The sequence below is a fragment of the Bifidobacterium sp. UBA4282 genome (genome assembly GCF_002394995.1).
GTDB classification, from domain to species: Bacteria; Actinomycetota; Actinomycetes; order Actinomycetales; family Bifidobacteriaceae; genus Bifidobacterium; species Bifidobacterium pullorum_B.
Map to the genome: position 1 here is coordinate 1 of NZ_DGVO01000048.1, position 47,564 is coordinate 47,564.

At 65.1% G+C, this 47,564-nt stretch carries 31 protein-coding genes, 1 tRNA gene and 3 pseudogenes; 5 read left to right on the plus strand and 30 right to left on the minus strand.

The window, feature by feature from the left end:
* Nucleotides 1-139 precede the first annotated feature (139 nt).
* Nucleotides 140-1,180: an endonuclease/exonuclease/phosphatase family protein gene (locus B4C31_RS07400; RefSeq protein ID WP_291531962.1), complete on the minus strand. Its 1,041-nt coding sequence runs from the start codon at nt 1,178-1,180 to the stop codon at nt 140-142.
* A gap of 590 nt (nt 1,181-1,770) precedes the next feature.
* Between B4C31_RS07400 and B4C31_RS07405 the strand changes: the two genes are divergently transcribed.
* The 4 genes from B4C31_RS07405 (at nt 1,771) to B4C31_RS07420 (ending at nt 4,651) form a co-directional block, all read left to right on the plus strand.
* Nucleotides 1,771-3,297 carry a dicarboxylate/amino acid:cation symporter gene (locus B4C31_RS07405; protein ID WP_291531963.1) on the plus strand — a complete coding sequence of 509 codons (1,527 nt, stop codon included), beginning with the start codon at nt 1,771-1,773 and terminating at the stop codon, nt 3,295-3,297.
* Between the two features lie 170 nt (nt 3,298-3,467).
* A complete protein-coding gene (locus B4C31_RS07410) occupies nt 3,468-3,701 on the plus strand; it encodes a DUF6199 family natural product biosynthesis protein (RefSeq protein WP_051917011.1) in 234 nt (77 codons plus the stop codon).
* 5 nt (nt 3,702-3,706) lie between these two features.
* Entirely contained in the window at nt 3,707-4,402 is a 696-nt protein-coding gene (locus B4C31_RS07415; RefSeq protein WP_291531964.1) for a 5-formyltetrahydrofolate cyclo-ligase, read from the plus strand.
* Between the two features lie 176 nt (nt 4,403-4,578).
* Nucleotides 4,579-4,651, plus strand: a tRNA-Arg gene (locus B4C31_RS07420).
* Nucleotides 4,652-4,950: 299 nt separating this feature from the next.
* Here B4C31_RS07420 and B4C31_RS07425 read toward each other — a convergent pair.
* Both B4C31_RS07425 and B4C31_RS07430 read right to left on the minus strand, forming a co-directional pair.
* Nucleotides 4,951-5,922 carry a Ppx/GppA phosphatase family protein gene (locus B4C31_RS07425; protein WP_291531965.1) on the minus strand — a complete coding sequence of 324 codons (972 nt, stop codon included), beginning with the start codon at nt 5,920-5,922 and terminating at the stop codon, nt 4,951-4,953.
* A 97-nt stretch (nt 5,923-6,019) separates the two neighbouring features.
* On the minus strand, nt 6,020-6,484 hold the full coding sequence (locus tag B4C31_RS07430; RefSeq protein ID WP_291531966.1) for a very short patch repair endonuclease: 465 nt from the start codon (nt 6,482-6,484) through the stop codon (nt 6,020-6,022).
* A gap of 126 nt (nt 6,485-6,610) precedes the next feature.
* On the opposite strand from B4C31_RS07430, the gene B4C31_RS07435 reads away from it, so the two are divergent.
* Nucleotides 6,611-7,654: a Gfo/Idh/MocA family protein gene (locus tag B4C31_RS07435; protein ID WP_291531967.1), complete on the plus strand. Its 1,044-nt coding sequence runs from the start codon at nt 6,611-6,613 to the stop codon at nt 7,652-7,654.
* 165 nt (nt 7,655-7,819) lie between these two features.
* On the opposite strand, the gene B4C31_RS07440 is transcribed toward B4C31_RS07435, so the two are convergent.
* The 27 genes and pseudogenes from B4C31_RS07440 to B4C31_RS07560 all read right to left on the minus strand — a co-directional run.
* Nucleotides 7,820-8,494: a hypothetical protein gene (locus B4C31_RS07440; protein WP_291531968.1), complete on the minus strand. Its 675-nt coding sequence runs from the start codon at nt 8,492-8,494 to the stop codon at nt 7,820-7,822.
* 246 nt (nt 8,495-8,740) lie between these two features.
* Nucleotides 8,741-8,806: pseudogene (locus tag B4C31_RS08870) on the minus strand (zinc-ribbon domain-containing protein); the annotation flags it as partial.
* Between the two features lie 334 nt (nt 8,807-9,140).
* Complete coding sequence (locus B4C31_RS07445) at nt 9,141-10,967, minus strand: GH32 C-terminal domain-containing protein (RefSeq protein ID WP_291531969.1); 1,827 nt, start codon at nt 10,965-10,967, stop codon at nt 9,141-9,143.
* A 179-nt stretch (nt 10,968-11,146) separates the two neighbouring features.
* Complete coding sequence (locus B4C31_RS07450; RefSeq protein WP_291531970.1) at nt 11,147-12,256, minus strand: LacI family DNA-binding transcriptional regulator; 1,110 nt, start codon at nt 12,254-12,256, stop codon at nt 11,147-11,149.
* 100 nt (nt 12,257-12,356) lie between these two features.
* Nucleotides 12,357-13,784, minus strand: a complete 1,428-nt coding sequence (locus B4C31_RS07455; RefSeq protein ID WP_291531971.1) for a family 43 glycosylhydrolase — start codon at nt 13,782-13,784, stop codon at nt 12,357-12,359.
* 41 nt (nt 13,785-13,825) lie between these two features.
* A complete protein-coding gene (locus B4C31_RS07460; RefSeq protein ID WP_291531972.1) occupies nt 13,826-14,491 on the minus strand; it encodes a YesL family protein in 666 nt (221 codons plus the stop codon).
* A 168-nt stretch (nt 14,492-14,659) separates the two neighbouring features.
* Complete coding sequence (locus B4C31_RS07465) at nt 14,660-15,604, minus strand: carbohydrate ABC transporter permease (RefSeq protein WP_291531973.1); 945 nt, start codon at nt 15,602-15,604, stop codon at nt 14,660-14,662.
* A 12-nt stretch (nt 15,605-15,616) separates the two neighbouring features.
* Nucleotides 15,617-16,507 carry an ABC transporter permease gene (locus B4C31_RS07470; protein WP_238556892.1) on the minus strand — a complete coding sequence of 297 codons (891 nt, stop codon included), beginning with the start codon at nt 16,505-16,507 and terminating at the stop codon, nt 15,617-15,619.
* A 190-nt stretch (nt 16,508-16,697) separates the two neighbouring features.
* On the minus strand, nt 16,698-18,311 hold the full coding sequence (locus B4C31_RS07475; protein ID WP_291531974.1) for an extracellular solute-binding protein: 1,614 nt from the start codon (nt 18,309-18,311) through the stop codon (nt 16,698-16,700).
* Between the two features lie 629 nt (nt 18,312-18,940).
* Nucleotides 18,941-20,083 (minus strand): glycoside hydrolase family 172 protein, encoded by a 1,143-nt coding sequence (locus B4C31_RS07480; protein ID WP_291531975.1) that lies wholly within the window; start codon nt 20,081-20,083, stop codon nt 18,941-18,943.
* A 290-nt stretch (nt 20,084-20,373) separates the two neighbouring features.
* A complete protein-coding gene (locus tag B4C31_RS07485; RefSeq protein WP_291531976.1) occupies nt 20,374-24,198 on the minus strand; it encodes an SNF2-related protein in 3,825 nt (1,274 codons plus the stop codon).
* Nucleotides 24,185-24,967: a MazG nucleotide pyrophosphohydrolase domain-containing protein gene (locus B4C31_RS07490; protein ID WP_278711135.1), complete on the minus strand. Its 783-nt coding sequence runs from the start codon at nt 24,965-24,967 to the stop codon at nt 24,185-24,187. The genes B4C31_RS07485 and B4C31_RS07490 overlap by 14 nt, the downstream gene beginning before the upstream one ends.
* Nucleotides 24,968-24,993: 26 nt before the next feature.
* Nucleotides 24,994-26,397 (minus strand): DNA polymerase III subunit epsilon, encoded by a 1,404-nt coding sequence (locus B4C31_RS07495; RefSeq protein ID WP_291531977.1) that lies wholly within the window; start codon nt 26,395-26,397, stop codon nt 24,994-24,996.
* 112 nt (nt 26,398-26,509) lie between these two features.
* Nucleotides 26,510-27,166: a peptide deformylase gene (locus tag B4C31_RS07500; RefSeq protein ID WP_204388309.1), complete on the minus strand. Its 657-nt coding sequence runs from the start codon at nt 27,164-27,166 to the stop codon at nt 26,510-26,512.
* A gap of 45 nt (nt 27,167-27,211) precedes the next feature.
* Nucleotides 27,212-28,597 (minus strand): phosphoglucosamine mutase, encoded by a 1,386-nt coding sequence (gene glmM, locus B4C31_RS07505; RefSeq protein ID WP_204390024.1) that lies wholly within the window; start codon nt 28,595-28,597, stop codon nt 27,212-27,214.
* Between the two features lie 329 nt (nt 28,598-28,926).
* Nucleotides 28,927-31,533: an aminopeptidase N gene (pepN, locus tag B4C31_RS07510; protein ID WP_291531978.1), complete on the minus strand. Its 2,607-nt coding sequence runs from the start codon at nt 31,531-31,533 to the stop codon at nt 28,927-28,929.
* A gap of 104 nt (nt 31,534-31,637) precedes the next feature.
* Nucleotides 31,638-33,542: a ribonuclease J gene (locus B4C31_RS07515; RefSeq protein WP_291531984.1), complete on the minus strand. Its 1,905-nt coding sequence runs from the start codon at nt 33,540-33,542 to the stop codon at nt 31,638-31,640.
* A 267-nt stretch (nt 33,543-33,809) separates the two neighbouring features.
* Nucleotides 33,810-34,715, minus strand: a complete 906-nt coding sequence (dapA, locus tag B4C31_RS07520; RefSeq protein ID WP_033509573.1) for a 4-hydroxy-tetrahydrodipicolinate synthase — start codon at nt 34,713-34,715, stop codon at nt 33,810-33,812.
* Between the two features lie 66 nt (nt 34,716-34,781).
* Nucleotides 34,782-35,534, minus strand: a complete 753-nt coding sequence (gene dapB / locus B4C31_RS07525; protein ID WP_291531979.1) for a 4-hydroxy-tetrahydrodipicolinate reductase — start codon at nt 35,532-35,534, stop codon at nt 34,782-34,784.
* A 130-nt stretch (nt 35,535-35,664) separates the two neighbouring features.
* Nucleotides 35,665-39,549, minus strand: coding sequence for a UvrD-helicase domain-containing protein (locus B4C31_RS07530; RefSeq protein WP_291531985.1), 3,885 nt, complete (start codon nt 39,547-39,549; stop codon nt 35,665-35,667).
* A complete protein-coding gene (locus B4C31_RS07535; RefSeq protein WP_291531986.1) occupies nt 39,549-43,655 on the minus strand; it encodes a PD-(D/E)XK nuclease family protein in 4,107 nt (1,368 codons plus the stop codon). The genes B4C31_RS07530 and B4C31_RS07535 overlap by 1 nt, the downstream gene beginning before the upstream one ends.
* A gap of 113 nt (nt 43,656-43,768) precedes the next feature.
* On the minus strand, nt 43,769-44,728 hold the full coding sequence (locus B4C31_RS07540) for a serine hydrolase (protein WP_291531980.1): 960 nt from the start codon (nt 44,726-44,728) through the stop codon (nt 43,769-43,771).
* 116 nt (nt 44,729-44,844) lie between these two features.
* On the minus strand, nt 44,845-45,729 hold the full coding sequence (locus B4C31_RS07545) for a serine hydrolase (RefSeq protein ID WP_291531981.1): 885 nt from the start codon (nt 45,727-45,729) through the stop codon (nt 44,845-44,847).
* A gap of 150 nt (nt 45,730-45,879) precedes the next feature.
* Nucleotides 45,880-45,957: pseudogene (locus B4C31_RS08875) on the minus strand (zinc-ribbon domain-containing protein); the annotation flags it as partial.
* A complete protein-coding gene (locus tag B4C31_RS07550) occupies nt 45,942-46,703 on the minus strand; it encodes a PH domain-containing protein (protein ID WP_291531982.1) in 762 nt (253 codons plus the stop codon). The pseudogene B4C31_RS08875 and the gene B4C31_RS07550, both read right to left, overlap by 16 nt.
* Before the next feature lie 38 nt (nt 46,704-46,741).
* Nucleotides 46,742-46,927, minus strand: a complete 186-nt coding sequence (locus tag B4C31_RS07555; RefSeq protein WP_291531983.1) for a hypothetical protein — start codon at nt 46,925-46,927, stop codon at nt 46,742-46,744.
* 20 nt (nt 46,928-46,947) lie between these two features.
* Nucleotides 46,948-47,564 (minus strand): annotated as a pseudogene (locus tag B4C31_RS07560) (hypothetical protein); the annotation flags it as partial.

The following is a 47,564-nucleotide window of genomic DNA, read 5'->3' on the forward strand; positions in this document are numbered from 1 at the left end:
CCAGTCGAATCTCGACTGAGTCCCCTCGCGACCTTATCGCCCGTCCGTCACCGTTGTGGCCCGTTTCCATCGCCGGAAACGGGCCACAACTTTCATCGCCGCGCCGATGACATGCGCCGACGCAAACCAACGGCGTCAATCAGGAGACGGCCACGGTGGCCAGCAGGGCGGCGTGGTCGGAGCCGGGGATCTCCACCACCTCGCACTGGCCGGTAGACATGCCCTGATCGACCACAATATGGTCGATACCCGCGAAGCGCGGCAGCCATGCGCGGTCGGTCGGCCAGGTGAACGCGAACCCATGGCCGGACTGCTGGACCGCGTCCCGGAATCGATCACCCAGGAAGTTGCGGAACGGGGTGTGATCGGTCGTCGCGTTGAAATCGCCCATGAAGATATACTTCGTGCCGGTGTCGGCCCGCATCATCGCCAACTCGTCAAGCGAACGCTTCCACTGTTCCCAATACCCGGGCACCGGCGCCGTCGTATGCACGGACACAAAGCGGACGGGTACATCCCCCAGGGTCACGGTGCCGCCGGGCATGAACGAGGCGCTCGAATGCACGTCGTCATCGGCGGGGTCGGCGAGCGGGGCCACCGACCACAGGCCGTTGCCATACACCCCATCAGACGAGGAGACCTGCGCATACGGCAGGTATGTGCCGATGCTGGCGTCATTCAGCGCGGCCACGAACTCATCGGTCGTCTCCTGCAACGCCAGCACCTCAACGCGTTGGTCGCGTACCGCATCCACAATCGCCTGCGGATCGGCCTGCCCCTTGTACACATTCGCCGTCATCACACGGGCATACCGGTCGGCCGTATTCGCCTGTCCGGAGGCCACCGCGGCGGTAGCCTCCGCCGGCAATTGGACCTGCGGCACGAAGAACGGATACTGCCACCAGACCTCCAGACCGATGCAGGCCACAGCCACCAACGCCACAATCCAACGGCGCGAAATCAGCGCGAACAGCAGCGCCAGCACCGCCGCGATGACGAACCACGGCGTCGCCGACACCATCACCGGCACATACGGCAACGCCTGCAACTGTTCGGGCAGCGCCCGCGCCACCACGACGACCACCGCAACCAGCGCGCACAATCCCGACAGGATGCGCAGCACGGTATGGCGGCTGCGGCGCTTCGGCTTCGGGCGACGTGCGGATGCGGTATTGGACATAATTCCTCCCCGTGAACGGTATCGACCATCGACTCTAACCGGCGCCGCTCCCCCAACACCATCATCCCCGCGAATCATTCCGGTTCCCTCACGTGTCCGGCGCCCACCGCGGCGACGGCATCCGACCGCAACGTTCCCGGCACGGACGCAAGGCGGCCCACTACCGTCCTGATGTTCACCGCAGGAATACTGTGAGCTGCATCACCGTTCCGCCGCGCGTCCCGATAATTCCTCCGTGAGAGAAATGCCCGGATGCCGGACCATGTGCTACCGTGGCACCCATGAATTTCATGCTCTGTTGTTGTCGCTGAACGCCGCACCCGCGCCGGGTGCCCGACCGTGGTGTGTCACGGACGTGCACGGCCCGCGTTCAGTCGATTCATACCAGCAGAGTTTTCAGGCCGCCGCGTCGTCCGCGGCGCCGTCACAGCGAATCGCCCATATGGATCTTCCCCGCTCGTTGTGCCAGGAGACGCATGATGCGCCCCACCGAACGCACCGGTTGACCGGCGTGGATTCGTTCCCGCGCACAGCCAATGCCATCGATTCATCGTCCCAATCCATCCATCGACCTCATGTAAGGAAGATTCATGCCATCGCAATTCATCGACTGGGCCGCCCTCGCGGCCGCCGTCATCGCCTTCGCCGCACTGTGGTACCTCAAACGCACCCGCACGGCCGGATTCGGCCTGCGCGTCATCATTGCCACCGTGCTCGGCATCGCGCTCGGGCTGGTCGCCCAGGGCCACACGCAGTACGTCGGGGTCTTCGGCGTGATCTGGTCGCAGGTCATCGCCGCACTCGTCGTGCCGCTGCTGCTGTTCAGCGTGTTCTCCAGCATCACCAATCTCGGCGACTCACTGCGGCTACGCGGCATGGCGGTCAAGACCGTCGTGTTCCTGCTGCTCAACACACTCACCGCATCGCTGCTCACCCTTGGCTTGGCCAGCGCCTTCCGCATCGGTGTCGGCTTCCAGTTCACGATGCCCACCGACTACCAGCAACGCGAGGTGCCCGGCGTCATCGACACGATCATCAACCTATTCCCCTCGAACCTGATGGCGAACTGGTCGGCCAACCAGGTCGTGCCGGTGGTGCTGTTCTCGCTGCTCGCCGCCATCGCCTACACGGCCGTGGCCTCCACCGACTCCGGACGCGAGACGGTCAAGCCGTTCAAGGCCGTCATCGACGCCGGCGACGCCGTACTCTCCAAGGCCACGCAGATCATCGTCGGGTTCACCCCGTACGCCGTGCTCTCCCTAATCGCCTCCGCGGTCGGCGATAACGACATCCTGACGCTGCTGCCACTGCTCGCCGTGCTCGGTGTGGCCTACCTGTCCATGGCGATCCAGATGTTCGTCGTCCAGCCGCTGATCCTGACCGCCACAACCCGTCTCAACCCGCTGCGCTTCTTCCGGATGTTCTGGCCGGCCGGCATGGTGGCCTTCACCTCGGAGAGCAGCATCGGCACGATCCCAGTCACGGTGCGTCAGCTGCGCTCCGCCGGCGTGCCCGAGGACACCGCCGCGTTCGTGGCCGGACTCGGCGCCAACCTGGGAATGCCGGGCTGCGCGGGCATGTGGCCGACGCTGCTTGCGGTATTCGCCATCAACGCGCAGGGACTCGACTACACGCCGTGGCAGTACCTCATGATCGTCGTCCTGACGCTGCTGGTGTCGATCGGCACCGTCGGCGTGCCGGGCACGGCGACCATCACCGCTACCTCGCTGTTCGCGGCCGCCGGACTGCCCATCCCCTTCATCGCCATCGCCCAGCCGATCTCGCAGATCGTCGACATGGGCCGTACCGCGCTGAACGTGGCCGGTGCCGCCAACACCGCGGTAATCGTCGCGGCGAGCGAACGTCAGCTCAACCTCGACGCCTACCGCGGGCTCGCCGGGGCGACCGGCGGGAACGCCGATGGCCACTCCCCCGCAGATCCCGACCAGGACGACGCGGACACCGCCGAAGCCTCTGCCGCCGAACCCTCCGCCGAAGGCGATGCGGCGCCCGTCGCGCCGACGCCGGCCGCATCGGGCGTGCCGCAGCTGCACCTGGCCCGACCCGCCGGGCAGGACGACGAGATGTGCGGCATCGGGCTGTCGGGCCGCCGCTAAGCGCGGCGCTCCATCCGCCCGACATGTGCCGTGCCGGCACGGCTCCGTACGAACGCCGACCGGCACGGCTCCGCGCTCAACCATTACGGAAAACATCGCGCCAACGCCACGAATTCAGCGTATATATATACTGAGGTCGTACGCTCAGCGAAGAGGGAAGAGGAGGGAATATGACCGGATCCGAATGGATTAAGACGCTACTCCTATTGGTGTTCTTGATCGCACTCTCCCTGCTCATGATTGGCAAACCCGAATGGTTGTGGAAAATCGAGCATTTCCTTGAAGTCAAAGGCGGGGAGCCGACCGACCTCTATCTGGCGGTGATGCGCGTCATGGGCACGTTTCTGTTGATTTTCTCCGTCGGATTCCTCGGATACGCCATCTACACACTCGTCACCGGGTGAGCGCCATGGTCGATGCCGCACACGACGCCATACAGACGCAGAAGACCGCAATCAGGCGGATAGCACTGGCCCGCAGGGATGCGATGCCCCAGGAATTGCGTGCCGCGAAAAGCGACCGTATCGCCACGGTGGCGTTGGATTATCTCGATGAACGACTCGCCCACCCCGACGGAGACGGCGGACAGGACACGTTGGCCACGGCACCATGCCCGATGCCCTCATCCAAGACGCCCATCGTCGCCGCGTTCTGGTCGTTCGGCAGCGAGGTCGATACGCGGCCGATCATCGCGGGAATAGTCGTGCGCGGATGGCGGTTGGCGTTGCCCTGCATGGTACGCACGTCGCAGACGCACCCGTCGCAGCGCACGGTCGCCACGATGCGGTTCCTGGAGGTTCCCGCCCACCGGCTCGACGAGGCGGTCTCCCTGTTCGCCGCGAAACCCATCCGTTCGCACAGCACGGATGAACCGTGGATGGCGACGTTCCCCGCCGTGCCGGTCCCCGACATCGACGCGTTCGTGGTCCCGCTGGTGGCCTTCGACGACGGCAATCGACTGGGCTACGGCGGCGGCAACTACGACCGCGCGTTGCCGCTCGCCTCGCCGGATGCGACGGTTGTCGGCGTCGCCTTTGCCGAACAACGCGTGACATCGGTACCCGTGTCGGAGTATGACGTGCCAATTCCCGTCATATCAGCCTGAATCGTCTATCGCGACATCCACAGCAGTCGCGCGCGAAGCAGCTGAATGCCGCCGCATACCGCAACGCATAAGCCGATACATCGCCCAATGCAGTACAGCATCCCGGCTCCGCTATCGCCGCAACACCACAAATCGGCACGCGGAATACCGGGATGCTTGTATACTGGGTTGGTGCTGCCCGGGTAGCTCAGTGGATAGAGCACCGCTCTCCTAAAGCGGGTGTCGCGCGTTCGAATCGCGTCTCGGGCACAAATGACCTCAGAATAGGCCGCAGACCGCGTAGTCATGCATTCAAAGCAACCGGCCACGGCCAATCGCACATCGATACTGCCGCACGTACCCTTTCGACGCCGTGTATTGATACACAATTGCCCAAAACACCAAAAGTGTATCCGTAAAAGTTGTTTATTGATACACTTTTGGCAAGAACAGCAAAAGTGTATCAATAAACAACCGCGGGCGAGACAACATACCCCGGACGACAATTCACCAGGCGAACATTAACGGCACTTTCGCCGTCCGAGATGCATCAGAAAGGCATCAAGGAATCAGAAACCGCGGCGGGTGCGGCCGAACTGGTCCAACCAGCGCAGGATCGCGCCTTCACGCAGCGCCCACGGGCAGATCTCGATCTCATCGACGTCCAGCGCCTTCATAATCTCATCGGCCACAATGCCGCCACCGACGATCTGCAACGTGCGCTCGGGCGTGATGCCGGGCAGCGCCACACGCTGGTCAGGGCTGATGGCGGCCAGACGCGGCAGCCAATCCTCCAACTGGTCGCGGGTCATGATCCAGCTGTCCACACGGCCGGACTGGCGCAGCATGACCCCGGCCAGACGCGCCAGTGAGCGGAAGGTCTTCGAGGTGCCGACCGCATGGTTCGGCACCTTGGATTTCGGGAATTCGTCCACGATCGGCTGGATGATCCTGCGCACGTTCTTATGCGCGGCCTCCAGCTGCTCCGGGGTGGCGGTGCCGTCCGCCGGCAGGAACTCCTTGGTCACGCGGCCCGCGCCGGCGGGCACGCTGATCGCCACGTTCGGATCCTCGTCGGAGCCCATCGCCACCTCCAGGGAACCGCCGCCGATGTCCATCAGCAGCAGTCGGCCGGAATCCCAACCGTACCAGCGGCGTGCGGCCAGGAACGTCAGACGCGCCTCGTCGACGCCGGACAGCACGGTCACGCCCTGGCCGATGCGCTCCTCGATCTGCCCCAGGATACGGGTGCCGTTCGGCGCCTCGCGCAAGGCGGAGGTGGCCATGGCCAGAATCTGGCTGGCCTTGCTCTCCTCGGCGAGTTTCATGCCGGCCTCCACCGCAGCGAGCAGGGCCTGCACCCCGTCCTTGCTGATGGAGCCGTCCTCTTCGAGGTACTGCATCAGCCGCACGGTGGTCTTGACGCTGGCTTCGGGGTCGGGGCGGGCGCCCGGCGCCGCGTCGACGATGATCATATGAACGGTGTTCGAGCCGATGTCCAGCACGCCCAGGCGCGTGGCGGGAAATTCAGGATTGACCATGGGACATGACGTTACACGTTGCAAACGTTGTCGGTGTAAGGCGGGAATCATATTCCGGACTCAGACGCCGCGAAACCGGGGGGCACGGCGCGCTGCATCAACTCGCCGTGTCCGTCGGCACCGCCGGCGCCGCGTCCCCGCCGACGATCTGGGTGTAGAGCCGTTGAAGCCGTTCCTGCCGCACCGGCTTGGCCAGCTCGCACTCCCAGACCACGATGACGCGCCAACCCATCGCCTCCAATGCGGCATGCTGCGCACGGTCGCGTTCGCGGTTACGCAGCAGCTTGGCCGACCAGAATTCCACATTGCTTTTCGGCATCGAATGCTTGGTGCAACCTTCGTGCATATGCCAGAAGCAGCCGTTGACGAACACCACGGTATGCCACTTCGGCAGCACGATGTCCGGATGGCCCGGATAGCGCTTGTCGTTCTTGCGGAACCGCAGCCCGCGAGAGAACAGGTACCGGCGCACCATCACCTCGATCGAGGTGTCCTTGCCGCGGATATGCGACATGGTGTAGCTGCGGGTGCCGCGCTCGTATTTCTCCGGTTTCGCCTTCACGATTCCCCATTATCGCATCCGGCCCGAGCCCATCGGCCCCCCGTCATACCGCCGCTCCGCCTACAATGGGTAGCGTTGCATCAATATGACGGCATAACCAACCCCATCAGACTTCAAGGAGGAACGATGAGCAGACTCAACGGCAACCGCGCGCAGGCGCAGTCCGAACATCTCAAGGTGAACGTGGCGATCCTCGGCGCCGGACGCATCGCACATGCGATGGCGACCACGCTGGTCAAGATGGCGGCCGACCCGCACTACGCCGACCTGGTGGCCCCGTACGCGGTGGCCGCACGCGACGGCGAGCGCGCCGCCGCCTTCGCCGCACAATACGGCTTCCCGGTCTCCTACGGTTCGTATGAGGAGCTGCTGGCCGACCCGCAGGTGGATCTGGTGTACATCGCCACCCCGCACAGCCTGCATGCCGAGCAGGGCATCATGTGTCTGCAGGCCGGCAAGAACATCCTGGTGGAGAAGTCGTTCACCGCCAACGCGGCGCAGGCGCGCGAACTGCTGGCCGTGGCCGAGACGTCGGGGCTGCTGTGCACCGAGGCCATCTGGACGCGCTACATGCCGTCGCGCCGCATGATCGACGACATCGTGGCCTCGGGCGTGATCGGCGAGGTGAAGATGGTGGACGCGAACCTGTGCTACCCGGTGTCCGGCAAGGCGCGTATGACCGATCCGATGCTGGCCGGCGGCGCGCTGCTCGACGTCGGCGTATACCCGCTGAACTTCATTGACATGGTGCTGGGCCCGCGTCCGATCGATCGCATCGTGACCTCGATGACCCCGTACGAGACCGGCGTGGACGCGCACGACGCCATCACCCTGCACTACGCGGACGGCACGATGGCCACCGCGCAGGCCTCGATGCTCGTTTCCTCGGACCGCGGCGGCTACGTCTGGGGCACGGACGGCTATATCGTCTGCCAGAACATCAACAACGTGGAGGGCATCGACGTCTATAACAACGATCACGCCCTGGTAGCGCATCATGACGTGCCGGCGCAACTGACCGGCTACGAGTATCAGGTGGCCGACGCGGCGAACGCCATCCTGGACGGCCTGACCGAGTGCGCGGCCATGCCGCATGCCGACACGGTGCGCATCATGGAGCTGATGGATCAGGTCCGCGACCAGTGGGGGCTGACTTATCCGTTCGAGTGATCGATCACACGGACCACAACATAAACGCGGGGCGGTCGGGAACCTTGGTGATTCCCGACCGCCCCCACATGTATCACGGTCCGCATGTATCACGATACGTTCGCATCTTGCAACGACGTGTGTTCCGACGGACCGCCGCGACCGGTATCGCAGTCCGTCAGCCGCTCACTGCGGCAGCGTGACGGTTAACGGCGAACCGTTGTCGAACGTCACGGTGTACTGGCCGTTGCCGTTGTCGGTCCAGGTGCCCGTGGCATTGGACGGAGCCTCGCCGAACGCCGTCATACCGGCCTCCACCGTGCCGTCGGCGTTCGCGGTGATGTGGATCTCCGCCGAGAACGTCAGCAGCGATCCAGACAGTCCCCAGGTGCCGACGATGTTGCCGTGCGCCGCGTTCTTCGGAGCGGTGACCTCCACCTCGATGGCATCGACCATGGCCGAGCCGATACCGCTGGAATCAGCCTGCCCGACCAGCTCGGACAGGGTCATCTCGCCGTCGCCGGTCGAGGCCTTGATGTCGCTCAACGGGTAGCGCACGTTGTCGCCGTCGACGGTGCCTTCACCGATGACGCCCGCCAGATAGTCGCCGCTGCCGCCGGTATCGGAGACCTTGAACGCGCCATCATCCTCGATAACCAGTTCGAAGGTCTGGTAGCCGTTCGACATGGTGTACCGTCCGACCGGATTCAGGTCGTCACCACGCCACAGGAACCACCAGAGCCCGAACACCACGGCGGCGATCACGGCAACAATGGCGATGACGATACCCACCACAACACCCTTGGACCGCTTCTTCGGCGGCGCGGCCACCGTACCGACGGGAACATAGGCGCCACCCACCGGCGCAGACTGATATGGCTGACCGTTGTACTGTTCGGCTTGGGGAATCGGTTGCGTCTGCCATGTCGGCGATTGCTGCCATGACGCAGGCTGCTGCTGCGCGGGAGGTTGCTGCCGCCATGACGGTGTTGCGGCGGGGGTGGGTTCCGCCGGAGTCGATGCTGCCGACTCGGGCGTTACCGGGATCGGCGCTGTGGCCTCTACAGGCGGTTCAGCAACCGCAGGGGGCGTATCCTGCACCGACTTGCCGCAGGACATGCAGAACTTCGCGCCTTCGGTCAATTGCACTCCGCAATACATGCAGTATCTCATATGCACTCCATCTCTCCGCTGAGATCCGATACCACCATTACAGCACACATAGGTTGCGGTCGTCGCGCAAATGATGCAGCAACATGGGGTTCCACATCACAAGGACCAGCTGTGCGAGCCAAAATGGTACAAGAGTCGCAGCAATACGAAGGCAGTGCACCAAAAAGACCAAATCAACAAGCCGTATTAGTCCATAAGTCGCAGGAACACGAAGGCACTGCATCAAAGGGGTCGGTCGGAACAGCCCAACCGGACCATATGATGCAGTGCCACCGTGAATCCGCCGCAGAAGGGTCAGAGGGATCAGCCGGCTGCGCCGGCTATAACCGCTCGGTCAGCGGCGCAGCGAGCACACCTCGCAGGAGGTGTCCCCGGACACCGAGAAGCCGCCGTTCTCGCGCTCGTCATAGGCCAGCATCGCACCGGCGGCCTCGCCGTCGTTCACGAACACCTCGATGATGCCGTGGTCGTAGAACACCTCGATGCGCTTGACCTCATCCACATGCGTCACGCAGGCCAGATCGTCGCTGGGTGCGCCCTGGCTGAAGCAGCGGATCTCGCCATCACGGCATTCCAGGGTCCACCGCACCTCGCCGGTATCGACGAGCACCGCCGTGCAGTCGCCGGTCGGACGGAGGTCCGCGTAATAGGCGTTGCCCGGCACCTGCCAGCCATCGCCCGCCGCATCCACCGGCAGTTCGTCTCCGATCAGCAGATCGTAGACCTCGTCGACCGGACGGCTGAAGAGCTTGCCGTCGCGCACATGCAGTTCGCGCGGCAGCGACATCGCGCCGTTGGCCCGGCCGGGGGCCTCGCGACGCACCCCGCTGTGGTCGGCGAGCCAGCCAATGGCGATGCGGCGGCCGTCGTCGTCGCGGAAGGACTGCACCGCGTAGAAGCAGTCGCCGAAGTCGCACCAACCGGAATGGCCGACGTCCAGCCGCCCCTGCTCGTCCAGCCGCCCCGTGTACCAGCGGATCGGCTGGAAGCAGCCGTCCTTGGTGCGGATGTGCATGATCGCGCCGATGGCCACGTCCGCGCCGTCCAGCGGGAAGGCATCCGGGCACTCGTAGGTGCGGCCTTCGGCATAGCCGCGATCGGCCACCATCGGGCCGACATAGGTCCAGGCGTCGTCGGCCAGGTCGGGGGTGTCGTTGCGGAAGGTCACGATCGCCGGGATCCGGTTCGGATCGGGTTGGTCGACATCGGGTTTGCCGTGCGGGGAGAGCGTGAACCATCCGCCTTCGTTGGCATCGCTGACGCCGGTCTCGCCCGATGCCGGCACCTGGTCGGAGGGCAGGTTGGTGGCCAGGATCATCAGCGCGCCGCCGAAACCGGTCTCGATCTTGGAGTCGCGGAAGTCACGGCCGAAGTCCGCGCCCTCGCGCCGCACGACGACGGTTTCGGGCCCCGCGGTCAGACTGTCGGTGCTGACGCAGGTGGTCTGGCATTCCTCGACCGTGTCCGGCTGGCCCGGCACTTCGAAATGCCGGGTCAGGTAGAAGCGGATCGCGGCCGCGTCATCGCCCGGGCAGGGGCGGCCTTCGGCGTCGATGGTGATGGCGGAGCCGGAGAACGCGCCGCCGGAGATGCCCCTGCGGGTGTGCAGCTCGCGCTGCGGCTCGAGGATGACCGGCAGGTAGGTCCAGTGCACGAGGTCGCGGCTGGCGGCGTGCCCCCAATGCATGTTATCCCAGCCCCAGCCGTAGGGGTTGAACTGGTAGTACAGGTGATACCGGCCCTGGAAGCGGCACAGGCCGTTCGGGTCGTTCATCCAGTGCTCCGGCGGCTCGAAGTGCACGGCGGCGCGGGTCGGGTCGGTGGTCTCCGGGGCGCCGTCGCCGGCCATGGGGTCGCCGGTGGCGGCGTCAAGCACGCGGATGCCGCGGTCGAGCAGGTCCTCTCCCCCGGTCAGATAGAGGTAGGGTACGGTGGCGTCGACGACCTCCAGCGTGTACCGTTCCTGCGGGTCGAGGTCGATCTGGAAGCGCTGTCGGTACAGGTCGGCGTCCATGACGCGTTCGGCGACGCATTCGCCATCCGCATGCAGGCGGATGGTGGGGGCGTGGTCCTGTTCCGCGCGCTGGACGAACAGGTCGAGCTGGGTATAGCCGTCGGCCGGGAAGGTGCAGGAATCGGCCGACTGCAACATTGCGTTCATGATTGGGTCCTTTCATTGGTCGGCGACGGCATCGGCCGTCGGTGTACCATGCCCCGTCTGGTGGCAATCGTTTGCCTTGTTGATACCAGTATATCCCCGCAACAAGGCGACACGAGGAAATACGTCTGTGTTATCCGTCTGGCTGCATCCGGAGCGACCGTATCCGGACGGACTCGGGATCAGTTCTGCGGCACAGGTGCCACAGAATCCTTCTCCACCAGCACGCACGAGACCTGTGCCCGGTCCTGCGTCAATGACGGCAGCGGCGCATGGATGCCTGCGGGCAGCATGAGGTTCAGATCGGCGAGCAGTGAGGAGGCACCCTCCGCGGCGGACGGCTCCGGCATGGCGCTGTTCCCGGTGCGCTCGATCAGCGAGACCAGCTTGCGCACGCTCCAGTATCCCATCTCGTAGTGCGGCAGCTCCACCGAGGTCAGTGCCGGGCTCAGGATGCCCGCGATGAACGGCTGGTTGTCCACGCCGACCACCGACAGGTCCCGCCCCACCGTCAGCCCGAGCCGATTGGCCTCACGGTAGGCCAGATGGGCGCGCACATCGTTGAAGCAGAACACGCCATCCGGACGGCACTCATCGAACAGTCGGGGAACATCACCGTATTCATCGTGCTCATCGATGGCCAGCACCAGCCGATCGTCGAATCCCACAGCGGATTCCTCCAACGCGGCCCGGTATCCGGTCAGACGCTCGCCCTGCGCCACAATCGGCACATCCGCGCCGAAATAGGCGATGCGCCGGCATCCGGCATCCAGCAGACGCCGGGTGGCCGTGTAGCCGATGCCGTACTCGTCCGGGCAGATCGAAGGATGTTCGCCACGTTCGTCCTCGGCGTCTACGATGACCACCGGCAAACCGTCGAGCTGCTCGGGGACCTTGACCTTGCGGTGGTACATCATGGCGTACAGGAAGCCGTCGGCGCCGTACTGCCGCACGATGCCGATCTGCCGGCGTTCCAGCTCCGGGTCGTTGCCGGTGTTGACCGTCAACAGGATATACCCCAGTTCACGCGCCGCATCCTGTGCGCCGAGCATGATGCGTCCGGCGAATGGCGTGGTGGCGATCTCGTCGCTGATGAATCCGAGGATGCGGCTGCTGCGGGTTTTCAGATTGCGGGCCACCAGATTGGGCCGGTACCCGAGGTCCTCGGCGATGCGTTTGATCTCCCGTGCGATCTCCGGCTTGATGCGCCCGCGGTCCTTGCCGTTGAGCACCCGGGAGACCGTGGCGATGGACACTCCCGCCTCCTGTGCCACGTCCTTCATCGTCACCATGCGTATAACCTGTCGCTCCCGTATCCGCGGCACAGTCAACGTGCCGGTCACAACAATCACCTCCTTGTATTATGACTCACATCAGCACGCGCCCGCCCGTTCACAGTGTTGCGGCGTGCATCTGCATGATTTCCAGCGCACCGGATTCCACGTACCAGCCCACCGATCCCGGTCGCCGGTCGTACAATCTCATACCGAAGGCATAATCACGATCAAGATACAGATGGGCCTGGCTGCCGTCCACGAACACCTCGACCAGATACTCACGCCCCTCCTCCAACACGCACGGACGTTCCATCTCCACCGCATAAGGGAACAGCTGCCCGCCGCGTTCGTGCATGCGCAGCCCGGAACGCCATTCGATCCGCTGATGCCGTGGATCGAATTGTAGGTAATAACCATCCGTCAATGATTCATCGACGTGCATCATCAATCCGAAACGCACCGGATCGCCGGAATACCGGACACGCGCCGAGATCACGCCGCGCTCTGGCATCGTGCATCCCACAGCCGCCGCGAATCCCCACGAGCTGCCGACAATCGGACCGCCTTCGTCGCGCCACTGCCCCTGAACCGGACAGAGGTGGACCGGCTGCATCCGCGCGGAGGCCAGACGTTCGGTCAGATCCTCCGAGGGCGCGGTGCCCAGTGTGCCGTCGGCATGCTGCACCAGGCGATACACCACCATGGATCCGCCCCAGTTCCACGTCCGATAATCCGCACCATACTCCGCGGACGGATCGAAGCCCCACGAGTTCTCGCCTCGGGTCGGAGCCCATCCGAACAGGTACCTGCCGTCGCCGTCGCTGCCGGTCTTCGCTGCATAGAACGCGCGGGAATCGAAGGTGTCGATTGCGGGACGCACCCATGGACCCCGCGGCGACCGCGACATCCGATAGTAGGTGGCGAACCCGTCCGTGTAGTTCGAGAACACCAGATACCACCAGTCCCCCATGCGGAACATATCGGGGCATTCATAGGCGGCTGGATGGATATCCGGAGCGTATATCGGCTGTTCGACGCGCCAATGCAGCAGATCATCGGACACACACAGCCCCACGCAACCGTTGCGTCCGCTGTATGCACGCCGTCGTGCCGCCACCAACATCCACCAGCAACGCTCATCCTCGTTCCAGAACACGAACGGGTCACGCCAGTCGCTCGGCTCATAGATTGCGGCGTCGGGCCCGAACGCCTCGCCGACCTCATGCCAGTGGGTCAGGTCCCCGCTGGTCGCGTGGCGTACCCACTGACGCTGCGGATCATCATCGAAGGTGCAGTAGAACAGGTGGTACGTGCCATCCACCTCGACCACGGAACCGGTACCGCCGAGAATATGCACCGGCGTCTCCGTGATCCGGTCCGGCCATGCGCCGGACATCCGGTGCCAGCCATGGACCACCTGCTCCCGGGGCGCATCCGGGTTCCAGTTCTTCAGATAGAAGTTCTCGAACCGGCCCGAACGCCGGTCGAAGAACGGAATGACGTCGCCCACCTTGGCGTGTTCCGGGGTGTAATACAAGGACATCTCTGCTCCTTCTTTCGGGACGTATCGGGATTCGGCCCGCATCAGGCCGGATGACGGGCCTTCCACGCCTCGGTGTCGCGCACGTTCAGGCCGGGGATACGGCCGAAGAAGTACACGCACCCGACGGCCACCAGCACCGGCAGAGACAAGCCGAACGCCAGCAGCACCCCAGGCCAGGTCAGCCAGACCATCACGGTCATCAGGAACCCGACCAGCAGGCACAGCGTGCACAGCGGGCGGCACAGCAGCATCTGCAGGGTCATCTTGACGCACCAGCGGATGTTCTCGTCGAAGTTCGCGCGGATCGCCCAGAACAGCATCGAGAACGCGCCGTACACCACCAGTACCAGCAGCAGCACGCCGGAGCTCAGGTACCCCATGACGCCGGCGTCATGCCAGTTGACCACCGAGTAGTCGTAGATCAACAGCAGCCACAGCAGCAGCTGGGGCCAGCCGGCGATGTTGGCCTGCTTGAACTCGCTCTTCCATGCACGATGGAACACCGTCCAGGTCTCCTTGCAGGTCCACCAGTGATCCTCGCTGATAATCCAGGTGCGCCACGTGGCGTATGCGGCGGCGACGGAGGGGAACAGCCCCGCGATCACCAATCCCATCACCGTGTGGACGATAAAGGCGACGTTGATGACGAAGGCCGTGAGGATCGCACGGCAGACCTGTTCATAACCTACGGAGAATCGAGCCAGCATTGCTGTGCCTTTCCATGCGTGAGCGTCAACGATGACGTAGCGCCTATGATAAAAGTTAGCGCGAAACCCCGGGTCGCTCCGCCGACACATGGCACTGAACGACGTGCGGCACGGGGTTTCGCCGTATGGTCCGGCGGGATACGGCACTCCCGCCGGACCGTGTCATGCTCAGCCCTTGACGGCGCCGAGCATGACGCCCTTGTTGAAGTACTTCTGCAGGAACGGGTACAGCACCAGCAGAGGCAGGGTCGAGATGATGATGATCGCGAACTTGAGCTGGTCGGCGATCTGCTGCTGGTCGGACGCCGAGGCGGCCGACTGCGAGCTGCTGGCGTTGACCAGCAGAATCTGCTGAAGCACGTTCTGCAGAGGCCACTTGTCGGTATCGGTGACGTAGATGAGGCCCGTCATATAGTCGTTCCAGTGGGCGACGAAGCAGTACAGGCCGATCACGGCGATGATGGCGCTCGACAGCGGGATCACGATGCGGAAGAAGTACCCGAAGTAGCTCATGCCGTCGATCTGCGCCGCGTCGTGCAGCTCCTCCGGGATCGAAGTCTCGAAGAACGTGCGAGCCACGATCACGTTGTAGGCGCTGATCGCGCCGGGCAGGATGAACACAAGCGGGGTGTTCAGGATGTCCAGCTGCTGGTAGAGCAGGTAGGTCGGGACCAGGCCACCGGAGAAGAACATCGTGACCGTGAACAGGAACATGATCACGCGGCGGGCCTTGAACTCGGCGCGGGACAGGGCGAACGCGCACGGGATCGTGACCACCAGGTTGACGATCGTGCCCAGCACGGTGTAGATGATCGTGTTCAGATAGCCGTTCCAGATCTGGTCGTTCTTGAACACCGCCTCGTAGCCGGCAAGCGTGATGTCCTTGGGCAGGAACGTCACATCGCCCGAGGCCACGGCATTCGGGCTCGAGAATGAGGAGATGATCACGAACCACAGCGGGTACAGCACGGCGATCACCACGAAGGCCAGCAGCAGCCAGATGATGATGTCGATCATCCAATCGCTGGCCTTCTTCTTGTAGTGCACCTTCGGATTGAACGGGATGTCGTCCTTGCTCACCTTGGCGGCGACGGCGACGGTTGCGTTGCTCATGATGGTCACCCCTTAGAAGATGCTCGCGTCGTTGACCTTCTTCGAGATGCCGTTGGCGATCATCAGGAAGAGGAAGTTGATCACGGTGTTGAACAGGCCGATGGCCGTGGAGTACTCGAACTGGCTGCCCAGAATACCGATCTTGTAGGTGTAGGTCGAGATGACCTCGGTGGCGGTCTGGTTCAGCGTGTTCTGCATCAGGTAGATCTTGTCAAAACCGACGTTCAGGACCGAACCCATCTGCATGATCAGCAGGATCGTGCAGGTCGGCATGATGGCCGGCAGATCCACGTACCGGATGAGCTGCAGACGGCTGGCGCCGTCCATCTTGGCGGCCTCATACAGCGAGGTGTCCACGCCGGACAGGGCGGCCAGGTAGATGATGCAGTTCCAGCCGCAGTGCTGCCAGACCTCGGAGATCCAGTAGACCGCCGTGATGGCGCTGGGCTCACCCATCAGGCTTGTGTCGCCGAAGAAGCGTCCGATGATGCCCGACCCCGGCGACAGGAAGATGTTGAGCATCGAGACGATGACCACCATCGAGATGAAGTGCGGCATGTAGGTGACGGTCTGCACGAAGCCCTTGACCTTCTTGGAGCCGATCTGGTTGATCAGCAGGGCCAGGATGATCGGGAAGATGAAGCCCATAATCAGGGTCCACAGGCTGATGCGGACCGTGTTCCACATGATCTGACCGAACAGCGGGGACTGGAAGAACTGGATGAAGTACTTGAACCCCACCCACTGACCACCGGTCAGACCCTTGGACGGCTCGAACTCGCGGAAGGCGAGCTGGATGCCCCACATCGGGACATAGGCGAACAGGAACATGAAGATCAGGCCGGGGGCGACCAGGATCCACAGCTGCCAGTAGCGCTCGAAGTGATAGGCGAGCCGCGACATGAGCCCCCGCTTCGGTCGGTTCGACGATACCGACCCGCCCGGAATCGCGGCCGTTTGCGTATGCGTAGCCATAACGTACCTTTTTCTCTATGACGTATGTGTGAGACGTCGGGCGGCTGCCCGTAGGCGAGCGACCGCCCGACGAGGGGATCCGCCGCACGCCGGCGTCCGGCGGATCATAGGACTCGGCTCACTGGCCGATGGCTTCGTCGTAGTACTTCTGCCAGATGTCGATGTTCTGCTGCAGGCCGAGGCTTTCGGCGGTGAGCTGCTGGATGTAGTTGTCCCAGCCTTCCTCCACGCCGCCGTTCTGGACGAACGTGGACAGCTGGTTCATCGCAAAGTTATCGATGGCGGTGCGGTTGTTGGCCAACGTCTCGTTATCCTCCTTGGTCGGGTGGATCCAGATCGGGATGACCTCCTTCTCGGCGTCCACATTGGCCAGGGCATCGCGGCAGGCCTCATCGCTGGCGGTGACCTCATCGGCGTTCGTGTCGTTGATCATCGTCACGCTGTCCGGGATGTAGCCGGCGAAACGGTCCTGCAGTGCGATCACGGCGGTGTCCTTGCGGCCGTTGACGTACGCCTTCTCCGTGTCGATGGTGTACTGGCCGTCGCCGTCATCGGAGACGTAGTCCGGGATGGAGCCGAAGTAGCCTTCGACGGACAACTTCTCGCCATACATGGCGTTGATGACCTTCATCACCGCGTCCATGTTGACCGCATCCGGGTTGACGCTGAGCACGTAGGCGAACTCGGTGCCATCCATCGAATAGTCCCACTTGACGTCCTCGTCGGGCATGTCGGCGCTCTGCTTGAGCGGCGGCAGCGTGACGTACTGGTCGACCAGGTCGCCGTATTCGCTGGCGCTCGACCAACCGATGGAGACGCCGGTCAACGCGGTCTTGCCGTCGTTCTGGGTCTGAGAGGCGTACTGCGAATCGTCGCGGGTGAAGGTGTCCTTCGGGATCAGCCCCTCGCTCATCAGCTTGTTATAGAACGTGACGACGTCCTTCATCTCATCGGCCGCATAGTAGCTCTTGACCTGGCCGTCTTCGACGTAATAGCCCTGGGTGGAGGCCGAGTTGCCCATGAAGTTGGTGACGATGCCGGTGGAGTTCAGCAGCACGAGCGGGCTCCACAGGCCGAAGCCCAGATCACGGATGTTCATCGGGATTTCGTCGGCCTTGCCGTTGCCGTTCGGGTCGCCGTCCTTGAACGCCTTGAGCACGGTCTCCAGTTCGTCCCAGGTGGTCGGCATCTGAAGGCCCAGCTTGTCCAACCAGGTCTTGTTGATGAACATGTGCGTGGCGGAGACGCGGTAGCCCTTGCCTCGGTCGGACGGCAGCAGGTAGTAGTGGCCCTCGTCATTGACCATCTTCTCGGCGGTCGGGCGCTCCTCGAAGAACTTCTTGACGTTCGGCAGCTGATCCATGTACTCGGAAAAATCCAGGAAGTTGTCCGGGTACTGGGACACGTCATTCAGGTCGAACAGCGACAGACCGACGTCCGGGAAATCACCGGCCACCATCTTGGCGTTCTTCTGCTGACCCCAGGCGTTGTCGGTGATCTCCTCCCACTCGATGTGGCAATCGCAGGCGGCTTCGAGCTCCTGGGTGAACGGCATATCCTTGACATGCACATCGGTCACGTTACGGCGGACGGTGATGTACACGATCGGCTTGCCGTCATCAGCCGTGGCCGGATGGTCATCTCCCCCACACGCCGTCAGCGGCATCATCATGGCCGCCGCGGCAACCGCAGCTACGGCGATTTTCACTCCGCGAAGACTTCCGTGTCTCATTTCTTCTCCTTACAGCATACGAATGTTGCCTTGTTCCTTCGCCGACGAAGAAGCCCCCACTGCAGGTTGTGCCTTAGGTGGCTCAGAGCTCCATTGCCCGCCGGCTGATTGCGAGTATAGAACGGCAATCGTTTGCCGTCAATCGTTTGCCTTTGGCGTGTCGCAGCTACGGCAAACGGTTGTTTCAATGCTTTTCGAACCATAACCACTGAGACAGCGCCCCATAGGGGCTTACGCCGCCGTAGCCACGGCACGGAGGTACGGTACGGAACCATTTTTGAATGCTTTACCGAATTCCGTACCACATCACTGTGGTACGCAACGCTGATAATCCCGCTACAACGGTTCTGTACCGTACCACAAGCTCATTGCCCATCATAAAAGGGCGGAATTCCAACAATCTCGATATCGGCATTCCGGCGTGGTACGGTACGGAACCGCTTCCGAGGATTTTGCCGGATTCCGTACCACATCGCTGTGGTACGGAACCACTCCAAAGAGCTTTGCCCGCTTCCGTACCACGACGCAGTGGTACGCAACACCAGCAAGCCCGTTCAAAAGCTTCCGTACCATACCACGGCAGCCACGGTCACCTGCTCCCGCAAATAAGGAACCTCAGCCGCCGCCACTTACCGCGGGCGACGCCAAGCCCGGGTACGGATGGTATCCGGGAATGGCGCATGCGGCTCGCCCTGATACCAGTAGGCCACGCTCGCCACGTCGTCGCTGCGCTCGAACAGCCCGGACTCATCGACTCCGATCTGCTGGAGCTCGACCCGCAGATCATGTTCGAAATAGATCGGGTCGGGGATATGCCAGCGGTACAGGCCGCGCATCACCGGCGTCGCCACATCCCAATAGTCGCTTTCGCGCCCCACGAGCCGCTGCGAATAGAAGGGGAACCCCATATATGGCCCGGTGTACGTCTGCTCGCGCATATGCCCCGCATCGTCGAATGCGGCGAAGCTCCACGCCCCGCCGAAGTAGTCCTCGGTACCGGTGCTGCACCAGGTGGGGTATTCGTCATCGCCATCGATGTACATCTTGACCTCACCCTCGCCCCACCAGCGGCTTTCCAACGCGGTCAGCGCCAGATACGTGCCCATATACGCGCCGCGCCCGCGCACACCGTCGAGCACCACATAGTCGCGGCCGGGTTCGGTGAGTCGTTCGCGCCGCCACTGCGCGTGGAAGCGCATCATATCCTGCGGCAGCTCGTCATACGCCGTGTAGTCGATCTGGTAGAAGAACGCCGGCACGTCCTCGTTATGGTCGTTGCGCAGCACGATGCGCGCATGACGGAACGGCATGGCCCAGTAGCAGTTGAACCCCCGGTTGGGATTGACCATCACCGGAATCGAATTGACCCGGCAGGCCTGTGCATGCCCGCAGCAGAAGAAGTCGCCGATCGGACAGGCCACCGACGGGGTATCCTCGCCATCCCAATAGCACTCCAGAATCAGATTGCGCAGCACATCCGGGCCGGTGGGGCTGGTGCGGTCGGTCACGGTCATCCAGATATGCCGGATCACGCCCGGACCCTCCACATCCATCAGGGTTACGGATTGTCCGGCGGCGATGGTCTGGATGCACGGGCTGCCTTTGCGCGAGGGCCCCAACGCGCTGGCGGCCATGGCGGCACGACCCTTTCCCCCGGTGGGGTTCTCCGCGTTGATGCAACGGCTCCGCCCGCTTGAAGGCATCGTCAACATATCCAACGCTCCCGACGGTATGCCCATAGCAAACGGCGGCATTCCTATTGGCGTATCCATGGCGCAAAGACCTCCTTGTACCCTGCCCAAACGTTCCGACACTCGCATCGAACCGGTTTGACACCATCATACAGGCATGTGTCCGACGCCACGTCCGTCCCGCCTCACCCGCCCATTCGATTCCACAGGCGGGGCGACCAGCATGAATCGCCAGGCGCAGGGCTGACGCCGTAGCCCCACCCGACCATTCGATTTCCAAGCGAAGCGGCATCCCCAGACAACGGCACCGCTCCCGGATTCCGGGCAGCACCCCCGGATTCCGGCCAGCGCCCCATGCTCCGCTGTCGCCGCTAGCCACCCAGCAGCGCGAGCAGGTCCTCACGGGTCAACGCGGCCATGGAACCGCCGGTGGAGCTTGAGGCCTCGTCCACGAACCGGTTGGCCAGATCGGTTTTGGACTGCTGCAGGTTCAGGATGCGCTCCTCGATCGTGTCCTTGGCCACGATCTGGTACACGTTCACATCCTGCGTCTGCCCGATGCGGTGGGCGCGGTCGGTGGCCTGGTTCTGCGCGGCCGCGTTCCACCACGGGTCGGCGTGGATGACCACGCAGGCGCCGGTCAGGTTCAGCCCCGTGTTCCCGGCTTTCAGGGAGATCAGGAACACCGGAGTGTCGTCGGCGTTGAACGAGTCGACGAGTTCCAGCCGGCGTTTCTTCGGCGTGGCGCCGGTGATCGTGTCATAGGCCATGCCGATCGACCGCAGCCGTTCGGCGATCAGGTCCAGATAGCTGGTGAACTGGGAGAAGATCAGCACCTTGCGCCCCGCATCGCGACAGCTCTCCACCAGCTCCTGAATCGCATCGAGCTTGGCCGAGGGCGATGCCGTACGGCGCCTGCCGTCGGACGGCGCATCGAGCCGTCCCGCGTTCTCGTAGACCAGTCGCGGATCGCAGCATACCTGCCGCAGTCGAGTCAGCTGGGCGAGCACCTGGATCCTGTCGTTGCGGAAGTCCACGTCGCGGGTCTTGTTGATCGAGGCGCGCAGCCGCTGCTCCAACGCCGCATACAGCCGGCGCTGCTCCCCTTCCAGCTGCACGGTGATGACGTTCTCGATCTTGTCGGGCAGGTCCTTCAACACGTCGGATTTCAGACGCCGCAGGATGAACGGCCCCACGAACGCCTGCAGCTTGGCCTGCGCATGTTCGTCGCCGCTCAGCACCGGCTGCTCGAACCGCTCGCGGAAATGCCGATACGAACCCAGCATGCCGGGCATCAGAAAATCGAAGATGCTCCACAGCTCCGCCAACCGGTTCTCGATCGGTGTGCCGGTCAGCGCGAAGCGGTGCCGCGCCAGTACCGACCGCACCGCCTTGGAGGCCTTGGTCGCATGGTTCTTCACATACTGCGCCTCGTCCAGGGTCATGCAGAAGAACTCAATCCCCTGGTAGTCCTCCACATCGCGGCGCAGCAGATCATAGGAGGTGATCAACAGGTCCGGCAGGGGCCCGCCGTCCGTCGCAGTCCCGTCATCCTCCGGCAACGGGGTGGCCGCACCCTGCCAGCCGTCGTCCGACGCATCGGCGAGCGCCGCGGCCGCGGTTCGTGAGACGAGTGTGGCGTCGTCGTCCGCGTTGTCCCGTTCCGCAGCGCCGCGCGTCACCTGCACCCGGCAGATCCGATCGAGCAGCGCCCGCCGCTCCGCCTTGCTCCCGGCCACCACGGCCACGCGCAGTCCCGGCGCGAACCGCCGGCATTCGGCCTCCCAGTTGTACACCAATGACGCGGGGCACACGATCAGGTTCGGTCCCACCGCGCGCGCCTCGTCGCGCCGCGCCACCAGCAGCGACAGCAGCTGCACGGTTTTGCCCAATCCCATCTCGTCGGCCAGGATGCCGCCGAATCCCTTGTCGCACACCGCGTTCAGCCAGCGGAAGCCCTCGACTTGGTACGGTCGCAGCACCTCCGCCAATGACGCCGGCACCGCATAGGACTGCGGATCGACGACGCGCAGGTCGTCCACATAGGCGCGGAAGCCCTCGTCCTTCGCCTCGTCGTCCACCTGGGCGTCCAGATAGTAGGCGCTGGTCGCCGGCACCTGGACCGGCCCGCGTTCCAGATCATGCAATGTCAGGTCCAGGTCGGACAGCGTCTCCTCCGCCTGCCCGGCATCCACGGCGGACATGTCCAGGAACGCGCCGTTACGCAGCCGATGGAACCGCTTGCGTCGCCGATAGCTGGCCAGCAGCCCCGGCACGTCCTCCGGATCGATCTCGTCGGCGATCGGCGAAATCTCCACCAGCCCCGACCTGACCGACAGCCCCAGCCGGATCGTCGGCCGCGGCGCGTCGAGCAGCCCGTCGAAGGCGGGTGTGGTGAGCACCTCCCCCAGACCGCGCATCACCGGCAGCCCCTCGGTGATCAGCCGCCAGATCGCGTCGTCGTCCGATTCCTCCAGGAACGCCAGCGGCCCGTCCGGACGCGGGAAATAATGCAGCACCGCCTCCACGGCCAGACGTTCGGCGTCTCGGTCGCGGCGCGGGGCGTCCTCGGCGGTGCCCTCGAAGGCATGGTACCGGCGGTCGCCGTACCGCGCCTGCACGTCGCAGGTCACGCCCATCGGCTCGCGATCCAGATAGATCTCGATTACGCAGGGCTCGCGCCGCAATCGCAGCATCTCCTCCGGCAGCCGAATCGGGATGCCACGGACGCCGGCGCCCGACTCCCCCGTCTCCGACTCTGCCCCCGACTCCGGCCGGCCGTCGGTCGCGTCGTCCGTCGTCACCGCCGTGAACAACGGCGCCACCGTACGCATGAACAGGTCGGCATCACCCGTGGCGACCACCATGTCCTCGCCACGCTCGGTGCCGCACAGCACATCGATGGCCTGCCGGGCCCGCATGAACGCCTGCGAGCAGCGGTGGATCCGCACCTCGTCGCCACCGGAGGCCGCTCCCGAAGCCTCCGCGCGGCGTGACAGGCTCTCGGACAGCGACGGCGCAACAGCCACGAACGACGCGGATGATCCCTCCACGATGTCCAACACATCCAATCGATGCCGCACCACATACCCCTCGACGTCGTCGCTCCAGACCAGCGCCAGCCCCAGGTCAGGGTCGCCGTCCACCACGCGGACCGGCTCGGTCCGCATCCGGTAGGGGCGCTCGTAATCCAGGAAGGCGTCGGCGTCCACGAACGCAGCCAGCAGCTCGCCGATCTCGTCACCGGTCAGCAGCACGGTATCCGCCTCGGCACCGCGGCGGTAGAACGGCGCGCCGCCGGTCACCGATTCGCGGATGCGCACGGCCCGCTCCAGCACGTCGAGGATGGTGCGCGAGCGCTCGCTCAGGGTGTCGCGGGTGTGTACGAACGCGAGCTTGCGGCCGTAGGAGTGGAACTCCTGGTGCCGCACCGTGTCGATGAACGCGGCCACATCCTTGACCACATAGGCCACCGACCTGCTGGGGACCGTCAGACGGAGCCGCACCGCCCATGACGTGCCGAACCGGCGCAGTTCCGGACGCAGGACCACACTGCCGATCGGCAGGTGTCGGGATACGGCGCCGCCCTGCTGCGCACCGGTCGAACCGCCGGAGGAGGACATCGCGTCGATCTCCTTGAGCAGCGTGAGCTGGCGCGACTGCACGTCCGACTGACGGCTCTGCTCACGCTCGCGCATGAGCGCCTGCAGGCGGCGGGAGGTCCGGGGACTGCGGCGCGGACGGGGACGCGCGGCAGGCGACGGGTCGCCGCCGTCCTCATCCAACGCCTCGAAGGCGTCGGGGTCCTCGTCATACGCCATGATCAGCGCGATGACATGCTTGCAGATGGCGCCGAACCGGCCGTAGGCGGGGCAGGTGCAATGCGATGCGGTCAGGTCGCCGATGCCCTGGTCGACGTGCGCGGTGACGCTGTAATCGTCGGCGTAACCGTCGGCGCTGTCCACCAAGGCGGTCAGCGTGATGCCGTCATCGGTATACGTGTAGCCGAAGTCGTGGATGCGCGCGGAGTCGATGACCTCGTGCGCGCGGTAGAAGGATTTGCCGCCGAGCCTGCGCAGCCGTTCCTCGGGTATGAGCTCGTCGGGGACACGGCCGTAAACCGGCCCGTCGTCGGACGGCCGGCCCATGACATCCGAGCCGTTGCGCGACCCGTAGACCGCGTTATGCCAGGTCATGTTCCAGCCGCACAATCTCATCCTCGACGGCGCGCAGACGACTGCGCAGGGCGGCGTCGATGTCGATGCCGGCCGCGTCGGCACGTCGGATGGCGGTCAGGATATCATCAGCGAGCCCTGCGGCGGTCGGCGATTCGGAAGTGCCACCGGTCGCGGCCTGCGAGGTCTCGGCAGCGAACGCGGCGGACAGACGGTCCGCATGGTCGGATCCGGCGACACGATGGACGACCTTGGCAGCGCGCAGGAATGCGCCCTGCGAATGGGAGATGCCTTCGAGCACGGAGGTGCGGTGCTTCTCCCTGCGTTTCATCTCGTTCCACAGTTTGAGCACGTCCTCGGGCGATTGTCCGGAGCCATCGTCCGCATCCTGCGCGCTATCCGGCGCGAATACCGCAGGATGACGGGTGATGAGCTTGTTCACCAGACGGTCGCACACCTCGTCCAGCGTGAACGGGTCCACGGAATCCTTCTGGCACACCACCCCCTGAAACACCGATTGCAGCAGCAGATCGCCGAGTTCCTCGCGCATGCCCTCGCGGTCATCGGCCTCAACGGTATCCACGTACTCGTAGGTCTCTTCGATGAGATTCCTCAGCAGCGTGCGGTTCGTCTGCTTGCCATCCCACGGGCAACCGCCCGGCGCGGCGAGGACGGTGACCACGGCACGCACGCGGTCCAATGCGCTCGTAGCCTCCACCACGGGGCGCAGCTTCGAGCAATGCTCGAATCCATCCGGCAACTGGTATCCATCATGTGCGGCTTGGGTCATGCCACCACTCTAGCGCAGCGGCGGCCCTACCAGCGGCGACCTTTGGCGCGTTTGCCGCCGGTACCGGACACGCCATCGGGGCCCCACGGTCCGCGATTCGCCTCGCGCAGGGCCGTCAGGTGACGCTTCATGGCCACCAGCATGATATGCGCGTCCTCCAGGCCCAGATGCCGCTCGGAGGAGCCCTCGGGCAGCGCGCCCTGGCGCTTGGCGTAGGATTCCAGCGAGTTGTCGCCGTACGGATGGGCTTCGCTGGGGGCGGAACCCTCGTCCCACCGGCGGCTCATCGGCATCGTGTCGATGATCACGATATGCCCGGCGCGGTAGCTTTCCGCGTACCCGGCCACGTTGTGCAGGAAGAAGCGGTGTTCGAAGTTCGCGTTATGCGCCACGAACGGCTGCTGTTCAAGGCGCATCAGCAGCCCCTGCTGCGCCTGCGGCCATTCGTCGAACAGACGCCACTGGCTGCTGGAGCGCATCTTCACGTCGATGCCGGTCAGGTTGCGGATGGTTTCGTTGCCGTGCCACGCGTTGGCACGGGTGACGCCGAACCCCAGACGCGCCTGGCCGTACGCGTCACCCGCCTGATACGAGGAGTCCACGTAGGGCATGCCCGCCGGGGCGTCCTGCGGGCGGGGCGTGACCATGTTCATGTATTCGAAGCCGACGTCGATGATGTAATCGCGCAGCGGATCGGTGCCGGTGGTTTCGATGTCGACGCCCATGACGGTATCCAGACCGCGACCCGGCAGATAGACGTCGCGCCAGTCCGATCCGATCGGGGATGCGACCGCGGCCCTCTCGGCATCGGGTGCGTCGCCGGCGGCACCGCCCGCGGCGATGGCACCCTCCAGGTTGGCGGCGACTATCAGCCGATCGCCGGCCTCGCGCTGCTCGCGGGCGCGCTTGCGGCGTTCGGCGCGGCCGTTGACCAGTTCAGCTGTCCGGTCCTGAATGTCGTCGACCGCGGGGGCACCCTCGGCGGCGTGCAGCACCGGCACGGTGACGCGTTCGCGATGCTCGTAAGCAACCGTCCACAGCCCCTCGGCCACGCCGCGGTCACGCAGCAGATTGATCTCGTCGTTCAGTCGACGGTTCGCATGGGCGAGCGCCCTCGGCAGCCGGTATGAGGGGATGAGCCGGTCGTAGTCGGTCATGAACACGCGATCGCAACAGGTCAGGATGGCCTCCAGCCGGTCACGGATCATCAGGTCGCGACGCAGCAGGTCGTGTACGTCGGAGGATGCGCCGGCGTCGCAGTCTTGTGCGGTGGCCACGCCCACGCCGTGGACCAGGTCGAGCGTGCGCACCCAGTTCCAGTCGATCGGACGATCGTCCGCGTCGACGTCCATCACTGCGGCCCACTGGTCGATATCGCCGTGCGCGCGCATCAGCCAGTCGTCGTCAGCATGTCCGTACATCGCACTCATCGAAACCTCCTTCGCCGCTGCCGTACCGCCTATCGTAGCCGGAGAACGGACGCGGCCGCACCGTCGGCACGTCGGAGCACGTACCGGGGCGCGGCCGCACCGGGAATGCCGGCTACAGGTCGAAGCCCAGTTCCTCGGCTGCCTCGGTCGGCACCGGATCCTCGCACCACAGGTCGGCCAGGTTCTCGTCCGAGCTCAGCGAGCGGATCTCGGCGCGGTCGATGTACACCTCGCCGGACAGGTGGTCGGTCTCATGCTGGAAGATGCGGGCGGGCCAGCCGTGCAGGCGCTCCTCATGGCGGTTGCCGTCCTCGTCCTGCCAGCGGGCGATGATGTCCAGCCATCGGCGGCGCACCGCCTGGTAGCCGGCGAAGCTCAGGCATCCCTCGTAGAAGCTGCGGGTCTGGTCGCCGACCGGTTCGTAGCTGGGGTTGATGATGACGTGGAACGGCAGTTCGCCGATCTCGCGCGGATCATCCTCGTCCCCCTCGCGCACGTGGTCCTCCAGCACGGCGATGGCCATGCCCAGTCCGATCTGCGGGCCGGCCAGGCCCACGCCCGGCGCCTCAAGCATGGTGGTGCGCATGGTTTCGATGAGTTTGGTCAGCGTGCGGCGGGACAGCTGCCCCTCGTACGGCGCGGTCCGCTGGCGCAGCACCGGCTCACCCATCTGCACGATCGGCAGGATGCCTTCCTTGCCGCCGGTTTTGATCAGATGCTCGACGTCACGGTTGAGGGCCACGTCGACCTTCGCGTTGGCTTTGAACATGATGGCGGTTCCTTTCGTTGTTCCCGTTGTCTGCCTCGACGGCGCTCACAGGGCCAGCTCGTCGGCCACGACCTGCGCCAGGCGGGCGCAGACCTCGTCGGCCTGCTGCTGGGTGGCGGCCTCGGCCATCACGCGCACCAGCGGCTCGGTGCCGGAGGGACGCAGCAGCACGCGGCCGGTATCGCCGAGCAGCGCCTCCTCGCGTTCCACGGCGGCCTGCACCGCAGCGTTGGTGGAGGCGGCGTTCTTGTCCACGTTCGGCACATTGACCAGCTGCTGCGGCAGCTGCGGGAAGTCGGCGGCCAGCTGCTTCAGGCTCTTGCCGGACTTCATGACCTCGTTGCACAGGGTCAGCGCGGTCAGGGTGCCGTCGCCGGTGGTGGCGAACTCGCGGTTGATCACGTGGCCGGACTGTTCGCCGCCCAGCGTGTAGCCGCCGCGCAGCATCTCCTCCAGCACGTAGCGGTCGCCCACCGCGGTCTGCACGGTGGCGATGCCCATGTCCTTCAGGGCCAGCTTCAGGCCCAGGTTGCTCATGACGGTCACCACCAGCGTATCGTGGGCCAGCTTGCCCTCGGCCTTCTTGGCCCGGGCCAGGATGCCCATGATCTGGTCGCCGTTGACCATGTTGCCGTCCTCGTCCACGGCCAGGCAGCGGTCGGCGTCGCCATCGAAGGCCACGCCCATCATGGCGTCGGAGGCCTTGACCATGGCCTGCAGCTGCTCAGGGTGGGTGGAGCCGGCGTTCTTGTTGATGTTGTAGCCATCCGGCGAGGCGTTGATCACCACCACCTCGGCGCCCGCACGGCGCAGGGCCTCCGGGGCCACCACCGAGGTGGCGCCGTTCGCGCAATCGGCCACGATCTTCAACCCCTTGAGCGGCTTGGGCTGGGTCTTGTCCGGGCCGATCGGGGCGATGGTGGAGACCAGGTGGTCGATATACAGGTTGGTGGCGGTCACCGTGTCATGGCTGATACGGCCCACGCCGGCGCCGGTCGGACGTTCCCAGTCCTGGCCGAGCACCGCCTCGATCTGGTCCTCCTTGGCGTCGGGCAGCTTGAATCCGCCGCGCGCGAAGAACTTGATGCCGTTATCCGGCATCGGATTGTGGGAGGCGGAGATCACCGCGCCCATCTCCACGTTGAGCACGCTGGTCAGGTAGGCCACGCCCGGGGTCGGGATGATGCCCGCATCGATCACGTCGAACCCGCCGGCGCTCATGCCGGCCGACAGCGCGGCGGCCAGGAAGTCGCCGGACACGCGGGTGTCGCGGCCGATCAGCGCACGCCGCCGACCCTCCGGGCGATCATCCTTCGTACCGGAATCCCCCAGCACGCGCACCGCGGCGTCGCCCAGATCGAGCGCCAGCTGCGCGGTCAGGTCGCGGTTCGCCAATCCTCGTACACCATCGGTTCCAAACATCTTGGGCATGAGCTACGCCTCTCCTCAGCCATGGCGGCATCACGCCGCACTCCTCACGATTACCGTGACCATCGTACCCACCCTGCGGCACGATGCGCGGGCACAATCCCACAGATTGCCCTGTTTCACCGCATTTGCCACGTCCAACGCGCCGGCGTCGCACCGGATACGTCCGCGCTACGATGCAGCCGAAGAACCAACCGCCATAGTGCAAAGGACTTACGGGCACATATCAACGGTCCCTCCGACGCACCGGGAGCGAATCCCGTGCGGCGGAGGGACCGTTAACAGGGCATGCCTGTGATGTCGGCCGACATCACAGCGACGTCACAGCGATGTCACAGCGCGGCGTTCCAGTCGCGCACCTTGAGCGAGCGGCGGGCGCTTTCCAGGTTGCCGATCACGATGCGGCGGAACGCGTTGTCCGCCTCGGCGTGGGAGGCCAGCCAGGTGTCGCCCTGCTCGACCAGCTTGGCCGGGTCGGCGTACACCGGCCACAGGCCTTCGAGCAGCGCCTCGGCCATGTGGAACGTGCGGTTCGTCCAGATCCAATCGGCCTCGGCGAAGTAGCGCTCCACATACGGGTCGGCCAACTCGGGCGTGGCGCCGGCGAAACCGCGGGCCACGGCCTCAAGCTGCATGTTGGTCAGCTCCTGGTTGCGGATGGCCTCGTTCCACGCCCACTCCTTGGCCTCGGCCGTGGAACGGCTGGCGCGGGCGCCCATCGCGAATTCGCGGTTGGCGGTGGTATCGCGCTTGGCGAGCTCCGCATCGATGCCGGCCTCGTCGATCTGGTTGACGGAGGCGAGCGCCTTGACGAGCGCCCAGCGCATGTCGTTGTCGATGTCCAGGCCGTCCAGGCTCACGCTGCCGTCGAGCAGGCCGCGCACGTTCGCGGCGAATTCGGCGTCGCCCTCTTCGCCGTAGCCCAGGTAGGCGTTGACGAGCTGGAACTGGTTGTCGGAACCGGCTTCGGCGGCGTTCGCCAGCGTCCACAGTTCGGCGGCCACACGGCGCAGCACGTCCTCGCGGCGGGCCGGCGCCACGTAGTGGTGCGCGGTGGTGCCCATGCAGCTCAGCGCGTAGCGGAACGTGGTGGACTCGGTCTCGTGCGCAAGCAGCTTAAGCGTGGTCTCGATGAACCGCTCGGCCGGCAGTTCGGCGTCGCGGGTCATATCCCACAGCGCCAGCCAGATCACGGCACGGGCGAGCGCGTTGTCGAAACGGTACAGGTTCTCGACCGCGAACTCCAACGAGGCGGCGTCGAAGCGCAGCTTGGTGTAGGTCAGGTCGTCGTCGTTGACCAGAATGAACGCCGGACGCGGCTTGCCGGCGGCCTCGGTCACCACGGTGGTCTCGCCGTCCACGTCGAGTTCGATGCGGTCGGTGCGCGTGACCAGGCCGGTGGCCGGGTCCTCGTTGTACAAGCCAATGGCCAGGCGGTGCGGGCGCAGCACCGGATGCTCGGCCGGCGCGCTCTGGGTCAGGGTCAGGGAGGCGATGGTGCCGTCCGCGTTCTCCTCGACGTCCGCGGCGATGGTGTTGATGCCGGCCTGTTCGAGCCACAGGGCGCTCCACGCCTTCATGTCGCGGCCGGAGGTGGCCTCCAGCTCGTTGAGCAGGTCGTCGAGCGTGGCGTTGGAGAACGCGTGGCGGGTCAGGTAGCGGTGGATGCCGTCGAAGAAGCGCTCGCGGCCCACATACGCGACGAGCTGCTTCAGCACGGAGGCGCCCTTGGCGTAGGTGATGCCGTCGAAGTTCACGTAGGTGTCGTTCAGATCGTTAATCGGGGCGACGATCGGGTGCGTGGTCGGCAGCTGGTCCTGGTTGAGCGCCCAGCTCTTCTCGCCGGAGCAGAACGTGGCCCACGCGTCGGGCCAATCGGTGGCCTCGGCGGTGGCGAGCGTGGAGGTGAACTCGGCGAAGGATTCGTTCAGCCACAGGTCGTTCCACCACTTCATCGTCACGTAGTCGCCGAACCACATGTGGGCCAGCTCGTGCAGCACAGTCACCACGCGGCGTTCGGAGAGCGCGTCGGTCACCTTGGAGTCGAACACGTACTGGTCGCGGATTGTGACCAGGCCGATGTTCTCCATCGCGCCCGCGTTGTATTCGGGCACGTAGATCTGGTCGTACTTGGCGTACGGGTACGGGATGCCCCAGGTCTTGGCGTAGAACGCGAAGCCCTTCTTGGTGATGTCGAACAGGTAGTCGGCATCCTTGGCGAAGGACTCGGCCAGCGACTGGCGGCAGTACTGGCCCATCGGCACGACGCGGCCGTCCTCGTTCTCGTACTCGGTGTGCCACTGCGCGTACGGGCCGGCGCAGATGGCGGTCAGGTAGGAGCTCATCGTCACGGTCGGCTCGAACACCCAGCGCTTGATGCGCTCGGCCGGGTGATGGCCCAGCGTGCCGTCCAGGGTCATGCCGTCCACGGATTCCACGGTGCGCACCGGCTGGTTCGACAGCACGATCCAGCTTTCCGGAGCGGTCACGTCGAAGTCGAACACGGCCTTCAGATCGGGCTGGTCGAACACGGCGTAGACGCGGCGGGCGTCCGGCACCTCGAACTGGGAGTACAGGTACACGTTGCCGTCGGCGGGGTCCACGCTGCGGTGCAGGCCCTCGCCGGTGTTGGAGTACTGGCACATGGCCTTGACGACGACCTCGTTGTGATCCTTGAGGTTGTTCAGCTCGATGCGGCTGTCCACGAACGCGGCGGCGGGGTCGAGCGCCTCGCCGTTCAGCACGACCTCGGTCACCTGGTTGGCGATCAGATCGAGGAAGGTGGAGGCGCCGGCCTGGGCGTCGAACGTGACCTTGGTGGTGGATGCGAAATCCTCGGCACCGACGGTCAGATCAAGCGAAACCCAGTAGTGGATGGGTGCCGAGACGACGGCCTTGCGCTCCCCGGCTTCGACCCGAGTGAGATTTGCTCCTGGCATTGTGTACCTTTCTGGCTTGCTGGGGTGGTGGCGTCCGTCGTGCGGCGGACGCCTGACATGGAAGCCCGCGGCGGTCTTGTGAACCGTCGCGGGCGATGGTTTGGTTACTTGTTGGAATCCTCTGTGGCGGCGATGTCGGCCACCACGGGCACGATCATCGGCTTGCGGTGCAGCTGGCGGGCGACCCATCCGCCGAGCGTACGGCGCATGATCTGCTGCAGCTTGTAGGTGTCGCGCGTGCCGTGGATCATCGCGTCCTCAAGCTGGTCCACGATCTGGTGGCGCACCTTGTCGAACTCGCTCTCGTCCTCGGCCACGGCGTTCAGGAAGATCTTCGGCCCGGTCACGACTTCGGAGGCTTCGGTGTCGACCACCACGAAGCTGGAGACGAAGCCTTCGGTGCCCAGGATGCGGCGCTTCTCCAGCACGTCGTCGGTCAGTTCGCCGACCGAGTCGCCGTCCACGTACACGTAGCCGCACGGCACCGAGCCGACGATGGCGGCCTTGCCGTGGTAGAGGTCCACCACGTCGCCGTCCTGCGCGAGCACCACGCCGTTCGGGTCCACGCCGGTCTTGACGGCGATCAGGCCGTTGGCGATCAGGTGGCGGTTCTCGCCGTGGATCGGCATCGCGCACTTGGGCTTGACGATGTTGTACAGGTACAGCAGCTCGCCCTCGTTGCAATGGCCGGAGACGTGGACCGCGGCGTTCTCCTTGTTGATCACGCGGGCGCCCATCTGCACGAGCTTGTTGATGACCTTGTAGACCTCGTGCTCGTTGCCGGGGATCAGGGAGCTGGCCAGGATCACCGTGTCGAACTCGTGGATGGTGATGTCGCGGTGGTTGCCGTCGGCGATGCGGCCGAGCGCGGCCATCGGCTCGCCCTGGGAGCCGGTGCACATGTACACCAGGTGGCGATCGTCCACGTCGGAGGCCTGCTTCAGGTCGATGACGGTGCCTTCGGGGATGTGCAGGTAGCCGAGTTCGGCGGCGATGGACATGTTGCGCACCATCGAACGGCCGACGAAGACGACCTTGCGTCCGTACTTGTGCGCCGCATCCACCACCTGCTGCACGCGGTGCACATGGCTGGAGAAGCTGGCCACGATGATCTTGCGGCTTGCCTCGGCGAAGGCGCGGTCGAGCGCGGGGCCGATGGAGGTCTCGGGCTTGACGAAGCCGGGCACCTCCGCGTTCGTGGAATCGGCCATCAGCAGGTCCACACCCTGTTCGCCGAGCTTGCCGAACTCCACCAGATCGGTGATCTTGTGGTCGAGCGGCAGCTGGTCGAGCTTGATGTCGCCGGTATCGATGAGGCTGCCGGCCGGGGTCTTGACGAATACGGCCAACGCGTCCGGGATCGAATGGGTCACGGTCACGAATTCCAGGTTGAACGGACCGACCTTGAGCTTGTCGCGCCCCTGGACCACGGTCATCACCGGGTTGATGCGGTGCTCCTTGCACTTGGCCTCCACGAAGGCCAGCGTGAGCTTGGAGCCGATCAGCGGGATGTCCGGGCGCAGCTTGAGCAGGTACGGCACGCCGCCGATGTGGTCCTCGTGGCCGTGCGTGAGCACCAGCGCCTCGACCTTGTCCAGACGGTCCTTGATGTAGTGGAAGTCCGGCAGGATCAGATCCACGCCCGGCTGCTCCTCCTCGGGGAAGAGCACGCCGCAGTCGATGAGCAGGATGTGGCCGTTGTATTCGACCACGTTCATGTTGCGGCCGATCTCGCCCAGACCGCCGAGCGGCACGATGCGCATCGTGCCCCTGCGGTATTTGGGCGGCGGGATCAGGCCCTCGGCGTGTTCATCGGAACGCTTGCCGCGTTCGTTGCGGCGTCCGGCACGGCCGGATGCCGACTTCGCGCCCTGGCCGCCGGACTGTGCCGAGGCAGTGGCCTGGTCGCCATCGTTCCGCGAGGACGCGGCCTTCTTCTTGGAAGCCGTGCGTTTGGCGCCTTTGGCGGCCGGCTGATTGCCCGTGGCCTCGGCGATGATTTCATCCATGATGGCTTCGACCTGCGGGTCCGCGCCGTTGGTGCGAACGCGACCGGTCTTGCCGTCACCGGTGTATGCGGCGTCAAGCGCCGCGAGTTCTTCTTCTAATGCCATTGGTTCTGTTTCTATCTTGGTGTTCCCGCCTGTGCGGGAACGAGGTCTTATGCACCGCAGGAGGGTGCGGCCGCCGTGGTGCGCTCATGGCGCGTCGGTAGGCGCATATATCTCCCGTGGATTGGCTGTGCCGCGGAAGCGGCACTCCGTTATTGGAGCAAGTCAGAGCAAGCCGGAGGCGCGCATGCCGGCCTCGGCTCGGGCGATCTCGTCCGGACCCGGGCCGACGTTCGGCAGTCGCATGGAGGTGTCGTCGAGCAAGCCGCGCACATGGAGCGAGGCCTTGGCCATCACCGCCTGGAATCCGTTGCCGTTCAACGCCTCGACCAGCGGGGCCAGCCGCACGGCCAGACGCTGGGCCTGATGGATGTCGCCATGGTCGAAGGCGGTGGCCAGGTCACGCATCGGCCCAGAGGCGGCGTGGGCGATCACCGAGATGATGCCGACGGCGCCGACGGACAGGAACGGCAGGAACAGGCCGTCGTCTCCCGAGTACCAGTCGAGTCCGGTTTCCATGCGCTTGCGGACGGCTCCGGCGATGTCTCCGGTGGCGTCCTTGACGGCGGTGACATGGTCGAGTTCCGCCAGCCGGCGGTAGGTGTCCAGCTGGATGCGCACGCCGGTGCGGCCGGGGACGTCATAGACGATGATGGGCTTGTCCGCCGAGGCGTTGACCGCCTGGTAATGCTGGAAGATGCCTTCCTGCGAGGGACGCGAGTAGTACGGGGCCACGACGAGCACCGCGTCGACGCCGGCCTCCTGGGTCTGCTCGGCCATGCGCACGGAATGGGCGGTGTCGTTCGAGCCGGCGCCGGAGATGACCGGCACGTCGACGACCTCTTTGACGGCCCGGACCAGATCGACCTTCTCGTCCATGTGAGTGACCGGGGATTCGCCGGTGGTGCCGTTGACCAGGATGCCGTCGGCGCCATCCGCGACCAGCTGCTTGGCGATGCGCTGGGCGGCGCTGTAATCGATGGATCCATCGGCTTTCATCGGCGTGATCATGGCCGGGATGATGCGCCCGAACGGGGCAGGATCAAGAAGATGCATGGTACCGTCACTCATGGTATCCACGGTACTTCGCGGGCGGGACGCGAAGCCCCGCCCGTCCGGCGTCCACGGTGGGGTCGATCACAGGTCCAGGAAGCGGTCAAGCCCCACGGTCAGGCCCGCATGCGAGCCTTCGGCCAGCTTGCGTACGGCCAGCAGCACGCCGGGCATGAAGGAGATGCGGTCGAAGCTGTCGGCGCGGATCGTCAGCTGTTCGCCGGCGTTGCCCATCAGCACCTCCTCATGCGCGTTCAGGCCGCGCAGACGCACCGCATGCACATGGATGCCGTCGACCACCTGGCCGCGGGAGCCGCCGTCGGTTTCGGTATTGTCCGGCACGGGGGCCAGGCCGGCGGCCTGACGTGCGGCGGCGATGCCCTGCGCCGTGTGGATGGCGGTGCCGGACGGGGCATCGACCTTGTTCGGGTGGTGCAGCTCCACCACTTCGGCCGACTCGAAGTACGGGGCGGCGAGCTTGGCGAAATAATCGGCCAGCACCGCGGAGATCGCGAAGTTCGGCGCGATGAACACGGCCTGATCGGCGCGCGGCGCCGCGGCCAACGCCTGACGCACCTGTTCCAGACGGTCCTCGGTCCAGCCGGTGGTGCCCACCACCACGTCCACGCCCTGGCCAATCAGCGTCAGCACGTTGTCCAGTGTGACGGACGGCACGGTGAATTCCACGACCGCATCCGTGTTCTCCGGCGTGATGGCGTGCAGGTCATCGCCCGCGTCCAGCGTGAGCGCCAGCTCCATGTCCTGTGCGCCGTTGACCGCGTCCACCACGTGGGATCCCATGCGCCCTTTGGCGCCGACGACGGAAACCTTGATCATTGTTGCCTCCTTGATGATTGAGTGCCAGCGTTGTTCCCTATCCGTCCCGAGCCTATCGCGCGCCGCGAACAGTGGGGCGCAGCCGGGGATACCGAAGCCCCGGTCACACGCCTTCGCGGTCGCGCACCGGCTAGTCATTGTCCGACTGGTCGGGCACGCCGAGACGCAATGCGTCGATGATCTGGGATTCGGTTTTTCCTTCCGCCTGAATCTCGCGTTGCCGTTCGTCCGGTTCACTCACGTAATACAGCGCCGCATCGATGGCGTCCAGCGGGATACCCTCGACCACCGATAGGAGCAGTCGATAGCAGTCCAGCTGCACCAACTTCTGTGCCACGTCCCGTGGCTCACGCGGACGCCGCCCGGTTTTCCAATCGATGATGGTGTACTGTTTGCCCGTGTCTTCGGGGTCGAGGCCTCCGACGAACACGGCGTCGAGCTTACCGTTGACGATGCTGCCGCCCAGCTGGGGGATGGCGATGACGATCTGCCGTTCGGCCCATGCAGGATGACGCCGGGCCCACCGCGATTCGGCCAGACGGCGTTTCCACGTCAGCAATGCGTCCGGGTGTCCGCCGCTGTGCTGCTCGGCCGAATCAAGTTCCTCGAGCAAGGCACGCCGCGAGGCCGGTGAATCCGCATCCGGCAGCCTGCCGTCCGCCACGGCGTTGATGAACCGTTCCGCCCATGCGTGGAACTGCGTACCGGCTTCGGCCGCCGGTGACGCCACGCTGGGAATCGGCCGCACGATGCCCCACCAATAGGCCTTCTCCTCACGCTCGCTCATACCTCCCGCAGCCGCCTGCAACGCGGTGACGCTTTGCCGGCCTGACGCCAGAATGCGCCGACCACGCTCGCGCACGTTCCGGTCCAGGTCCTCGCCGGTCAGCTGCGCACCCATCAGGTCATGGTCCGCAACAAGCAGACGGGCCCGGCCGAGCAACGGTCCTCCGTCACGGGTCCGCCCATCCGATGGTCCGTCGTCATGGCGCACGGCGTCCGTGTCCTCCATAGCGTCTCGCACCGCAAGCGCCCCGGTACGCAACCGCTCGGCGATATCGGCGCTCAGGGTGCCCGGCCACGGCAGCGCGACGGCGTCGTCGGACTGCTCGATCGGCGTGGCCCAAGCCTGACCGATGACGGCGTCCTCATACTCGCGGGCATAGTCGCCGGCGAAGAACCCCTCCGGCAACGGCGGCAGCGTATCATCATCCGGCACCGTTGTCGGCCGGCGCACGGCATCCGCGCGCGTGTGCAGGGCGTCGAACAGCTCCTGCCAGAAGACCGAGGCGCTCTGCGCCCTGCTTGCTGCGGCCCTGCGGCGCGGCTCGCGGCTGCGCTCGCGGTACGCGCAATATGACAGCATGACGTCATGCCTGGCGCGGGTCAACGCCACATAGGCCAGCCGTCGCTCGTCGGCGTGCAGCCGACGGCCGTATTCGTTGCTCTGGGTCAGATACCAGGAATCCGGATCCGAGTCCTCCACGCCGTCGCCGCAGTCGCGCAGCGAACCGAATACCTCGTCATCGATCTGCATCACGTCGTCCAATCGCGTCAGCGCGTCCACCGGGTCCTCCCCCGGCGCGCCGTCGTGAGGGAAGCGGGGAAGGATGTCCGCGTCGACCCGTATCGGGGCAGGCACGCTGGTGGCGTCAGTCAGCCAGGTCCGACTGTTCTGCTCCCGGTATTCGGGAGCCGTCCACACGCCGTCGACCAACCCTCCGGCATGGGATTCGTCCAAGGTAATCGTCAATCCGTTCTTGCTGTTGTTCGGCATGATGCCCGATGCGCAGTCGACGATGGCCACGGCGTCCCATTCCAGGCCCTTGGATTGGTGGATGGTCATCAGTTCTACGTCGGCCTGGTCGTCATGCATGGAGGCCGCCTCATCCTCGATATTGCCCAACACGTCCACCCAGGAGAGGAATCCGCGCAGCGTCGGCGTCCGCCCGTCCCCCAGTTCCTGGATATAGGTGTCGGTCAGGTCGACCAGCGTGTTCAACGGCATCCGGGCCACGGTGGGGTTCGAGGCCTGTTCGCCGTCTCGTATGGCTTGGGCAACCACCGTATCGATGTCGAGATCCAGCGCACGGACCGCGGCGCGAATCACCTCGGCCAGCGGATGCCCCAGCATCGCCTGCACGTCGCGCAGCATGGCGCCGGCACGCAGCACCCCGGCCTTGGCGCTGTCGCCGAGTGTGCCGTCACGATCAAGCAACTGCCTCAGATCGCCCCGTTGCAGCAGATCGCCGAGGAACACGGCATTGCCCACCTGGTCGCGGTGCTCCCGCACCACCGATTCCCATTGCTCCGGCGGGCAGTCGGCATCCGCCACGCCGGCCTCCGCCAACACCCGGAATCTCACCCGCGTATTCTCCCTGTCGGCAAGCGCGGCCAGACGGGTCAGGTCGCTCGATGACAGCTGGAACCTGGGGGTGGCCAGCAACCGCATCAGATGCTCGGCGTCATCATGCTGCACCACAACATGCAGCAACGCCAGCACGTCGCAGATCTCCGGGCGTTCCAGCACTGCGGAGTAGCCGACGACGAACGTGGTCATACCCGCCTGTTCCAAGGCTTGCTGGTATTCGTCCATGGTGCCTTTGGACCGGAACAGCACGGCCACGGTACCACGGTGCTCCACCATGCCGTCCTTCACGCGGGTGTGGCGCCGCAGCGCCTCGCGGCAGAACCGCACGACGCCATCGATCTGCTGCCCGAGCGTCTCATAGCCGATCAGTCCGATGGTGCCCCGATCGGCTTCGGGGATATTCGCCAGCGAGGGGACATCGACCTCATGCAGCGCTGCGCTGCCCGGGCGGCGCGGGGGCGTGCGCAGCGGCAATGTCAGATCGTTCGCGGCCTCCAGCACGATCCGGGAGTTGCGGCGTGTGGTGCTCAACGCATACGGCTTGGTGCCGGGCGGCATATGGAAGTCCCGTTCGAACATACGGAAGGCGCCGGGACTGGCACCACGCCAGGCGTAGATCGACTGGAATGGGTCGCCCACGGCGCTGACGGCGCTACACACACCGCCATCGGCGGGATGGAACAGCGCCGCCAACAGCATGGCCTGCGTGGTGGAGGTGTCCTGGTACTCGTCCAGCAGCACATGGCTGAATCGTTCGCGATACCGGCGGCCGATGGATGGGAACCGGCTGACCAGTTGATACGCCGCGATCGTGAAATCCCCGAATTCGGCCATGGTGCGGCGACGTTTCTCCTCGTTGTATTCCTCGACCAGATCCAGCAGCAGTTCACGCTGTTCTGCGGTTCTGGCGATGCGGTCGCACTGATAGACGCAGTTGGCATACAGTTTGGCCTGGTACTGCTCCAACTTGACCTGCCATTGTTCATCGCTGTCCTTCTTGGCGCGTTTCGGCAGCGCGCCGGCGAACAGCTTCTCGGGTATCGACTCATCGCCCAGCGCGGCGCGCACCCGACTGATGAAAGCGTTGTCCCAACGGCGTATCGCGGCGACGGCTTCGGCGTACCCTGGGCAGTCAGGGCCGATCATCGCGCTGGCTATAGCGTTGGACAGACTTCTCACGTCCCCGGCCAGTTGGGGGATCGACGGCGGGTCCTGCCGCACCGAAAGTTCATCCAGATGCCGCTCCACCACATCGGCCGCCAACTGCAATGCGCCGGCGTCACTTAGCGGCTGCGTGTTCCGGTCGAAGCCGACCAGGAGTCCGTACTGGCGGACGATGGTCTGGAAGAACGCATCGTAGGTGGCGATGGTCGGCTTCAGGAACATCCGGTCAGGGTCCTCATCGGCACCCGACTGTTCGGCGACCGCCGACGAGACGCGGTCCAACAGCTCGCCCGCAGCCTTGCGCGTGAAGGTCAGGCCCAGGATGCGCTCGGGAGCCACACCGTTGCCGATCAGGGTGACGATGCGCCTGGTCATGGTATAGGTCTTGCCTGATCCGGCACCCGCCACCACCAGGATGTCATCATCGTTCGGGGCATTGATGACCCGTGCCTGTTCCGGGCTGTCGGTGAATGCGTGCATCATGCTTGCCTCGTTTCATAGACGGTGTTGAGCTCGCCGGCGCAGGCCGGACAGGATGTCGTCATGCGGCAGCGTTTCACATGATCGGGCGTGGGGTGCGCGATCAGCAGCGACGATCGGCTGGCCGCGGCCGCATAGAACACACGCGCGGCCATGGTCAATGCCCAGAGCGTCTGGGTGCCCCGCAACCGTATGATCTGGTTCCACGCCGCGGCGCGCACCCCTGCGGGCGGCGTCTCGGGCAGCTCCGGAATCTCCAGATACTTGGGATCCTTATAGTGGTAGCGCCCGGCAAACGGTTCCGTGTTCCAAGCCCCGTTGCGCAACAGTGCAGGCTGGTGAAGGCTTTCCACCTCAAAGCTGCGGCTCGGGCCATCATCCTCGCGGACGAAGAACAACCCGCTTTGCGCGATGTACGGCATTCGCGGGGATGGCCCGACACAGCCCCGATCCTCGGGGAACGCCAAGCCGAGCTGATAGCAGACCAGCTGCAGATCGTTGAAGATCTGCGCGGTACCGTATTTCCTCCCGGTCTTGTAGTCGATCAGTCGCACTGCCTCGCGACCGTCCCCGTATCGACGATGTTCAAGCCGGTCGATCCTGCCGGACAGCCGAATCGTCAGATCGTCGCACATGCCCTCGGGCCAGCCTCCGACCAGCGTTCCCATAACCACCAGGAGTTCGCCGCTTGTCATCGGTTCGATGCCGGGTATGGCGTTATAGGCGGCGAGCATGTCGTCGATATCGAACCGGGCGGTGAATTCCACTTCGCACTCCGCCCGTTCCAGGGCTCCGACCGACATGTATTGGGCGTTGCGGAACGGGTATGCCGCATCGCATCCGTTGACGAAATAGCTGGCGATATTCGTCAGCATGGTTTCCGCCGAACGGTCGAGTTTCATCGCATCGTACCGGTCGGTGGGGGAATCGATGCCCTGCGGGTCTCGACGCAACGAACGGTAGATCGCCATCAGCTGTTCCGTCACCGCCGCGATACGGCTCTCGGTACCTTCTGCGGCCACGGTCCCCGGCATATCGAGACGTTCCTCGCTGCCGCGTTGCGCCACCTCGTGCACGATGGTGCCGAAACCGGCGTGCACGCCGCCGGATTGGGGGCCGGAGCAGCGGCGTTCCAATAGCCAGCAGACCGGACAGGACCAGATGCCGTCGACGGAGGATGGCGACAAGGTCACGATATGCCGTCCGTCGCGAGCCTCGGCTCGGGCTTCCGCTTCTCCACCCGTGGCACCGTCATGTGGTAAGTCGACGAAATACCACTGCCGCGGATCGGCGGCGCGCACGCCGTGCTCCGCCAGCAACGCGAGCGCGGATGCCGCATCCCGTCCTTCCGGCGAGTCAGCGCCGTGGCATGCCATCGTGATACGAGCGGCGGTCACCAATCCCCTAGGATCGGCATCGAGACCGGAATGGGATATCGTATCACCGTCGTGTACCGCCTCGCCGCCGGGACGGGCGAACACCGCTTCATCACGCTGACGGATGAACCGTTCAGGCAGATACCCGTACAGAAAGTCCGATGGGGTGCAATCCTCGTTCCATGTCGCACTGATCGTCAGCGTCTCGTCGGCGCGGGTCACCGCCACGAGCAGGTTCTTCTTCTCGCTGGACAGCACTGCGGCCAACCGAGCGTCGCAGTGAGTCGGGTCGGCGTCCCCGATTCGACCATGCAGCATGAGATCGGCCAGATCCTCGCCGCCGAACAGCGTGGCGCGTTCCGCAAGGTTCGGCCATACATCCTGCTGGACCGCGGGCAGCCACACATGCCGCCAATGGTTCCCGGCCGCACCGGCGGGGGTGGTCAATGTCACGGCCTGTTCGACCGGCCCGACATGCGCCAGCGAATCCGCTTCGATCTGCATCGACCTGACCTGGTCCATGAACGCGACGATGTCCTCCCCGGCGGAGCCGTCGGCGGCGAACTGGAACAACCGCATCGCCACGTCAAGCCGGTCGTTGGCGGCACGGCCAGCTACGTCGTTGCGCAGGGCGGCGCGCTGCCAGGAACCGGCCACGCCAGTCTCGTTCCAGGCCAGCGCCAACGTGTACTGTGCCTCCCGGTTGGGCAGCCGGTCCATGCCATCCGCAACGCGGCCGACCATATCCCAAAGCCTGCGGAACGCGACGGCTTGGGGGTCCCGGCCCAAGATCGCGCCGAGAGAATCCAATACGGGCGTGGCGGGCGCCTTGGGATTGTCGAACGCCAGCATCAGGTACATCGCCCTCTGGCCGAACGGCAGCTCGTCGTCGGCGGTTTCGCCCGTTAGCACGCCGTCGTCCACGTTGACCGCCGCCGCACGCCGCGCCGCCTGCCGATGTTCGTTCACGGCATCGCGATATCGTTCCCATGATTCGATCAGCGCAGCGAGATGCCGTTGCCCATCCGCGCCGACGGCCTCTGCGCTTTCTTGGACGACCGCGGCCAGTGACTCCAGTGCGGACATCGCGGATTCCACCGGTGCCAACCGCGCCGGGGCACCCTCGGCGGACTGCGTGCCGGCGGCGACCAACGGGCAGGCCATCAGCGTGACCACTCGTGCCCGTACATAGGATGACAGCGCCGCCAATGGCAGGTCCACGGCGTCGATGCCACGCCTGCGGAGCAGCGCCAGCTCGATCAGGGCGAACAGCCCCTGCACGAACGGCTCGTCCTTCAGTGGACGCGTCACCGACGAGTACCGTACCGGCACGCCATCGCGGCGCAGACGCTCGCCGAACGACCGCACGGTGGCATTGTCATGGGCGATGATCGCCATGTCGTTCCATGCAATCCCCTGGTCCAGATGCAGGCGCTTCATACGCCAGACGACATCGTCCATCTCCTCGCGAGGCGACTTGTACAACGCCGTGGCCACCGTGCCATCCTCCAACCGGGAGGTGCCGAGACCGGCATCCGCGTTCGCCCCCGGTTCATCCAATCGCCGGATCGGCAGACTGCCCGCATATCGGGGCAGCTTGCCGGGGCGCTGCGGCATCGGCGTGTCATCCGGCTCCGGCGAGGGGATCGACAGCGAAATGCGCGAGGCCAGGAGGTCGCGATAGGTCGGTGCGGCGGCATCCGCCGGGGTATCGGATACCGGGATGCGATGTAGGGCGGCATGCAGCGGCCCTCTTACCGCGCAGCCCATCAGGTATTCCGGGTAGGAGCCGCGGAACGTCTGTACGGCCTCGTCGGGATTGCCCACCAGCACCAGCCGCACCCCTGCGGCGGCCAACGCCTCGAGGAAGCGCAGCCCGGCCAGTGTGGCGTCATGGAAATCATCCACCACTAACACCGCGGGAACCGTCTCCGGCTGCAGCCGCACCTCCTCCGCCTGTACGCGGCGCAGCACCGCAGCCGCCTCGACCAGCAGCCGTGATGCGTCCAGACGGTATTCGCCCGGATACGTATGTTCGATGGCCCGCACATATTCCCGCCGCAGCGCGAACGCCAAGCGCCACTGCACCGCGATGCGGTCGGCGTTACGCCCGGTGCCGGCCGCCTCCCCCACATACTCACGCTCATGGGCGAACGATGCCCCCAGCTCGTTGATACGGGCCAGCATATCCCTCAGCTGATCCACGAACGACGAGGAGACGCCGCGCTCGAACATCGTCATCGTCGTCGCGCCACCCGACTGCTCCCGGGCGGGTGCCACCGTATCCGTCCAGCGGTCGTCGGCGAAGTATTCCCGCAACAGCACGCACGTATCGCACAGGTTGCCGGCTTCGGCATGGCCCAGATGCGCCGCCACCACCCTGCGTAGCAGGGCATCCTGTTCGGCGCCGTTCAGCAGACGCGGCGCAGGCAGGTCCTCATACCGTCGGGCGTCGGCGATCACGGCGAACGCCAACGCCGACAACGTGGTGACCGGACGCGCCTTCATCGACGCCCCCATACGGCGGATTGCGCGATTGCCCAACCTGTCCGCCGTCACGCGCCCGGATACCGTCATCATGGCTCCCCCACCATGGTTGCGTTCCAACGCACGCATCAGCGCCTCGAACGCGAACTCCGTCTTGCCGCACCGCGGGGGGCCAACCACCAGCAGCGCGGAAGTCTCGCCGCCCCCGAGCACCGCGTCGAATGCCTGCCAAAGTTCCTGCATACCAGTCATGGCTCAAGCCTAACCATGGCCGTCACGGAACGGTAGATATCTACCGTTCGTATCCGCCCTCAGCGTGTTGCCGCGGGTCTCCGGCGCCACGGCATGCCGCCGGATTACCGTGCCATCGCATTCCACACCACGCCGGACAGCTCGCGGATCTCGGCCTGCGCGGCCGCACTGTCGGGCACGTCCTCGCTCATCACCGCCAGCACGTAATCGCCTGTTGCCGCCGTACCGTCAATCGCGGCGGATGTATCGGATGAGGCGAACACAATCGCCACGTCATTCTCCACGCCGTCGATCTCCCCGGTTTTGTTGGCGGTCACCGTACCCGCCGGCAGACCACTAGGAATCTTGGAGGTCCTGGTCTGTGCCATCAGCAGGTCGAGCATACTCCGGCTGGCCTGCGCGGACACCAGTTCCCCGCGGTACACGGCAGCCATGAACCGCCCGCAGTCCTCCGCTGTGGTCCGTTTCAGCGAGGGGTCCCCGGTGACGTCGCCAAGGTACTGGTTGATGGACGAATCCTTGAACCCATACTCCTGCGCGATGGCGTTGACGACCTCGAATCCGGCTTCGCCGCTGCCCGAACCGAGGATGTCCACCAACGCGTTCGTGGCCTCGTTGGAACTCACCGTGATCATCTCCCGCAGCAGCTCGTCGATGCGGGCGTCCTCGGCGAGCGCCCCATCATCGATCCGCTGATAGACGGCCAGCATGACGTACAGTTTGATCAGCGACGCCGAATACCCCTGGTGGTTGTTGATCGTCAGCGAGGCTCCGGTGGCGAGATCCTCGCAATACACCTGCCAACCACCCTGGTATCCGGCGATCAGCGTCTCCAGTTCGTCCTGCAGCGCGCTCATCGCACGCCGTACCGGCTGGCTGGCGTCCGGCTCCGGAACCGCCGTGCGGCGCATGGCATCATGGTCCGGCACGGCGATGCCGTCCTCACCTGCGCCGTCGGCAATGCCGACCCGTGCGGATGCCGCCGCTCCCTCCGGATTGCTTCGATGCGGCATCGACATCGTGACGCCGATACCGACCGCCACCGCCGCGAATGCAACCGCCACACCCGCCGCGATGACGGCCGTCCAGCCGCGCCCGCGCCCCGGTACCCGATGCGCCGCGCCACGATGGGACCGCGCCGGGCGGGGGCGCCGACCACCCGTCGGCCGAACGTCCCCCGTCAACGCGCCGCGCTTTCGAACATCGTGTCCCAGACCGTCGCCAGCATCTGCGAAGTGAGGTCGGCGGCACGTTCCTGCCCCAGGTTCTCGGTCATCACCGCCAGAGCGACCTTGGTGCGGCCATCCGATATGACGACGAAATAGTTGTATGCATCCTGAATGCCCATACCGCGATGCGCATGGATGGTGGCCCCCTCCGGAATCCTCACACCTTCGGAGGCAATGTCATACGACATCAGCTCATCCGCTCCGTCGGTGGCCACCATGGACAGCATGCGCGCGGCGTCGTCGGATGATGCATAGTTCTCGTATCCGTCCTCGGAGGCGGCCACATCGCCGAATCTACGCTCGAACGACGAACCGGAGAAGTGGTTTGCCGACAGCCATGAATCGATTGCGTCCACGCCGCCGACCGCGTCGATCAGCAGATTGGCCGCCTCGTTGCTCATCGACCGCATCATCTCGCCAGCGGAATCGCTCGGCTGATCCTCATGGGTGCCGTAGTACGCCAAGTACACCGGCAGATACAATCCGGCGGATACCATGCGTTTCGAAGCGTTCCGTGACGAATAGCTGCGCAGTCCGTCCTCGGTCATCACCGATACGGCCACGTCGGTGGACGAGTAGGCGTCGACGATGCGATCGATGGATTCCTGATTCAACGTGCGCGCCGGCGTCTCGGGCCCGTCCCCGTCCGCTTCCGATTCCTCGGATGACGCGGGGTCGTTCCCGTCCGACGCATCGCCCGGCTCCGACGCCTCGCCGCCGGTCGGCGCCGGCGTCTGCGAGGTGCCCGGATCGTCCGCCGAGACATGCCGCACGGCCAGCGTCACGCCGGTGATGATCAATGCCACGGCGGCGATGGCTGCGATAACGATGGCCACGATGGTTCCGGTGCGTCTGCGTGCGACCGGCTGAACGGGAGACGATTGCGACGGCGCCGGTGGCACCGGATACGCCGGCTGCACCGGTTGCATGGATATCGTCGGCGCGTCGGCGAGGGGACGCATCGCCGGCGTAGGTGCGGTCAGCGGACTGCCGCATGCCGTGCAGAATCGCGAGCCTTCATCGTTGCCGTTGCCGCACCGTCCGCAAATCATCGTGCCCTCCATCCGTCGTCGTCTCTATGTCCATTATCGGTCATGTTCCGCGGATCGGAATCCGCCGACCGGTCGGATGTCCCGGATGGGCGTATCGACCCGTTCTCCGCCCAGGCCGATACCGTTGCCGCATCGGCGGAGCGCAACGCGGTGAACTGCAGCACACTGATGCCGTTGGAGACGAACAACGGCAGTCTCAGGCGTTCCACACCACGATTCAGGCGCCATGGCGTGCTGGACCGCTCGACCGATTGGATGCGGGAGCGGCGCGTGAACACCGTGAACAAGGTGAGTACGGACGCCCCCGTGGCGGCGATTCGCTTGTCGTCCAATACCGCGTATCCCTCCGACGCCGCCTTCAGCCAACGGCACAACCCCCACCAGACCGCCAGCGCCGCAGGGGCCAACGTCCACAGCCAGTTCACGGCATCGCGGGACACCAGCGCCCAGATCACCGCAACCGCCATGCCCGCCGCGGTCCCTGCGGCCGTGATGTTCAGGATCACCACCTGGAACGGCCGCATGTAGATCGGGGCGCTGCTGGACAGCGTATGGATATGGTCGTAGGCGATCGTCGTGCGCGTGCGGTTGAACACCCCGGAACGTTGGGTGATGCCGTGCTCATCCATCCGATAGCCCGTCGTCAGCCATCGCACGACCGGAGAGACGATCATCCATGCCGCAATCAGCCCGATCACCGCCACGATGACCGCCATGACGACCGCCGAATCACGGTTCGGCACGGCAATGGCCAGCATGGGAAGAATCAGGGCGATGGCGGACCTCACCGACTCGATCAACGCCGTGACCACGGCGATCGGATGCAGTCGGAGGCGATGAAGATGACCGCCAGCACCGCGCAAACCAGGATCACCGCCGTATCGGTGAATACCGACCGCAGCAGCCATACCCGCTTGATCCGTTCGGGCAGGCTGTGCCATTCCCGTTGGTCCGTCACCGTCTCCGGATTGCATTCGCTCATGGGCCCATCCTATCGTTGCCTCATGTCCGCCTCCGTCTCAGAGCCCCATGCCGAATCCCCCATCCGGCCACCGCGATCCCCGCGATGGCCGGGAGCACGAGCAGCAACCATGGATGCACCGGTTCCCCATTGTCTGCGTCATAGACGGCCGTCGTCTGATTGCCGGCCCTGTCGGTGACCCGCACCATCACGGCATGGGGTCGGCCGTCGGCCTGCAACGTGTATTGCGGGATGTCGTCGAGCGACGTGTCCGTGTTCCATTCGCGGATCTTGCGCCCGTCGATGTACAGTTCCGTCCGATTCACCGCCAGATTGTCCTTGGCATCGATGGTGATGCGTCGGCGGTGGTGCCCGGTGTGCTCGTCTTCGGCTTCCAGTTCGGGAACATATACGGTCGGCGCCGTTGCGTCGATGGCGAAGTTCACTTCAGCGTTTCCTCTATGGTCCGCGCCGACCCCTTCCATGGTGTTCTGCGAAACGTTGCCCGCCAGATCCACGGATTGCACAAGGATGCGGTAGAAGCCGTCGCCGTCGAACCGTTGCGCCGGAATCGTGTATACGGTTCTGGACCATCCGGCATCGTCATCCGTGCGCATGCCGAACTCCCCCGGGGTGAACTGCGCCCCGTTTGTTGGAC

Excerpts from the sequence above, each read along its gene's own strand:
- B4C31_RS07400 (WP_291531962.1), bottom strand. The coding sequence starts at position 1,180 with ATGTCCAATACCGCATCCGCACGTCGCCCGAAGCCGAAGCGCCGCAGC.
- B4C31_RS07405 (WP_291531963.1), top strand. The coding sequence starts at position 1,771 with ATGCCATCGCAATTCATCGACTGGGCCGCCCTCGCGGCCGCCGTCATC.
- B4C31_RS07410 (WP_051917011.1), top strand. The coding sequence starts at position 3,468 with ATGACCGGATCCGAATGGATTAAGACGCTACTCCTATTGGTGTTCTTG.
- B4C31_RS07415 (WP_291531964.1), top strand. The coding sequence starts at position 3,707 with ATGGTCGATGCCGCACACGACGCCATACAGACGCAGAAGACCGCAATC.
- B4C31_RS07425 (WP_291531965.1), bottom strand. The coding sequence starts at position 5,922 with ATGGTCAATCCTGAATTTCCCGCCACGCGCCTGGGCGTGCTGGACATC.
- B4C31_RS07435 (WP_291531967.1), top strand. The coding sequence starts at position 6,611 with ATGAGCAGACTCAACGGCAACCGCGCGCAGGCGCAGTCCGAACATCTC.
- B4C31_RS07445 (WP_291531969.1), bottom strand. The coding sequence starts at position 10,967 with ATGAACGCAATGTTGCAGTCGGCCGATTCCTGCACCTTCCCGGCCGAC.
- B4C31_RS07450 (WP_291531970.1), bottom strand. The coding sequence starts at position 12,256 with ATGGTGACGATGAAGGACGTGGCACAGGAGGCGGGAGTGTCCATCGCC.
- B4C31_RS07455 (WP_291531971.1), bottom strand. The coding sequence starts at position 13,784 with ATGTCCTTGTATTACACCCCGGAACACGCCAAGGTGGGCGACGTCATT.
- B4C31_RS07460 (WP_291531972.1), bottom strand. The coding sequence starts at position 14,491 with ATGCTGGCTCGATTCTCCGTAGGTTATGAACAGGTCTGCCGTGCGATC.
- B4C31_RS07465 (WP_291531973.1), bottom strand. The coding sequence starts at position 15,604 with ATGAGCAACGCAACCGTCGCCGTCGCCGCCAAGGTGAGCAAGGACGAC.
- B4C31_RS07470 (WP_238556892.1), bottom strand. The coding sequence starts at position 16,507 with ATGTCGCGGCTCGCCTATCACTTCGAGCGCTACTGGCAGCTGTGGATC.
- B4C31_RS07475 (WP_291531974.1), bottom strand. The coding sequence starts at position 18,311 with ATGAGACACGGAAGTCTTCGCGGAGTGAAAATCGCCGTAGCTGCGGTT.
- B4C31_RS07480 (WP_291531975.1), bottom strand. The coding sequence starts at position 20,083 with ATGGATACGCCAATAGGAATGCCGCCGTTTGCTATGGGCATACCGTCG.
- B4C31_RS07485 (WP_291531976.1), bottom strand. The coding sequence starts at position 24,198 with ATGACCTGGCATAACGCGGTCTACGGGTCGCGCAACGGCTCGGATGTC.
- B4C31_RS07490 (WP_278711135.1), bottom strand. The coding sequence starts at position 24,967 with ATGACCCAAGCCGCACATGATGGATACCAGTTGCCGGATGGATTCGAG.
- B4C31_RS07495 (WP_291531977.1), bottom strand. The coding sequence starts at position 26,397 with ATGAGTGCGATGTACGGACATGCTGACGACGACTGGCTGATGCGCGCG.
- B4C31_RS07500 (WP_204388309.1), bottom strand. The coding sequence starts at position 27,166 with ATGTTCAAAGCCAACGCGAAGGTCGACGTGGCCCTCAACCGTGACGTC.
- glmM (WP_204390024.1), bottom strand. The coding sequence starts at position 28,597 with ATGCCCAAGATGTTTGGAACCGATGGTGTACGAGGATTGGCGAACCGC.
- pepN (WP_291531978.1), bottom strand. The coding sequence starts at position 31,533 with ATGCCAGGAGCAAATCTCACTCGGGTCGAAGCCGGGGAGCGCAAGGCC.
- B4C31_RS07515 (WP_291531984.1), bottom strand. The coding sequence starts at position 33,542 with ATGGATGAAATCATCGCCGAGGCCACGGGCAATCAGCCGGCCGCCAAA.
- dapA (WP_033509573.1), bottom strand. The coding sequence starts at position 34,715 with ATGAGTGACGGTACCATGCATCTTCTTGATCCTGCCCCGTTCGGGCGC.
- dapB (WP_291531979.1), bottom strand. The coding sequence starts at position 35,534 with ATGATCAAGGTTTCCGTCGTCGGCGCCAAAGGGCGCATGGGATCCCAC.
- B4C31_RS07530 (WP_291531985.1), bottom strand. The coding sequence starts at position 39,549 with ATGCACGCATTCACCGACAGCCCGGAACAGGCACGGGTCATCAATGCC.
- B4C31_RS07535 (WP_291531986.1), bottom strand. The coding sequence starts at position 43,655 with ATGCAGGAACTTTGGCAGGCATTCGACGCGGTGCTCGGGGGCGGCGAG.
- B4C31_RS07550 (WP_291531982.1), bottom strand. The coding sequence starts at position 46,703 with ATGCTGGCCATTGCCGTGCCGAACCGTGATTCGGCGGTCGTCATGGCG.
- B4C31_RS07555 (WP_291531983.1), bottom strand. The coding sequence starts at position 46,927 with ATGAGCGAATGCAATCCGGAGACGGTGACGGACCAACGGGAATGGCAC.